At 64.4% G+C, this 48653-nt stretch carries 48 protein-coding genes and 2 tRNA genes; 16 read left to right on the forward strand and 34 right to left on the reverse strand.

All coding sequences use genetic code 11. From position 1 onward, the window contains the following. Window positions 1-107 precede the first annotated feature (107 nt). The 8 genes from AX703_RS11915 to AX703_RS11950 form a co-directional block, all read right to left on the reverse strand. A complete protein-coding gene (locus AX703_RS11915; RefSeq protein WP_062344296.1) occupies window positions 108-572 on the reverse strand; it encodes a GNAT family N-acetyltransferase in 465 nt (154 codons plus the stop codon). Window positions 573-710: 138 nt separating this feature from the next. Then, window positions 711-1676 carry an RDD family protein gene (locus AX703_RS11920; protein ID WP_062344298.1) on the reverse strand — a complete coding sequence of 322 codons (966 nt, stop codon included), beginning with the start codon at window positions 1674-1676 and terminating at the stop codon, window positions 711-713. Next, on the reverse strand, window positions 1676-2743 hold the full coding sequence (locus AX703_RS11925; protein WP_062344300.1) for a stage II sporulation protein M: 1068 nt from the start codon (window positions 2741-2743) through the stop codon (window positions 1676-1678). Before AX703_RS11925 ends, AX703_RS11920 begins: the two co-directional genes overlap by 1 nt. Beyond that, window positions 2740-4068, reverse strand: a complete 1329-nt coding sequence (locus AX703_RS11930; protein WP_062344302.1) for a DUF58 domain-containing protein — start codon at window positions 4066-4068, stop codon at window positions 2740-2742. The genes AX703_RS11925 and AX703_RS11930 overlap by 4 nt, the downstream gene beginning before the upstream one ends. Further along, window positions 4065-5021: a MoxR family ATPase gene (locus AX703_RS11935; protein ID WP_062344359.1), complete on the reverse strand. Its 957-nt coding sequence runs from the start codon at window positions 5019-5021 to the stop codon at window positions 4065-4067. The genes AX703_RS11930 and AX703_RS11935 overlap by 4 nt, the downstream gene beginning before the upstream one ends. 17 nt (window positions 5022-5038) lie before the next feature. Then, the gene (locus tag AX703_RS11940) at window positions 5039-6322 is read right to left on the reverse strand and encodes a DUF4350 domain-containing protein (protein ID WP_062344304.1); all 1284 of its coding nucleotides are present in this window, start codon (window positions 6320-6322) and stop codon (window positions 5039-5041) included. After that, window positions 6319-6984 carry a DUF4129 domain-containing protein gene (locus AX703_RS11945; RefSeq protein ID WP_062344306.1) on the reverse strand — a complete coding sequence of 222 codons (666 nt, stop codon included), beginning with the start codon at window positions 6982-6984 and terminating at the stop codon, window positions 6319-6321. The genes AX703_RS11940 and AX703_RS11945 overlap by 4 nt, the downstream gene beginning before the upstream one ends. Before the next feature lie 63 nt (window positions 6985-7047). Next, window positions 7048-7941 carry a prephenate dehydratase gene (locus AX703_RS11950; RefSeq protein ID WP_062344308.1) on the reverse strand — a complete coding sequence of 298 codons (894 nt, stop codon included), beginning with the start codon at window positions 7939-7941 and terminating at the stop codon, window positions 7048-7050. A gap of 156 nt (window positions 7942-8097) precedes the next feature. Here AX703_RS11950 and AX703_RS28900 point away from each other — a divergent pair, with 156 nt between their 5' ends. Both AX703_RS28900 and AX703_RS11960 read left to right on the forward strand, forming a co-directional pair. Continuing rightward, window positions 8098-9000 (forward strand): cytochrome c family protein, encoded by a 903-nt coding sequence (locus AX703_RS28900; RefSeq protein WP_082734555.1) that lies wholly within the window; start codon window positions 8098-8100, stop codon window positions 8998-9000. Between the two features lie 120 nt (window positions 9001-9120). After that, a complete protein-coding gene (locus AX703_RS11960) occupies window positions 9121-9480 on the forward strand; it encodes a hypothetical protein (protein WP_062344310.1) in 360 nt (119 codons plus the stop codon). Between the two features lie 3 nt (window positions 9481-9483). Here AX703_RS11960 and AX703_RS11965 read toward each other — a convergent pair whose 3' ends face one another. The 3 genes from AX703_RS11965 to AX703_RS11975 form a co-directional block, all read right to left on the reverse strand. Further along, complete coding sequence (locus AX703_RS11965; RefSeq protein WP_062344312.1) at window positions 9484-9924, reverse strand: surface-adhesin E family protein; 441 nt, start codon at window positions 9922-9924, stop codon at window positions 9484-9486. Window positions 9925-10023: 99 nt separating this feature from the next. Continuing rightward, entirely contained in the window at window positions 10024-10713 is a 690-nt protein-coding gene (locus AX703_RS11970; protein WP_062344314.1) for an RlmE family RNA methyltransferase, read from the reverse strand. Beyond that, on the reverse strand, window positions 10710-12026 hold the full coding sequence (locus AX703_RS11975) for a Ppx/GppA phosphatase family protein (RefSeq protein WP_062344317.1): 1317 nt from the start codon (window positions 12024-12026) through the stop codon (window positions 10710-10712). The genes AX703_RS11970 and AX703_RS11975 overlap by 4 nt, the downstream gene beginning before the upstream one ends. 158 nt (window positions 12027-12184) lie before the next feature. Here AX703_RS11975 and AX703_RS11980 point away from each other — a divergent pair. After that, window positions 12185-12258: transfer RNA gene (locus AX703_RS11980), tRNA-Gln, on the forward strand. Here AX703_RS11980 and AX703_RS26630 read toward each other — a convergent pair. Beyond that, a complete protein-coding gene (locus tag AX703_RS26630) occupies window positions 12227-13270 on the reverse strand; it encodes a transcriptional regulator (RefSeq protein WP_197423696.1) in 1044 nt (347 codons plus the stop codon). The genes AX703_RS11980 and AX703_RS26630 overlap by 32 nt on opposite strands. Before the next feature lie 137 nt (window positions 13271-13407). Between AX703_RS26630 and AX703_RS11990 the strand changes: the two genes are divergently transcribed. The 3 genes from AX703_RS11990 (at window position 13408) to AX703_RS12000 (ending at window position 15455) form a co-directional block, all read left to right on the forward strand. Beyond that, complete coding sequence (locus AX703_RS11990; protein WP_062344320.1) at window positions 13408-13944, forward strand: hypothetical protein; 537 nt, start codon at window positions 13408-13410, stop codon at window positions 13942-13944. 113 nt (window positions 13945-14057) lie between these two features. Further along, the gene (locus AX703_RS11995) at window positions 14058-14936 is read left to right on the forward strand and encodes an LOG family protein (RefSeq protein WP_039337048.1); all 879 of its coding nucleotides are present in this window, start codon (window positions 14058-14060) and stop codon (window positions 14934-14936) included. A 3-nt stretch (window positions 14937-14939) separates the two neighbouring features. Next, entirely contained in the window at window positions 14940-15455 is a 516-nt protein-coding gene (locus tag AX703_RS12000) for a GNAT family N-acetyltransferase (RefSeq protein ID WP_062344322.1), read from the forward strand. Here the strand turns inward: AX703_RS12000 and thiD are convergent. Genes thiD through glmM form a run of 3 tightly spaced genes read right to left on the reverse strand, consistent with a single transcriptional unit; the run spans window position 15440 to window position 17744 of the window. Then, window positions 15440-16186, reverse strand: a complete 747-nt coding sequence (thiD, locus tag AX703_RS12005; protein ID WP_062344324.1) for a bifunctional hydroxymethylpyrimidine kinase/phosphomethylpyrimidine kinase — start codon at window positions 16184-16186, stop codon at window positions 15440-15442. The genes AX703_RS12000 and thiD overlap by 16 nt on opposite strands. Then, window positions 16183-16407 carry a DUF1272 domain-containing protein gene (locus tag AX703_RS12010; RefSeq protein ID WP_039337056.1) on the reverse strand — a complete coding sequence of 75 codons (225 nt, stop codon included), beginning with the start codon at window positions 16405-16407 and terminating at the stop codon, window positions 16183-16185. Before AX703_RS12010 ends, thiD begins: the two co-directional genes overlap by 4 nt. Next, complete coding sequence (glmM, locus tag AX703_RS12015; RefSeq protein ID WP_062344326.1) at window positions 16407-17744, reverse strand: phosphoglucosamine mutase; 1338 nt, start codon at window positions 17742-17744, stop codon at window positions 16407-16409. Before glmM ends, AX703_RS12010 begins: the two co-directional genes overlap by 1 nt. A gap of 86 nt (window positions 17745-17830) precedes the next feature. On the opposite strand from glmM, the gene AX703_RS12020 reads away from it, so the two are divergent. Next, window positions 17831-19117, forward strand: coding sequence for a dicarboxylate/amino acid:cation symporter (locus AX703_RS12020; RefSeq protein ID WP_062344328.1), 1287 nt, complete (start codon window positions 17831-17833; stop codon window positions 19115-19117). 115 nt (window positions 19118-19232) lie between these two features. Continuing rightward, a complete protein-coding gene (locus AX703_RS12025) occupies window positions 19233-19847 on the forward strand; it encodes a superoxide dismutase (protein ID WP_062344330.1) in 615 nt (204 codons plus the stop codon). On the opposite strand, the gene AX703_RS12030 is transcribed toward AX703_RS12025, so the two are convergent. From AX703_RS12030 to AX703_RS27930, 4 genes are all read right to left on the reverse strand, one after another. After that, window positions 19835-20986 carry an AI-2E family transporter gene (locus tag AX703_RS12030; protein ID WP_062344332.1) on the reverse strand — a complete coding sequence of 384 codons (1152 nt, stop codon included), beginning with the start codon at window positions 20984-20986 and terminating at the stop codon, window positions 19835-19837. The two genes, AX703_RS12025 and AX703_RS12030, sit on opposite strands and share 13 nt — an antisense overlap. A gap of 142 nt (window positions 20987-21128) precedes the next feature. After that, the gene (locus tag AX703_RS12035; RefSeq protein WP_052242629.1) at window positions 21129-21764 is read right to left on the reverse strand and encodes a sigma-70 family RNA polymerase sigma factor; all 636 of its coding nucleotides are present in this window, start codon (window positions 21762-21764) and stop codon (window positions 21129-21131) included. Further along, a complete protein-coding gene (locus tag AX703_RS28360) occupies window positions 21757-22026 on the reverse strand; it encodes a NepR family anti-sigma factor (protein ID WP_156135854.1) in 270 nt (89 codons plus the stop codon). Before AX703_RS28360 ends, AX703_RS12035 begins: the two co-directional genes overlap by 8 nt. Before the next feature lie 13 nt (window positions 22027-22039). Next, complete coding sequence (locus tag AX703_RS27930) at window positions 22040-22330, reverse strand: hypothetical protein (RefSeq protein WP_197423700.1); 291 nt, start codon at window positions 22328-22330, stop codon at window positions 22040-22042. Here AX703_RS27930 and AX703_RS12040 point away from each other — a divergent pair. Then, window positions 22314-23894, forward strand: coding sequence for a CHASE domain-containing protein (locus AX703_RS12040; protein WP_231735512.1), 1581 nt, complete (start codon window positions 22314-22316; stop codon window positions 23892-23894). The genes AX703_RS27930 and AX703_RS12040 overlap by 17 nt on opposite strands. Window positions 23895-23931: 37 nt before the next feature. On the opposite strand, the gene AX703_RS12045 is transcribed toward AX703_RS12040, so the two are convergent. Beyond that, window positions 23932-24726 carry a response regulator gene (locus tag AX703_RS12045; protein WP_039337064.1) on the reverse strand — a complete coding sequence of 265 codons (795 nt, stop codon included), beginning with the start codon at window positions 24724-24726 and terminating at the stop codon, window positions 23932-23934. 86 nt (window positions 24727-24812) lie between these two features. Beyond that, window positions 24813-25214 carry a response regulator gene (locus tag AX703_RS12050; protein WP_052242631.1) on the reverse strand — a complete coding sequence of 134 codons (402 nt, stop codon included), beginning with the start codon at window positions 25212-25214 and terminating at the stop codon, window positions 24813-24815. Window positions 25215-25382: 168 nt separating this feature from the next. Here AX703_RS12050 and AX703_RS12055 point away from each other — a divergent pair, with 168 nt between their 5' ends. Then, on the forward strand, window positions 25383-26120 hold the full coding sequence (locus AX703_RS12055; protein WP_062344336.1) for a Crp/Fnr family transcriptional regulator: 738 nt from the start codon (window positions 25383-25385) through the stop codon (window positions 26118-26120). A gap of 237 nt (window positions 26121-26357) precedes the next feature. Here the strand turns inward: AX703_RS12055 and AX703_RS12060 are convergent, their stop codons facing one another. Continuing rightward, window positions 26358-26813 carry a response regulator gene (locus AX703_RS12060; RefSeq protein WP_062344339.1) on the reverse strand — a complete coding sequence of 152 codons (456 nt, stop codon included), beginning with the start codon at window positions 26811-26813 and terminating at the stop codon, window positions 26358-26360. Between the two features lie 108 nt (window positions 26814-26921). Beyond that, window positions 26922-28082, reverse strand: coding sequence for a hypothetical protein (locus AX703_RS12065; protein WP_062344341.1), 1161 nt, complete (start codon window positions 28080-28082; stop codon window positions 26922-26924). 168 nt (window positions 28083-28250) lie between these two features. Here AX703_RS12065 and AX703_RS12070 point away from each other — a divergent pair, with 168 nt between their 5' ends. Next, window positions 28251-29354, forward strand: coding sequence for a fatty acid desaturase (locus AX703_RS12070; protein WP_062344342.1), 1104 nt, complete (start codon window positions 28251-28253; stop codon window positions 29352-29354). A 19-nt stretch (window positions 29355-29373) separates the two neighbouring features. On the opposite strand, the gene AX703_RS12075 is transcribed toward AX703_RS12070, so the two are convergent. The 3 genes from AX703_RS12075 to lptF are packed head-to-tail and all read right to left on the reverse strand — an operon-like array spanning window position 29374 to window position 32266. Next, complete coding sequence (locus tag AX703_RS12075; RefSeq protein ID WP_062344361.1) at window positions 29374-29883, reverse strand: rhodanese family protein; 510 nt, start codon at window positions 29881-29883, stop codon at window positions 29374-29376. A gap of 51 nt (window positions 29884-29934) precedes the next feature. Further along, window positions 29935-31035 carry an LPS export ABC transporter permease LptG gene (gene lptG, locus AX703_RS12080; protein ID WP_062344345.1) on the reverse strand — a complete coding sequence of 367 codons (1101 nt, stop codon included), beginning with the start codon at window positions 31033-31035 and terminating at the stop codon, window positions 29935-29937. Next, window positions 31025-32266, reverse strand: coding sequence for an LPS export ABC transporter permease LptF (gene lptF / locus AX703_RS12085; RefSeq protein ID WP_039337277.1), 1242 nt, complete (start codon window positions 32264-32266; stop codon window positions 31025-31027). The genes lptG and lptF overlap by 11 nt, the downstream gene beginning before the upstream one ends. A gap of 228 nt (window positions 32267-32494) precedes the next feature. On the opposite strand from lptF, the gene AX703_RS12090 reads away from it, so the two are divergent. Continuing rightward, entirely contained in the window at window positions 32495-32938 is a 444-nt protein-coding gene (locus AX703_RS12090; protein ID WP_039337068.1) for a hypothetical protein, read from the forward strand. A 43-nt stretch (window positions 32939-32981) separates the two neighbouring features. Here the strand turns inward: AX703_RS12090 and clpS are convergent, their stop codons facing one another. The 3 genes from clpS to AX703_RS12105 form a co-directional block, all read right to left on the reverse strand. Next, the gene (clpS, locus tag AX703_RS12095) at window positions 32982-33362 is read right to left on the reverse strand and encodes an ATP-dependent Clp protease adapter ClpS (protein ID WP_230487749.1); all 381 of its coding nucleotides are present in this window, start codon (window positions 33360-33362) and stop codon (window positions 32982-32984) included. A gap of 188 nt (window positions 33363-33550) precedes the next feature. After that, complete coding sequence (gene phaP / locus AX703_RS12100; protein ID WP_062344347.1) at window positions 33551-34414, reverse strand: phasin family protein; 864 nt, start codon at window positions 34412-34414, stop codon at window positions 33551-33553. A 148-nt stretch (window positions 34415-34562) separates the two neighbouring features. Continuing rightward, window positions 34563-36443, reverse strand: a complete 1881-nt coding sequence (locus tag AX703_RS12105) for an alpha/beta hydrolase (RefSeq protein WP_062344349.1) — start codon at window positions 36441-36443, stop codon at window positions 34563-34565. A 194-nt stretch (window positions 36444-36637) separates the two neighbouring features. Between AX703_RS12105 and AX703_RS12110 the strand changes: the two genes are divergently transcribed. The 4 genes from AX703_RS12110 (at window position 36638) to AX703_RS12125 (ending at window position 40622) form a co-directional block, all read left to right on the forward strand. Next, window positions 36638-37837 carry an LL-diaminopimelate aminotransferase gene (locus AX703_RS12110; RefSeq protein ID WP_062344363.1) on the forward strand — a complete coding sequence of 400 codons (1200 nt, stop codon included), beginning with the start codon at window positions 36638-36640 and terminating at the stop codon, window positions 37835-37837. 141 nt (window positions 37838-37978) lie between these two features. Continuing rightward, window positions 37979-38797 carry a crotonase/enoyl-CoA hydratase family protein gene (locus AX703_RS12115; RefSeq protein ID WP_062344351.1) on the forward strand — a complete coding sequence of 273 codons (819 nt, stop codon included), beginning with the start codon at window positions 37979-37981 and terminating at the stop codon, window positions 38795-38797. Window positions 38798-39084: 287 nt separating this feature from the next. Beyond that, on the forward strand, window positions 39085-40473 hold the full coding sequence (locus AX703_RS12120; protein WP_062344353.1) for an RNB domain-containing ribonuclease: 1389 nt from the start codon (window positions 39085-39087) through the stop codon (window positions 40471-40473). A 75-nt stretch (window positions 40474-40548) separates the two neighbouring features. After that, window positions 40549-40622 (forward strand) — tRNA-Cys (locus tag AX703_RS12125). Window positions 40623-40645: 23 nt separating this feature from the next. Here AX703_RS12125 and AX703_RS12130 read toward each other — a convergent pair. The 5 genes from AX703_RS12130 to AX703_RS27935 form a co-directional block, all read right to left on the reverse strand. Continuing rightward, window positions 40646-41233, reverse strand: coding sequence for a hypothetical protein (locus AX703_RS12130; protein ID WP_062344354.1), 588 nt, complete (start codon window positions 41231-41233; stop codon window positions 40646-40648). Then, a complete protein-coding gene (locus tag AX703_RS12135; RefSeq protein ID WP_062344356.1) occupies window positions 41230-42576 on the reverse strand; it encodes a HAMP domain-containing sensor histidine kinase in 1347 nt (448 codons plus the stop codon). The genes AX703_RS12130 and AX703_RS12135 overlap by 4 nt, the downstream gene beginning before the upstream one ends. Beyond that, window positions 42573-43259 carry a response regulator transcription factor gene (locus AX703_RS12140; RefSeq protein ID WP_062344365.1) on the reverse strand — a complete coding sequence of 229 codons (687 nt, stop codon included), beginning with the start codon at window positions 43257-43259 and terminating at the stop codon, window positions 42573-42575. The genes AX703_RS12135 and AX703_RS12140 overlap by 4 nt, the downstream gene beginning before the upstream one ends. Window positions 43260-43358: 99 nt before the next feature. After that, complete coding sequence (locus AX703_RS12145) at window positions 43359-44204, reverse strand: SH3 domain-containing protein (RefSeq protein WP_231735513.1); 846 nt, start codon at window positions 44202-44204, stop codon at window positions 43359-43361. 181 nt (window positions 44205-44385) lie between these two features. Then, window positions 44386-48653 (reverse strand): hypothetical protein (locus tag AX703_RS27935; RefSeq protein ID WP_197423698.1); only part of this gene is annotated, 4268 nt, incomplete at its 5' end.

The following is a 48653-nucleotide window of genomic DNA, read 5'->3' on the forward strand; positions in this document are numbered from 1 at the left end:
GTCGGCGACCTCTTCACCCTCGTCCCGGAACTGACCGGCAAGCTCTGAACCCCACTCAACCACAACGCCACGCTGGAGTGTTTCCCCGGGGAAACACTCCAAATAGGTTAAATGTGCAGCGTCAGGCACTGGCTGAAATCGTCCAGCACGTATTCCGCAAAGGCCTCGCAATTGACGAAGCCGTGCTTGCGATAGAGCCCGAGTGCCGGTTCGAAGGCGGGGCCTTGGCCGGTTTCGAGGCTGAAGCGGGCATAGCCGCGCTGCCGCGCAACCGAAAGCAGGTGAAGCAGCACGGCTTCGCCAATTTTCTTTCCTAACCAATCACTTGCGACGCGCATGGACTTCAGTTCGCCATGCGTGGCATCGAGTTCGCGGATCGCGCCCATCCCGGCCAGCACATCCCCGACCCAGGCCGAATAGAAGGTGACGCCGGGTTGGCGCAGCTTTTCAACCGGGAGGGCGTGGACCTTGCAGGCAGGTGAGTTGGCATGCATGCCCGAAAGGTGGAAGGCGACAAGCTCGCGGATTGCCTCTCCGGAAAGATCGTCTTCGAGGATCGTGATGCGGTCCATGGGCCCCTCCCTTCCAGTGACATCGACTGTTGAGCACGAATGGGCGCCATCTCGCAATGCTTGAGAAGAGCCGCGAAAGGGGTGCCCAACCCAAGCGCATCCGCCGCCGGTCAGCGACGGGAGGTCGGGGGCTTGCGCTCAGGTGTGCTTGTCGGCCTTGCGACGCCCGAAGCGCATGCCGGTTTCAAGGCGCGCACGCAGCTGGGCGTAATAGGCTTCGAGGAAGGCACGCTCGTCGCCCGCGCCTGCGTTCCAGCCGATCTTGCCGCAGATCGTGCGGGCCACATCGCGCAGGGCTTCCTCGCGGTTCTCTCGCAGCACGCGCTCGAGCACCTGCAGTTCGTATTCTCCATAAACGGCAAGGTCGGCGTCGCTGAAGCGATACTGCACGCCAGTGGCCTGCGACAGGCCGCGCGCACCCTCGCCAACCGATAGCGCCTGTTCCAGCTTGCGCTTGGGCGCTTCGACCACCCAGGTTCCCGCGATCAGGTCTCCGCACCGGAGCCTGTCGCGATTGAAGAACGGAAACAGCGCAAAGAGCAGGAACCAGACGAGGCCCGCCCAGGCCGCCATCTCGGTATCGCCGCCTTCGACCGAGGCAACGACGATGAAGATCGCAGGCATGAACAGTTCGATATCGCGCACGAGGTTGCGGGCGATAACCGCTTCGGTGGTCAACCGCGCGCCATCCTTGCCACGCGCGCGGGCGGCGACGCGGATGCCGGTGATGCGCTTGCCCGGCGTGGCGCCGCGCGGGCCGAGTTCGAAGAACAGGAACCAGGCGTTGCGAAACAGGAACAGCGCGATGATCCAGACGACTACCAGCGCCTGCACCGCGCGCCCGGCGGGGCTGTCATCATCATTGAAGTTGATGCCCACTGCATTGGCGACATAGGCAATGAGCAGCGTGGCGCCGATGATCGCGCCGACGATCATGGCCAGATCGAGGAAGAGTGCAGCGGCGCGCGCTCCGCGCGAGGCCAGGACGAATGGCAGCGCCACGCCTTCAGGGGTGACGACCATACGGCGGCGGCGGTCCTGAAGCGCCTGCGGAGTACGGGGCGCGGACTTGGCGTCAGGGCGGAAGGGCAGGCGTATCGCCATCAGCGGGCCTCACGCCGGAAGGCGAAGAAATAGCCGCTCCACAGCACCAGCATGAAGCCTCCCACGGTGAGTCGCGATGGGGTGGAGTCTATGAGCTGACGCCCGAAGCCTTCGAGCAGGGCGGCAAGGATCAGCATGAGGACCACGCCGGTCATGACCTGCGCGGCGCGGCGGCCGGCCGCGGCGGCGGCATCCATGACCGACATGTTGCCGGGGAAGGCCATGGCGCGTCCGATATGAATGCCGGCTGCGCCCGCCAGCAGGATCGCGAACAGCTCTGTCGTGCCGTGAATCGCGAGCCACCCGACAAAATCGAGCAGCAGACCCTGTCCATGATATAGCCACAGCATCGCGCCAAGCAGTGCCGTGTTGTGAACCAGCAACAGCATGGTCGGCAGCCCGAAGGCGAAGCCCAGCGCAAAGCACATGATCGAGACTTGCGCGTTGTTGCTGAACAGGCCGGCGGCAAACACGCTCATCCCGCTCTGGTCCTGGTTGCCGAACAGCGTGCCGTGCAAGACTTCGCGACTCGCCCCCGGCACGCGGACATCGGCCATGCCGCCAGGGACCAGCGAATAATACCATTCGGGATTCGACGCCACGAGCAGCCAGCCGACCGCGGTGCCCGCAACCATCAATGCGAGCGCGATCAGCAGATCGATGCCGAGGCCGCGCACGCTGGCGCTCCATCCGCCGCCGATGAAGCCGCGAAACCATGACCACAACGAGGCGCGCGGGCCATAGACGAGGAACCAGGCGCGCTGGGTCAGCGCTTCGAGATAGGCGACGAGCGCAGCGTCCAACGAGGTTTCGCGCGCGATCGAAAGGCTGGACGCGGCGGTGCGATAGAGCGCCGGAAGGGCGAGCAAGTCCTCATCCGAAACGCCGCGCGTGCGCCCGGCCTCCATGCGTTTGAGCACCGCTTCCAAGCGCTTCCAATCGGCCTCGCGTTCAAGCCGGAAGCGATCGGAACGCAGGGCGGCGTGTTCTGCCGCAACAGCGGCCTCCGTGGGCCGGGAGAACCAGTTGCCGATCTTCTGGGCAATTCCTGTGGCGACAGTGTTCATCCGATGCGTCCCTCGCGCTTGATCGCGAGATAGGAATCGAGCAGCCGCGTGCCGATCTGATCATGCGGTGCTTCAAGTACGCGCACGCCCAAGTGGCGCAGGCGCTGGAGCACGATTGCGCGCTGTCTGGAAAGCGTGGTGGCGGTGACCGCTTCGGCGACAGATTGCATGTCGGTGACGGTGGCGGTTGCAAGGCCGGCGAGTTCGGCATCGGCCATGACCACGAACAGCACGAGGTGGCGCTCTACCAGTCGGCCCACGTTCTCGACCATCAGCTCGGCGCTGGTGGGGTCGGAGAAATCAGAGAACAGCACGATCAGCGAACGGCGCTGCAGCCGTGCGGCGAGCGTGGACAGGGCGAGCGTGAAGTTGGGCTCGCCGGGATGGTAGTCGAGCCCGGCGGCGGCGCGCTGGAGGCGAGCGAAATCGCGGCTGTCGGTGACAAACGGGGTGGCAACCTCCGGGCGCGCAGCGAAGCCGAACAGCGCGACGCGATCTTGCGCCTTGAGTGCGACATAGGCGGTGGTGAGTGCGGCGGTGACGGCGCGGTCGATCCGGGGCAGGCCGTTGATCGGCTCGCACATCGCCTGTCCGCAATCGAACGCGAAGACGATCTGGTTGTTGCGCTCGACCTCGTATTCCTTGGCGAAAAGGCGGGCGTGGCGGGCCGAGCTTTTCCAGTCGATCCGGCGGCGGTCCATGCCCGGTTCGTACTCGGCAAGTGCTTCGAATTCAGTGCCCTCGCCACGGATACGCCGCGCGATCAGGCCGAACTGGGCATCGCGCAGGAATATCTGCAGTGCCGGGCTGCGTACCGGGGCGATGTTCGGCCAGACCCGCACTTCGGCCTCAAGATCGCGGGTGGCCTGGCGGTGGGCGAGGCCGAGCGGGCCGCTCCAGCGCAGCCACAGGCGGGTGAGCTGGCCGGTGCCGCGCCGGGTGGGGGCGATCGTGGTGCTGCCGCTCCATGCGCCGTCCGCGAAGGTGAGCGGCAGGGCAATACGGCCCCCCTCGGCAAGGCGAGGGTCGCAGGCGATTGCCGCGTCGGGGCGGATGCCGTTGCGGACACGGGCGAGTGCGGCGACCACCGTCAGAGTGGCAGGTTCGCCGACCTCGCTATCGGACGGCGCGTGGATCTGCACGTCCTCGAGGGAGCCGGCGAAGAGGCCGTCGAGCAGGATCAGCACGAGCAGTGCGCCGCCCAGCGCTGGTGCGGCGATCCAGGCCGCAGGAGCGGCCGCGGCCAGGACCAGGGCCAGCGGGGCGAGGCCTGCAAAGAGCAGGACTGCACGGCCCGAGGGCAGGATGGCGGCAGGCTTGATCAACGGGGGGCTTCCGTGCCTTCTACCAGCGCAGCAACGATAGTCTCGACCTGCTTGCCTTCGATCTCGGCAGCGGGGCTGAGCATCAGGCGATGGCGCAGGACGGCAGTGGCGAGCGCCTTGACGTCGTCGGGGATGACGTAATCACGACCATCGAGCGCGGCGCGTGCGCGGGCGGCCCCGGCCAGCAGCACGGCGGCGCGGGGGCTGGCTCCGACGACCAGATCGCCACTTTCGCGCGTGGCGCGAACCAGGCGCACGATGTAGTCGACAATCGATTCGGCGAGCGTGACCGAGGCGATGGCGGACTGTGCGCGGCCAAGCTCTGCCGCCGTGGTCACGGAAACGACGCCGAGATCGGCAGGCTTGGGTGCGCCCTTGCCTTCGCCGTAGCGGGCGACGATGCGGGCTTCCTCCTCGATGGAAGGATAGCCGACGAGGAGCTTGAACAGGAAGCGGTCCAACTGGGCTTCGGGCAGCGGGTAGACGCCTTGGCTTTCGATCGGGTTCTGCGTGGCGACCACGGTAAAGCGTTCGGACAGGGCGTGGACCTCGCCGTCGAGAGTAACGCGGCGCTCCTGCATGGCTTCGAGCAGGGCGGCCTGCGTCTTGGGCGGGGTGCGGTTGATTTCGTCGGCCAGCAGCAGTTCGTGGAAGATGGGGCCGCGCGTGAGCGTGAACTGGCTGGTCTGGAAATTGAACAGGTTGGAGCCGAGGATGTCGCCGGGCATCAGATCGGGGGTGAACTGGATGCGTCCGAAATCAAGGCCGAGAGCGGCGGCAAAGGTCTGTGCGAGGAAGGTCTTGGCCGTGCCGGGAGGGCCTTCGAGCAGGACATGGCCGCCTGCGAACAGCGCGACGAGCAGGTGATCGAGCACCTCTTCCTGCCCCACGATCGCCTTGCCGACTTCGGCGCGGATCCGGCCGGATAGCGCGCCGAGCTCGGTCAGGGACATTTCGGAGGTCGTCTCGGTCACTTGAGGTGCCTTTCTATCTGCTGCAGCACTTGGGCGCGCTTCGTCAGTTCATGGGGCTTGCGGGCATCGCGCAAGTGGCGCGCGGCCTGGGAAAACGGTGGGCCGGCGATGGCCCGGCGGAGTTGCGCAGCGTCGATCAGGCGCTCGGTCTCCTGCGGGTCGAGGCCCTTGGGCAGGCCCAGCGCCAGCGCAATGCGTTCGCGCGTGGCATCGGCATAGGGCGCGGCGGCGAGGTGGACGCGGCCGGCGCGGCGGATGAGCCCCGCAGCGTTGGCGGCCAGAGCGGCCTTGCCAAAGGCGATTTCCTGCCCCTGCACCAGCGCCGGTCCGAAGCGGTTGAGCGCGCGCCAGGCAATCGCCAGCGCGGCGAGGAAAAGGCAGATCGTGGCGGCCAGGAATGGTGGCTCGAACGCGAGGGTCAGCAGATTGCGGCTGGCGCCGAAGCCGTTGAAGGTCATGTCGAAGACGATTGGTTGGCTGCGATCATCCGCCGTGGCGAGCACGAGATCGCGGGCAAGCATGGCGGTGTTGCGGTCGGCCAAGCCCCAGTTGTCGAGCAGATCGGGCTCGAACACGAGGACGACAGGGTACAGCTCCTCATCATCGCCGCCGTAGCCAGGGTCGATCCCGGCGAAATTGTTGAGCGCGGGATAGTAGCCATCGTCATCGAGAAACGCCGCGAGCGTCTTCCCGTTGCCGGTGGTGAGAAGGGGGACGAGGCCCTTGCCGGAACCGGTTTCGATCTGGCGATCGTCAGGGAACTTGCCGCGGCGGTCACCAAGCTTCCAGCCGCCCGCGGGTGGCGAATCTTCATCGCCGATCTCGACCGTGACGTTGTCGGCAAAGCCCTTCCATTCGGGCGCCTGCGTGCCGACCATCTGCACCCAGCCGCGCTTGGCGGCCTTGGCGTTGACGCCCATTGCCAGCCACTTGGGGGTGACGACGATTGTCGGGCCCCAGTAGCGGTGGGCATCGACGATCCTGGCGATCTCCTTGCCATCGGCATCGGCTGGCGGGGTGAGGATGAGCAGGCCCGGTGCGTTTTCCAGCGCGCGGCGGTTGCGCTGGCGCTGGACGTCAAGGCCTTCGGCTTCGAGCATCCGCGCAAGGCCGGCATAGCCATTGAGGCCTTGCCCGCCGACAAGCGCGCCGCCGTTGTTGCCGTTGCCGCCGGTGCCGTTGCCAAGGAACCAGAGCAGCGCGACGAAGGCGAGCGCGCCGACCAGCAGCATCCCGATCAGCGTGCCGCGCGAGAACGGGGTTGGTGCGGCATTGCTCATTGTGCAGCGACCGTCAGCGGCGCGATGGCAAAGCGCGAATAGGCTTCGCGCGCCGTGCTCCATTCGTCTGCCCCAAGGGGCCGCAGGGCATAGCGGGCGCGCTCGACCAGGCTGGCGATGGTGCCGAAGGCGGCGCGCGCTTCTCCGGGTAGCCCGGTGATCGTGCCGATTTCGCGCGCGGTGCTGGAGGGGGCCAGCCAATCGGGCCGGGCGCGGGCGATCTGGCCAACGCTGCGCTTGAGCAGGAGATGCGCGGCCTCGCCATAGAGGCCCTGCGCGGCAAGGCGGTCAGCGTCTTCGAGCAGGGCGAGCGCTTCTTCGCGCAGCGGTGCCCATTCAGGCTCTGCCACTCTCCGGTGGGTGCCACGTTCGCGCCACAGCGGCCAGAGCAGGCTCCATGCGATCCACAGCACGCCGAGCCCTGCGCCGACCAGCATCAGCATCTCGATCACGCTCCAGCTGCCGCCGAGCAGGCGTCCGAGCGGTGAGAGAAGCCATTCGAGGAAGCGGCCAAGCGCCTTGAGCCAGTCCGGCGTGACGGGCACGGGATCGGGCGGGACAGGTGCGAACTGGATATCGCCCGATTCGCGGATCGAGCGCCATGCAGCCTCGGCTGCGGCCGCATCATTTGCTGGTACTGTTGCCGAAGCCGGTGCCGTCACCCGCGCAACCTTGCACGCGGCAGGCGGCGGGGCAAGGGCAAGTCTTGAGCCAAGCGGACCTGATTACTGGCCGCGAATGCGCTCCATGGGATAAGTCCCAAGTATTCGCAGGTTCTTGGCAAAGAAATCGAGCTCTTCGAGCGCGAGATCGACGGGGCGTTCACCCGGCGCGCCGACGATATCGGCATAGAATTCGGTCGCGGCAAAGCTCGCGCCGCGCTGGTAGCTTTCCAGCTTGGTCATGTTGACCCCGTTTGTCGCAAAGCCGCCCAGCGCCTTGTAGAGCGCAGCCGGGATATTGCGCACTTCGAATACGAACGTGGTCATCGCCGGGCCGGAGATGGTGGCCGGATCGCGCGGGGTCCTGGACAGGATCACGAAGCGGGTGGTGTTGTCGTGCGCGTCCTCGACGTTGTCCTCGATCACCTTCAGGCCATAGAGTTCGGCGGCGATGCGCGGGGCAAGTGCGGCCACGGTCGGATCGCCCAGTTCGGCGACATAGGCAGCGGCCCCGGCGGTATCGGCATAGCTCATCGGCACGATGCCGCGGTCACGCAGATAGAATCGCGACTGGCCGAGCGCCTGCGGGTGACTGTATGCGGCGGTGAACGGACCATCGCCAAGCGCCATCAGGCTCGCATGGATCTCGAGGAAGTGTTCGCCGACAATCGAAAGGCCGCTCTCGGGCAGCAGGAAGTGGATGTCGGCTACGCGCCCGTGCTGCGAATTCTCGATCGGGATGATCGCGTGGGCCGCGCGGCCTTCCTTGACCGCGTCGAGCGCGTCTTCGAACGAGAAGCATGGCAGCGGCAGGCAATCGGGCAAGGCCTCGAGCGCGGCGCGGTGGGAGTTGGCGCCCGGCGCCCCCTGGAACGAAACGGCGCGCGCAGGATCGGCGGCTGCAGCGGCAGCCATGTTCTCGACAAGGGCGAGCGCGGGGGCGGGATAGCTCTGCATGATGGCTCGCGCGTTAAGCCGCTCTGTTCTTTCGGGCAAGGGAGATCGAATTTGCGGCGCAAACCATCTTGCGCTGCCGCATGGCCCTGACTAGAGGGACCCCGAACTCGCGCGGGTGTCGGCAAGGTGCTGACGTTGCGCCTATGGGGCTCGTAAATGGACGATCGTTTCAATACCATCGCCGGATGGACCTTGTTCGGGGGCATCGTGGCTCTGGGGCTCTCCAGCCTGTCGGCGCACTACTTCCTGGCCGACAAGGAGCACCGTCCGGAAAAGATGGGCTACGCGATCGAGGGCGTCGTCGAAGAAGGTGCCGAGGGTGGCGGGGCGGCTGAGCTGCCGCTGGCGAATCTCCTCGCTGCTGGTGACGTTGCCAAGGGCGAAGCCGTTTTTGCCAAGTGCAAGGCCTGCCACACCGCCGAGCAGGGCGGCGCCAATGGCATCGGTCCGAACCTCTATGGCATCGTCGGCAAGCCGGTCGGCAAGCATGCTGGGGGCTTTGCCTATTCGGCTGATCTCGCTGCCAAGGGCGGCAACTGGGATTTCGCCACGCTTGATGCCTGGTTGAAGAACCCCAAGGCCTTTGCCGCCGGCACCAAGATGTCATTCGCCGGTCTGCCCAAGGGTGAAGACCGCGCCAACGTGATTCTCTATCTCAACTCGCTCGGCTCGAACCTGCCGCTGCCTGCGCCTGAAGCCGTTCCGGCAGCTGGTGCTGCGCCTGCCGAAGGTGCTGCCGTTGCTCTGGTTGGCGATGCCGCCAAGGGCGAGGCAGTCTTTGCCAAGTGCAAGGCTTGCCACACCATCGATCAGGGCGGTGCCAACGGCATTGGTCCCAACCTGTTCGGCGTTCATGGTGAGGCCGTGGCTGGCGATCGCGGCGGTTATGCCTTCTCCGACGCGCTCAAGGGCAAGGGCGGCACATGGGACGATACCACGCTCGATGCCTGGCTGAAGAATCCCAAGGCCTTTGCCGCTGGCACCAAGATGACCTTCGCCGGCATTGCTGACGATCAGCAGCGTGCGGACGTGATCGCCTACCTGAAGTCGAAGAAGTAAACTTCGCTTTCAGAAGAAATTCAAAAGGGCGTCCGGAGCGATCCGGGCGCCCTTTTGATGTCTTCGGTACCTATTGCGTTTGCGCATGAGCCGCGCAGAGTTGCGCTTTAGGAGAAACAGATGCGCCTGTTTACTGCATTGCCGCTTCTGCTCGTCATGACTCCGGCCGGTGCGGCGGAACCTCCCGCCGCCATGCAGGGCAACTGGACCGTTGATTTGTCAGCCAAGCCGGACGAGCCTTACACAAAACCGATGGTGCTACAGCTGCAGGCCGATGGCACGGTCAAGGGCAGCTTCTACGAGAGCGAAATACTGGCAGGACGCTGGAAGACCGACCGCGCGCGGACTTGCGTGAGCTTTCGCACCACCGATGGCGCCGGGCCCTATCACACGGCGGCGTGCCTGGTGGGCGATCACATAGAGGGCCAGACCTGGGCGGAGCATCGCAGCTTCCTGTTCAACTGGAACGCGAGGCGCTGATCGTCAGAGGTGGCAGGCCTCGGCCATGATCGCTGCATTTAGCGTCTCTGGCTCAACCGGGGCGTACTGATCGGCACTGTCGGCGGCAACGGCGTTGCGGGACAGGATCTCGCCGGACGTCGCGTAGTCCGTTGCCGCGGCAATGAGCACGCGCTTCGCGGCGCAGTCATAGCGGAACAGGATGATCTTGCGCCCGGTGGCCAAGCTCGCGGCGGGGGCAAAGTCGAAACCTGCCCAGACCTGACGGACAGCAAAGCTACGAGCCGGACTGGGCGGCAGTTCGCGGACTGATTCGGGACGCACGAGCACTTCGGTGCGGTCCTCGGCCACGCCGATGACCTTCCAGTCGGCAGACCATCCTCTTGCTGCAATGTCTTCTGCCATTGCCCCGCCGGAGAAGCCGAGGAAGGCGAGAGGGAGCAGCAGGCTGCGGATGGAGGTCATCGGGTGGCTCCGGAGTGCTTCGGTTAAGGTGCTGATAACCATGCCCGCCAGGCGCGCCCAGCTAGGGGTTTGTCCTGAGTCCCGCGATGCGACAGCAGGCTAGTTGTCGGTTAACGCAGGCTCGCCCGCACGGCCCTTGAACCCTTGGGCAATCACGTACCACTCCGAGGAATCCTTGCGGCTCGAGGGGGGCTTGGCGTGCTTTACGGTCGTGAAGTTCTTCTTGAGGATCTTGAGGAGTTCGCCATCGGTGCCGCCGGCAAAGACCTTGGCGACGAACGCCCCGCCGGGGGCCAGGGTCTGGACGGCAAAGTCTACAGCCGTCTCGACCAGGCCCATCGTGCGCAGGTGGTCGGTCTGCTTGTGGCCAACGGTGTTGGCGGCCATGTCGGAGATCACGAGATCTGGGGGACCATCCAGCGCACCTTGCAGAGCTTCCGGCGCCTCATCGGCCATGAAGTCCATCTGGAAGATGGTCACGCCCTCGATCGGATCCGTGGGCAGGAGATCGATGCCAACGATCTTTGCCGCCGGCGATTTCTTGCGCACGACCTGGCTCCACCCGCCAGGCGCGATGCCGAGATCGACGACACGCTTCGAGCCTTTGAGCAGGCCGAACTTCTCATCGAGATCGATCAGCTTGAATGCCGCGCGGCTGCGCCAGCCTTCGGCCTTGGCCTGCTTCACGTAAGGGTCGTTGAGCTGGCGCGACAGCCAGCGCACCGATGAGGCCGAGCGGCCCTTGGCGCTCTTGAGCCGTTCGTTGGGATTCTTTCCGGAACGACTCATGCTGCTTCCGTTTTCCTGGGCCCGCGCGGATCGGCGCCGGTGGCCATGAGGCTGCGCAGGATGCCTTCGCGAATGCCGCGATCGGCAATGCCAAGGCGCTCTGCCGGCCAGATGTCGAGGATCGATTCGAGGATGGCGCACCCGGCAACGACGAGGTCCGAGCGTTCGCGCCCGATGCAGGGCACGGCAATGCGCTCCGCCGGGGTCATCGTTGACAGACGGCGCGAGATGTCGCGCATGGAATCGGCCGGCACGATCAGGCCGTCAACTGCGCGGCGATCATATTGTGGCAGTTCGAGATGGAGTGATGCCAGCGTGGTGACGGTGCCGCTGGTGCCCAGCAGGCGGATGCTGCGCTCGCCCTGCGCTGCGTGCCGGATCGGCGTTACGCGGGCGGTGAAATCGGAAAAACCTTCGTCCACACGTCGGCGCATCTCGGCATAGGCGACCGCGCGGGCATGCGGATCGTCGGCAATCGCGCCGATGCTCTCGGTCAAAGAGACGACGCCCCATGGCACCGACTGCCAATCGAGGATCCGGGGCACGGTTTCGCCGGTTTCCACCAGCACCATCTCCGTCGACCCGCCGCCGATGTCGAAGATCATCGCCGGGCCGTTACCCTGTTCGAGCAGAATGTGGCAGCCGAGCACGGCGAGGCGTGCCTCTTCCTGCGCGGTGATGATATTCAGGTGGATGCCGGTTTCGTTGCGAACGCGATCGATGAATGCCTGGCCGTTGCTCGCACGGCGGCAGGCTTCGGTGGCGACCGAGCGGGCAAGATGCACGTTGCGCTTGCGCAGCTTGTCGGCACAGACGTGCAGGGCGCCAAGCGCGCGGTCCATGGCCTCGTCGGAAAGGCGCCCGGTCTGGGCCAGTCCCTCGCCCAGGCGGACCACGCGGCTGAAGGCGTCGATCACCACGAAATGCTCGCCCGAGGGCCTTGCGATCAGGAGGCGGCAGTTATTCGTGCCAAGGTCGATCGCGGCATAGGCCTGGCGGTGATGGGGCAGCGGTTTCTGCCAGGTGCTTGCACCCTTCTGCCAAGTGCTTGCACGCTCAAACGCGGGCGGTGCGGGAGATTCCGCCACCACAGCCGGAGTTGCCGCGGCGATAGCCTCGTGCGTGCCGCCACCGCGTGCTGCGGGCGGACTGGTCTTGCCGGCCGACTTGGGTGGGACACTGCTCCCGGTCTTGCCGCGTGGCCGACGGGGCTTCTTCCTTTGCCCCTTCTTGCCGCCTGCCGTCTTGCCGTTGGCCGGCTGGCCGTCCGGTCGCGCGCCTTGCCCATTTGCCGGCGGAATGGAACCCGCCATGAATCGTATTCGCTTATGTTTTCCCGCGCCGCCTGATGCAGGCCGGGTACTTGATGCCAATGCTAGCGATGTGCCGCCCCGCCCGCAAGACCGGCACCAAAAATGCCCATTGACCGCTTGACTTGGGCGCACTCGCCCCCTAGTTGCGCGCCTCACACTGCCCCGTCGTCTAATGGTAAGACTACGGATTCTGATTCCGTCTATCGAGGTTCGAATCCTCGCGGGGCATCCAGCTTTCCAGATTTTCTGCCTGCCATGAGCAGCCCCCAGGTGATCGCCAGGACGAAAACCTGTGCCTCGATGACCGCGGTGAGCCCCCGTGCAGTCGTTGTAAGCCCCTGTTCGCCAAGCAGTTTGCCAATCCTGTCGACATCGAGCTGCATGCCCGCAACTCCCAGCTCGAGAGCCTGGAGTGAGCCTGCCAGCAGAACTCCGCCGGAAAGGTAGATCAGGAGGCCCGCCGTCCCTCCCGCGCACAGTGCGGCGGCAAGCACGACACGTCGGCTTTGGCCGGTGCACGCGGCCCACGAGGCCAGACCTGCCGCAGAGCCAAGAATTGCGCCCTCAAAAGGTCCGGTGACGTAAAGGTCCGATACGCCGGACAGCAACCCCACGCCTTCCCGGCCCAAGAGGTTGCCCAGAGCGCCAGTCGCGAGGCCGCCCAGTGCGGCGCCGGCAACGATCCACCAATCGGCATTCTGGCGCCAAGCGACGGTGGCAGCCATTCCCGCGCCCAGACCTGCACCGGCGAGAAGACCGAGGACACCGACCATCGCGGACAGAACAAGCACCTGACCGCCACCGCCAGTCCCCGCGATGATGCCATAGCACAGCCCGGCGGCGGCTCCGGCCACGAGTCCCGACAAAGTGCAGGCCGCGGCGATACGCGACGCTCGCGCCATTGGTTCGGCAGCATCCGCTTGCTGCGGCATCGCAGCAATGAAGCGGTAGCCGTGTTTCGGCACTGTCTGAATGAAGCGGGGATTGGCCGCATTGTCTCCCAGCGCACGGCGAAGGGTGCGGATACACTGTGTCAGCGCCTCGTCTGTAACCGGGATGCCCTGCCAGACCTCGTCCATGAAGCTGTCCTTGCTCACCAGTTCGCCCCGCCGCGCGACCAGCAGCGCGAGCGCATCGAAGTAGCGGCTGCCGAGCTCGATCGGTTTTCCGTGTTGCAGCAACTGCCGGTTCTCGCAGTCGAGCTCGAAGTCCCCGAAGCGCAGAATCTGTGCGTGTCTTCCCATTTCCTCCGGGTCTGCTGCCATACCGGGGCATTGGCAAGCGCTTGGCGCGTTTTCAGCAATTGCTCATTTTTTCCTCATGCCTCTCAGACCGCGCCGCTGCATCAATCGCCGCCATAAATGCGCAAGGAGGCTCGAGCATGACCAACGCCCACACTTCGAAGACTGCCAATGGCTGGCGAATTGCCGGATGGGGCAGCCTCCTGGCACTGCTCCTGCTTCCCGCCCTTGCGATGCAGCTGACCCCGGAGGTGAATTGGACTGCCGGGGACTTCGTGTTCGCCGCAGTGCTGCTAGGCTTCATCGGCGCCGTATGCGAACTTGCGGCCAGATATGCTCAGGCAGGAACACAGCGCGCGGGTTACATCCTCGCCGGTGTTGCAGCCTTCCTTACCGTCTGGTCAAACGCTGCCGTTGGCATCATTGGCGACGACAATTCCGTCAACACGCTCTTCTTCCTCATGGTTGTTGTCGGGATGGCGGTGGCGGTGGCTTGTCGGTTCCGCCCCCGCGCCATGCGCTGGATAGCGTTGTGCCTCGCCGCAGGCCAGTATGCCGCCGGTGTCGTCGCCCTCAACCAGATGCCGGGGCACGCTGTCGAATGGGGCGTCCTGACGTTCTTTGCCTTGCTGTGGCTTGCAGTCGCCTGGTGCCATCTCCGCGCTGAACTGGCCTAGCACCGCCGCATACAGCTTGCGGGGCCCACCAGCGCGCACCGGCGTGTGCGGCAATCTTTCCTTGCACGGTTCGGGGGTTGCGCTTTCCGGCATGGTGACCGACCTATGCAGGCATGACTGAAGAAGAAAAGCAGCACGAGCTGACCAAGCGCAAGTTCTACAAGGCCGAGCAGGAAGCCGGTTTCGTCGAGAACCACCCCAAGACCACCCCCCAGCAGCAGGACCCGGCCTACCGGCTGGCCTTCCGTGACACCGACTTCCTCCTGCGCGAGGAATTGCGACCGGTGCGGTTCCAGCTGGAACTGCTCAAGACCGAGATGCTGCTCGACGAAGCGGACATCGGATCGACGCTGGTTGTCTATGGGTCTGCGCGCATCCCTTCGCCCGACATGGTCGAAGCGGCGCTCGCGACGGCGACCACGCCCGAGCGCAAGGCGGTGATCGAGAGCCTTGTTGCCAAGGCCAAGTACTACGAAGAAGCGCGCAAGCTGGCCTTCACCGCCAGCAAGTGCGGGCTGGTGGAAGACGGCAAGCGCCAGTTCGTGATCTGCTCGGGCGGCGGGCCATCGATCATGGAAGCGGCCAATCGCGGGGCGCACGATGCTGGCGCCGAATCGATCGGGCTGAACATCGTCCTGCCGCACGAGCAGGCACCGAACAGCTATGTCACGCCGCACCTCTCGTTCCAGTTCCACTACTTCGCGCTGCGGAAGATGCACTTCCTGCTGCGGGCGCGGGCGGTGGCGGTGTTCCCGGGAGGCTTCGGCACTTTCGATGAGTTCTTCGAACTGCTGACCCTGATCCAGACCGGCAAGATGAAGCCGATCCCGATCCTGCTGTTCGGCGGTGATTACTGGAACCGCGTGGTGAACTTCCGTGCGCTTGCCGAGGAAGGCGTGATCAACTTCGAGGACCTGGAGCTGTTCATTCCGGTGGAGACAGCCGAGGAAGCCTGGGACCACATCGTCAAGTTCTACGATCTGGACTGCTGACCGATGATCCGGACCGCGCGGCTGCTGTTGCGACCGGTGCGCCCGCAGGAGGACCTTGCGGCGATGCACGCGATCATGCGGCAGCCGCGTGCCATGGCCTACTGGTCCACACCGCCGCACGACAGCGAGGCCGTGACAGCGGAATGGCTTGGCAACATGGCGGACATCCCTGACCTGGAGGGTGAGGATTTCATCGTCGAGCATCAGGGCCGCGTCATCGGCAAGGCGGGATTCTACCGCTTCCCCGAACTCGGCTACATGTTCGACCCGGACGTCTGGGGGCAGGGCTTCGCACGTGAGGCGGTGGGCATGGTTATCGCGCGCGGCTTTACCGTCCATCACCTGCCGCGCATCCTTGCCGACGTCGATCCGCGCAACAAGGCTTCCATCCGGCTGCTCGAACGGCTCGGTTTTGCCGAGACACACCGCGCGGCGCGGACGTGGCTGGTCGGCGAGGAGTGGTGCGACAGCGTCTACTTCGCGCTAACGCGCGAGGATTGGGATCAGCGCACCGCCTGATGGCCGAGCGGGCCGTGGCCAGCGCCGAAGCCGGGCGCGGCCAGCAGGGCAGCGCGGACGAATTCTCTGGCGTCTTCCACCGCCTCTTCGAGCGACGCGCCGCTGGCGAGCAGCGTGGCGATGGCGCTCGACATCGTGCAGCCGGTGCCGTGGGTGTGGCGCGTCTCGATGCGCGGTGCGGTCCAGACGCGCTCGGACTGCCCTGGAATGACCAGGCGGTCGATCACTTCGGGACCGTCGGCGTCCCCGCCCTTGGCGATATAGGCAATGCCCCGCCCCTGCATCGCGGCATCGCCACCAAGCGCTGCGAGCTCAGGTACGTTCGGCGTTGTCAGCGTGGCGAGCGCCATCAGTCGTTCGAAGGCAGCAATTGTAGCTGCGTCAGCGAGCGCTGCACCGCTGGTGGAGATCATCACGGGGTCAAACACGATGGGCACGGACAGGCATTCGAGCCGGTCTGCTACCACGGTCGCAATCTGGGGTGAGCCGAGCATGCCGATCTTCACCGCATCTACGCCCAGATCGTTGAGGCAGGCGTCGATCTGCGCGGCGACCATGGCGGGATCGACCGGGAGGACGGCATGGACGCCGGTGGTGTCCTGCGCGGTCAGGGCGCAGATCGCGGTCATCGCATAGCCACCAAGCATGGTGATCGTCTTGATGTCGGCCTGGATGCCGGCGCCGCCGCCGGAATCCGAGCCTGCGATCGACAGGACGCGAGGGGGCTTCATCCCTTGAACTTGCGCTCCGTTGATGGCGGGTGCTTGGCGTGGAGCGCCTTCGCCCGCGTCGGGCGGTCCATAAGTTCACCGCCGCAGTTGGGGCAGCGATCGTCGAGCTCTTCGGCGCATTCGGCGCACCACGTGCATTCGAACGAGCAGATGAAGGCGCCGGGGGCTTCGGCCGGAAGATCCGCGCCGCAGCGTTCGCAATCGGGGCGCATTTCGAGCATCAGGCAGCCTTCCTGACGGCATCGCAGATCTGGTCGACCACGGCCTCGACTTCGCCGGCGTCGTCGCCCTCGGCCATCACGCGAATGACCGGTTCGGTGCCCGATGGACGGATGACGAGGCGGCCCTTGCCGATCAGGCGCGCCTCGGCATCAGCGATCGCCTGCTTCACCGTCTTGTCGTCCAAGGGCTTGCCGCCAGCAAAGCGCACGTTCTTCAGCAATTGCGGGACCGGGTCGAACTGATGCAGCAGCTCGCTGGCCGGCTTGCCGCTTTCCACCAGCGCGGCCAGCACCTGCAGGGCCGCGACCGTGCCGTCACCAGTGGTGGCGTGATCGGTCAGGATCATGTGGCCGGACTGCTCGCCACCGACATTGAACCCGCCTTCGCGCATGCGTTCGAGCACGTAGCGGTCCCCCACTGCGGTGCGTTCGAGTGTCAGGCCCTTGCCATTGAGGCAGCGTTCGAGGCCGAGGTTGGACATGACAGTGGCCACCACGCCGCCGCCGCGCAGCTCTCCACGCGCGGCAAGCTGGGTGCCGATCAGTGCCATGATCTGGTCGCCGTCGACCGTCTGGCTTTTCTCGTCGACCACGATCAGGCGATCGGCGTCGCCGTCGAGGGCAATGCCGATATCGGCCCGCACTTCGCGGACCTTGGCCTTGATCGCATCAAGATGGGTGGAGCCGACGCCTGCATTGATATTCTTGCCGTTCGGCTCGACGCCCATGGCGATCACTTCGGCCCCCAGTTCCCACAGCGCCGAGGGCGTGACGTGATAGGCCGCACCGTTCGCGCAATCGATCACGATGCGCAGGCCGTCGAGCCGCACATTGTCGGGCAAGCTGGCCTTTACCGCATGGATATAGCGGCCGCGCGCATCCTCGATCCGGCGGGCGCGCCCGACTTGAGAGGCGTCGGCGAGGGCAAGATCCTGGGCCAGCATGGCTTCGATGCTGAGTTCCGCATCGTCCGAAAGCTTGAAGCCGTCCGGCCCGAACAGCTTGATGCCGTTGTCCTCGAACGGATTGTGGCTGGCCGAGATCATCACGCCAAGGTCCGCCCGCATCGAGCGGGTGAGCATGGCGACTGCGGGCGTCGGCATCGGTCCGAGCAGGACGACATCCATGCCAACCGAAGTGAACCCGGCGACCATTGCGCTTTCCATCATGTAGCCGGACAGGCGCGTGTCCTTGCCGATCACGACGCGATGGCGGTGGTCGCCGCGCTGGAAGTACGTGCCTGCCGCCTGCCCGACCTTCATCGCGGTCGCGGCAGTCATCACTCCGGCGTTGGTCCGGCCCCGGATGCCATCGGTGCCGAAGAACTTGCGTGCCATGAAACGGCGTTTCCCTCTTTTTCGTGCGCCCGATCCCGGGCGGCATGCGTTGCCTTGCCGTGCAACCTAGCTAGAGTTGTCTCAAGATGACCTTACCGCCTTCTGAAAATTCGTCCATCACGCAACCGCCGATCCCGGCGATCCGCGCAGGCTGGATCTTCGCCGCGCTTGTCGGAGGGCTTGCGCTGGGCCTTTCCCTGGCGTTTCTTGACCCGGCGCTGCTTGATCCCGTGCTGGTCGTGGCGCAGCCTGTCGGTACGCTGTGGCTGAACGCCTTGCGCGCCACGATCGTGCCGCTCGTGGTTTCGCTGCTGTTCACCGGCATCGCTCAGACGGTCGCGGCAGCGCGTGCGGGGGCGCTGGCTAGACGGGCGTTGCTGTTCTTCTTTGCGATCTTAGCCGGCGGAAGTGCAATGGCGGGACTGCTGATCCCGGCGATCCTTTCCGTCTTCCCGATGCCGACCGCCGCCGCAGCAGCCTTGCGGGCCAGCGTCGCGCAGATTCACGACAAGGCGACCGTGCCCGGCTTTGGCGCCTTCCTGCAATCGCTGGTGCCGACCAACGTGCTGCAATCGGCTGCCACGGACCAGATCCTGCCGGTCATCCTGTTTACCGCTGTGTTCGGCCTTGCCGCCACGCGCCTTGCCGAAACGCAACGGCGGTCGCTCGCGACATTCTTCGAGGCCGTCGCCAATGCGATGCTGGTGGTGATCGGCTGGGTGCTTCTGGCCGCTCCCCTCGGCGTGTTCTGCCTCAGCCTTTCGGTTGCGGCGCAGAGCGGGACTTCGGCCATCGGCGCGCTGGCGCATTACGTTGTGGTAGTGACGTCGGCCGGCACCGTGATCTTCCTTATGGCCTATGCCGTTGCCGTGTTCGGCGCGCGTCTGCGGCTGGGCGAGTTCGCCCGCGCTGTGCTGCCGGCGCAGGCTCTGGCACTTTCGACGCAGTCCTCACTGGCAACCCTTCCCGCAATGTTGACGGTTTGCCGCAAGCTGGGCGTTCGGGACCAGACTTCAGACCTTGTGATGCCACTTGCCGTGGCACTGTTCCGCGCGACCGGGCCAGCGATGAACTTCGCTGTCGCCATCTACGTTGCGCATTGGTTCGGCATGCCGATCACGCCTTCGATGCTGGTTGCGGGCTTCGTGGTGGCAACGCTGACGACACTGGGCGCGGTCAGCCTGCCCGGCGCAATCAGCTTCGTGACCTCGATCGGCCCCATCTCCATCGCGATGGGCATACCTGTGGAGCCACTCGCCATCCTGGTTGCCGTGGAAGTCCTGCCCGACCTCATGCGCACGCTCGGCAACGTGACGATGGACGTCGCGGTGACGGCGGCGGTCGACCGCGCACACGGTGAACCTGCGCGATAAGTGCAACTGCTGTTTCGATAATTTCAACGACCTTGGGGCGGGACGACTTCGCAACCAACGACTACCTCGCGCGTTGGTCTGCGACGCAGATTTCCAAGCAAGGACGTTGACTATCATGGCGATTACACTTCCCCCGCTTCCCTATGCCGATACCGCACTCGAGCCGAGCATCTCGGCGGCGACGCTGCAGACGCACCACGGCAAGCATCACAAGGCCTACGTCGATAAGACCAATGCCGCGATCGAGGGCACGGACCTGGCGGACAAGAGCCTCGAGGAAGTCGTCGCCGCTGCCGAGGCAAAGGGCGACAAGGGCCTGTTCAACAATGCTGCGCAGAGCTGGAACCACGCCTTCTACTGGAATAGCCTGACACCGACCTCGTCCGAGCCGACCGGCGATCTTGCTGCAGCGATCGAAGGCAGCTTCGGCTCGCTCGACCGCCTGCGCGAGGAACTGGCGTCACAGGGCGCGGCACACTTTGCCTCGGGCTGGGTCTGGCTCGTGGCCCGCGGCGACAAGCTGGCTGTCGAACAGACGCATGACGCGGCGACCTTTGCCACCGGCGATGCCAAGCCGCTGCTGGTCATCGACCTGTGGGAGCACGCCTACTACCTCGACCACAAGAACCTGCGCCCCGAATATCTCAAGGCGGTGATCGAAAAGCATCTGAACTGGGAGTTTGCCGCCGAGAACCTCGGCCGCGATGGCACCTGGACCTATCCGGCCTGATTCGCATCCGCTTGCCCGTCCTCGTCGATACCGGCGAGGCGGGCAGGTTCGAAAAGAGCCTCGCCAAACAGGAAGCCGACGAGGTTCGGCCTGCCGATATGATCAAGCAGCGCGGCGATGGTCAGCAGGATCGGGACCGAAAGCAGTGCGCCGAGCACGCCCCAGATCCACGAAAAGTAGCTGATCGACAGCAGGATCGCGACGGGATTGAGGGTGAAGCGCGCGCCGAGGATCGACGGGGTCAGCACATTCGATTCGATAGCGTGGAGCACCAGGTAGGCAAGAACCGGCACCAGACCCACCGCCACGCTGCTGGCCGTGCCGAGCCCCACCAGAGCCAGCAGTCCCATCATCACCAGTGGTCCCAGGTAGGGCAGAAAATTGAGCACGAAGGCAAGGCCGCCCCACATGACCGGCGCGGCGAGGCCAAAGCCCGATGCTCCCAGCGCCACGACGACGCCGACGCCGAAGTTCACCTGTGCCACGGTAAGGATGTAGCTCGCGACACGCTCCTGCACATCGCGCAGGACCCGTGCGAGGCGGACCGAGGCGTTGAAGGAATGGCGATCCAGCAGGATGCGTCGCTTCATGCGAATGCGCGATTCGATCATGAAGAAGGTCATCAGCAGGGTAAGCAGGGTTTCGAGGATCACGCTCGGCGTGGCAAAGGCGACCTGTTCGATCACTGACGGACTGGCGACAACCACTTCGCGTGTGGCCGAATGCCCGGTGATCCGGGCAAGCTGCCGGTTCACATCGGCGATCCATGAAAGGTTTCCGCGAAGCTCGGCAAACCGTCCGGCAACCTGCCGGGCCAGGGCCGGGACCTGATCCACCATCACGAACGCGGGCTGCAGGATCAGCAGTAGCGCCATCAACACGACTGCGATCAGCGCGCAGATCGCGATGAAGGACGCCAGCATGTTTGGCAGGCCCAGACGGGTCAGTCGGTCGGCAAGCGGCGACATGACGATCGTGAAGATCATCGCCGTCACCGGAGGGAGAAAGACCACCGACCCGATGGAGAGCACGAACGGCAAGGCAAGGAACAGCCCCAGCCCCAGCAAAAGGACAATGGCCGATTGCAGCCGTGCACGACGATCCGCCGGATCGTCGACGTCCAGCGGTCTTTCCAGCATTTCTGACGGCTGTTGATTCACGCAAACGGGCCTGACGGAGGTTTCAATGTTCCATCCACCGTTGTCAGGCGCTGATCAATAGCCTTGGCAGGAGGCCGCGTGAATTTGCAGGGGAGTGTTGCTGCTCCGACAGAGCAGTCCGTCAGGACTGGCTGCCGGCGTGTACGGTATGATCGAGTTCGCTCATGATTGCCGAGTGGGCCACCGCATCATCAGTGCTGCGGCGCGGGATTTGCCCATTCTCGATCATTTGCGACAGTGCTGCTCGGGCGCGACCAACGCGGCTCTTGATTGTACCCACGGCACAACCGCAAATCTGGGCGGCTTCCTCGTAACTGAAGCCGCCTGCGCCCACCAGCAGCAAGGCCTCGCGCCGTTCGGGCGGAAGCGTGAGCAAGGCTCGGTGCATGTCTGAAAGGTGCATGGGCCCCTCCTGCGCGGCGGGGGCGACCAGGATCCGTTCAGCTACGGTTTCATCATAGTCGGCGCGGAAGCGGTTCCGGCGCATGTCGGTCAGGTAGGCATTGCGAAGGATCACGAAAGTCCATGCACGCATCGAGGTGCCCGGCTCGAACCGCTCCTGCGCGGCCCAGGCCTTGAGCAGCGTTTCCTGCACCAGATCATCGGCAAGATCCGGCCTGCCGCAAAGACCGCGCGCGAACGCGCGAAGGTGGGGGATGACGCCGGTCAGTTCGCGTTTGAACGTGACCGGATCGCTGGCGGGGCGAGGCGTCTTGTCGATGTCAACACCGGCAGCCTTCGGAGCAGCTTCAGCCATTGGACGGATCGTCCAGCTTGTTCAGCAGATCGGCAAAGGTGTCTGGCAGAGGTTCATCGAGTACGGAATCGTAAAGGCGCTTGAGCCCATCTGCCCATTCGGGCGGGCGCGGTTTTCCGCCTTTGCGGCGCTGCTGACCCGGATTCATTGGTTGTTCTTTCGACATTCGCTCTGTCAACGCCTCCCCCTCCAGGGATAAATCCAAAGTGTGACCGCAACGGCGCGGCAGATGCGCATTTCTGAATGCATCGCGCCCGTCCACTGAATTGCTTTCATCAGAAAGCGATCAAGGTAAACGGCAAAGCACGCGACGCGAGGTTTTGATGTGGAACGATATTGGCTCCTGTCGGTTCCCGACCTGATGCTTGCAGCGAAATTTTCGCTTCGCGGGCGTTTGGCTGTATCGGGGGAAGCGGGTTTTTTGGTGAAACCTGCAATGGAAGGGACAACGGGCGCGCGATGGAGAAATTGCTTGCCCAGAAAAAGCTGACGCCCAGATGGTACGAGCGCTTTCCCCGCGCCCTGCCCGTCGGTATTTTTGGCCTTACCATGGCAGTCACGGTCATCAGCGTCGCAGCCATCGAAACTGCCGAAGATCGTCGCCAAACCGCCACCACGGCGCAACTTGCCCAGTCCGTCGCGTCCGGTCTGGAGCGGCGGTCCAACGCCAATGCCGCCTATCTGCGTTCAAGTGCAGCGTTGTTCGCGACACAGCAGATGGTCGAGGCACCGCTGTTCCGTACCTTTATCCGCCAACTGCATCTTGATGGCCGATATGTCGGATCCGATGGGATCGGCTGGGCGATGAAGGTTAACAGCGCCGACATACCGACGGTTGAAGCAATCATGCAGAACGGAGGGGTGAGCGATTTTGCGATCAGGCCCAAGCCCGATGCCGAACGTCCGTTCGTAGTCCCAGTGATGTTCCTCGAGCCCGATACCCCGCGCAATCGACGTGCGATCGGATTCGACATGTTTTCCGAAGCGGCGCGCCGCGCGGCGATGAAATCGGCCGAGCGGACCGGCCAGCCCACGGCCTCGGGTGCTGTGGTGCTGCAGCAGGAAGGCAAGGAGACGCGCAAGCCGGGGTTCCTCATCTACATGCCGGTGTATACCCTGAACACCGATCCCAACCCCCGCACGCTGCGCGGATACGTCTACTCTCCCTACAATGCGCAGCGCTTCCTGGAATCTTCTGTCGATGCCAGCCACCTCGGGGGTGCGGGCGTGCGACTCTTTGATGAAGATGCATCCGGCAGAACGCTCATGGCGGAAGTCGCCCCGAGCGGAGCATCCGGACGGATCATCCGTCAGGCCCTCGACATCGCCGGGCATCGCTTCGTTCTGGAGATCGAGGCACCGACAACACCGATGCTTTCGATAATGTCGGTCATGTCGCTGCTGTTCGGCCTGCTCGTTGCAACTTTGCTTCTGGTCCTCGCCCGTCTGCTGACCCAGCAGGCCGTGGAAGACCGCATCGCCCTGGCCTGGTTCGAGCAGCAGTCCTCGATCCGCAACTCGTTGACGCGCGAACTCAACCACCGCGTCAAGAACACTTTGGCCAACGTGCTTTCGATCATCTCGCTGACGCGTCGCCGTGCGACGAGCCTGCCGGAATTTGCCGACAGCCTGGAAATGCGCATTCGCGCGCTGTCGGCAACTCACGATTTGCTGACGCAGTCCGATTGGGGAACGACGCCGGTCATGGCTGTCGTAAGGGCCGAACTCGCGCCCTATGCGCAAGATGCCCAACGCCATCTCGTTATCTCAGGCCCTGACGTGGAACTCGCGCCGAACGATGCCTTGTCGCTGGGGCTTGCCATCCACGAACTGGCCACAAACGCGGCAAAGTACGGGGCGTTAAGTGTCGAGACCGGGCAAGTGTCGGTCACATGGGATATGGCCGGCGAGAACCTGGCCCGCATCGAATGGGTCGAACGGGGAGGCCCTGCGATCGACACCACCGTTCGCCGCAAGCGCGGTTTCGGCACAGAACTGGTAGAGAAGATCGTTGCGCACGAATTGCGCAATCCGGTCGACCTGAAGTTCGAGGCCGAAGGCGTGCGCTGCAGCCTGCTCATTCCGGTCAGACGGCGCGGCGATTTCGCCATACGACAAGGGCGCGGCTGACACCGCGCCCTTTTCTTGGTCAGTGGTCCGAAAGTCTTTAGAGCGGACGACTTGATCCGAAGAACAGCGCCTGGCTGATCGCGGTGCGCACGGTCTGCTCCTGGAAGGGCTTGGTGATCAGGTAGGTCGGCTCCGGACGATCGCCGGTAAGCAGGCGCTCGGGATAGGCGGTAATGAAAATGACCGGCACAGACCCGATGCGCAGGATGTCGTCCACGGCGTCAAGGCCCGAGCTGCCATCAGCCAACTGGATGTCGGCAAGCACCAGGCCGGGCTGTTCGCGCTGGACGATCTCCAGCGCCTGAGTGCGCGTTGCCGCCATGCCGCAGACATCGTGGCCGAGCGAGCGGACGAGGTCCTCGAGCTGCATCGAGATGAGCGGCTCGTCCTCGATAATGAGAACCGACGTGGCAGATTCGCGGTCGATCTCGGCAACGGCATCCTGAACCAGCAGTTCGACATCAGCAGGCTCGCGACCCATGATGAAGGCTGCTTCCTCGATGCTGAAGTCTTCCAGCGTGGTCAGCAGAAGAGCCTGGCGATTGGCGGGCGTCATGGCCGCGAGCCGTTCCTGCGCGGCGGCTTCATGATCGCCGAGCAAGCCGCTCGACCGGTCCACCGTGTCGACGTAGGCCGTCGACCAAACCCGGTTGAACGCATGATAGAGCTGCGGACGCCCTTCGCCGATCATCGCACGCAGGGAGTCGTCAGCAAGCGCCGCTTCCAGAGTTGCGCGCACGAACGAATCGCCCGCGCTCTGGCTTCCCGTCAATGCGCGCGCGTAGCGGCGCAGATAAGGGAGTTGATTGGCAACCTTGGCACCCAGAGTCATTCGCACCCCTTCCCGGATAGTAACGTGCGATCAAACGCACCATAACGTCATCCGGTTCCCGATCGGGAACAAGAGGAAAAATGCGCTTACCCCGCCTGCGATGCGGGCAGCGTCTGCAATGTGGTAACGACCCAATCGGCAAGAAGGTCCGGCGAAGTGGGTTTGCGGAACTGGATGGCAAATCCGTGGCTGTCCGGCACCGATCCGGAATCCAGCCCGGAAGTGATGGCCACTGCGCAGCCCGCTTCATACAGGCGCGATGCAAGTTCCAGCGAGTTGCCGTCGGGAAGCTGCAGATCCAGCAAGGCGACTGCCGGCAGGCCTCTCGCCACAAGGTCCGTTGCCGCTTCAATGGTGGAGGCAACAGCCACCGTAAGTCCGCGTTCCATCAAGGAATCTTCGATGGCCATGGCGACGAGAAGGCTGTCTTCGACAACGAGGACAAGATCCTGACCGTGTCTGACGGCAGCTTCGTTTTTCGGTTCCATCCGGGAACCCTAAGGCACATCACGGGAACAAACCCTGTCTTTTGACATAGCAGGTCCGGCGGACTGATGATGAAAGGCTTGGGTATGGGCAGGGACGATGCAGACTACGGCGCCGGGCGGGAAGTCGGCGCAATGGTGCAGGATCAAGGTGGAGGAGGGGGGTACTTGATGCTGAACGGAGGACAGCCGTGCTTGGCGTGCCCGCTGGCTGATTGCGAGGCTTTGCATCAGCCGCCGGCAGATGTGCGCCAGTGGATTGCCGCGTTCCGCCACGGTGAAATGCGCTTCACCCGGGGCGAGCAGGTTTTTGCACAGGGGACGCGGCCGACGTTCCTCTATACCGTGCTCTCGGGGGTCCTCATGCGGACACGCCTGCTTGAGGATGGCCGGCGCCAGATCATCAATTTCATGTTCCCGGGTGACTTTCTCGGGCTGCAGGCGGCACTCGATGCGGAAATGAGCCACACTGTCGAGGCGCTGACCAATGCCACCTTGTGCACTTTCGTACGCGAGAAGTTCTTCGATCTGGTTGCCCAGCAGCCAAGACTGTCGTTTGACCTGACTTGGCTTGCGGCCCACGAGGAAGCGGCGCTGGAGGAACACCTCGTCTCGCTCGGCCAGCGCAACGCGCGCGAGCGGATGGCGGCGCTTGCCGTGTTTCTCGTCCAGCGCGGCATCGATACGGGAATTGCGCCGGGCGGTGTCCTCGCGCTGACGGTTACGCAGGGGCAGATTGCCGATATGCTGGGGCTGTCGCTGGTCCACACCAACCGTACCCTGCAAACCCTCAGGCGCATGGGGCTGGTCGACTGGACCCTTTCGACCATCAGCGTTCCCGATATTGCCGCGGCAAAAGCCTACGCAAAGATCGATGGCAGCACATTTTCTTCGCGGCCTTATATCTAAGCGTTGATTTAAAAGGATAAAAATTTTTCGAGAGCTTGGAACCGCCTTCAGGGACGCTCGTTTAGGGTATGTCACCGCCGAGACCCCCCCTCCCGTCCAAGCGGCTGGTGATACGATCCCGAAAGGTCCCCGATGGAAACGTCGGGGACCTTTTTTTGGTTGATCGGCCCCGGCTGCGCTCCCCGCGCGGCTGGGGCTTTCGTTTCCGAGGGTTGGGAGGAATTCGCTCAACCGGACTTATTGGCCAGCAAGGGCGCTCCGGATGCGGCCCAGAATGCCACGTGGCCGTTCCTGCTGTATCAAGGATACCAGTGCGGCAGTGCTGAAGGGCTTGGGCAGGACGCGGCCAAGCCCTGCGGCTGTATCGGGGATGGCTTCAGGCGTCGCGGTGGTGAAGATGATCAGCGGCGAGTTCTCGCCCAGTTGAATGGCCAGTTCTGCCAAGGCCCAACCATCGCCCCTGTCTGCAAGGTGCACGTCGAGGACCAGGATCGATGGAACATACTGTTCCAGCTGCGCCATTGCCTCCGCAACGCTGGCGCAAGTCGTTACCGGTGCTGCACCCGCTTCGCCAAGAGCGTCGGCGATGTCCATGGCAACCAGGCCATCGTCTTCCACAACCAGAGCAGGACCAAGCGCACGGCCAGACTTTCGTCGCGCCGTCTTCTTGTTGTCCTGTGTCGTAGTCGGCACCGTCTGTCGCCCCCTGATCTGACCTGTCTCGATGAACGCGGGCAGCCAAGCAGCGTTCCACCGCCCGTCCCGCCCGCCATGTTGACGGGCGCGAACAGGCCGGCAGGCTCAGACTAGAGGCTTGTCGTAAATCACGTAAGTCTTGTTGACGTGGCTGTCGATCGCTTCGGCGATCGCGTTCATCCCCTGATTGTCGTCGAGAATCCAGCCGATCTCCCCGCGCGAGGCGCCGTAGTCGCGCACCGCGTTGAGGCGGATCGCCTCGATCATCATGAAGGCCAACTGGCTTGCCAGGCGCGAGGCCTGGAGGCGCTTGCGCACACCCATCAGCGGCACGCGCATGGTGCGCACCCGCGGCTTGCGCAGCCACAGCAGCAGCTTGGCCCAGTTGAACGGGAACAGCTTTCCGCCCATCGGCTTCAGCACTTCGTTGAGATCGGGCAGTGTCATCATGAAGGCCACCGGCTCGCCCTCGTACTCGGCGATCATGATCAGGTCTTCGCGCACGATCGGCTTGAACTTCTTGCCGGCATACTTGATCTCGGTGTCGGTAAACGGGACAAAGCCCCAGTTGTCCGACCAGGCATCGTTAAGGATGTCGAGGATCAGCGCGGCTTCTGCATCGAACTTCGACTTGTCGACATTGCGGATGCGGATCTTGGCGTTCTTCTCGCCCGATTGGACAATGCGCTGGATCAGCGGCGGGAAGCCCTTGGTGATGTCGAGCTCGTAGGTATTGAGCGTCTTGGCCGGCTGGTAGCCCAAGGCCTTGATATAATCGTCATAGCGCTGCGGCTGGTGGCCCATCATCACTGTCGGTGGATGATCAAAGCCCATGGTCAACTGGCCCGGCTCTTCCCAGATCGACATCGACAAGGGCGCAAGCACGCGGGTCATGCCCTTTTCGCGCAGCCAGCCTTCAGCGCGGCCGATCAGTGCCTGCGCGACGGCCTCGTCCTCGGCCTCGAGCAGGCCCCAGTTCCCCGTGCCCGGCCCCATGCCCTGCCTGGGATCCATGGCGATCGCCAGATGATCGATGTGGGCGGAGATACGACCCACAACAGCGCTGCCCCGGCGAGCAAGGAACAGTTGCACGTCGGCATGTTCGAAGAACGGGTTCTTGCCGGGCGTGATCAGCTCTTCGGCTTCCATCCGCAGCGGCGGTACCCAGTTGGAGTCACTGGCATTGAGGCGATACGCAAGGTCGACGAAGGCCTTTCGGTCAGCCTTGCCGGAAACCGGTGTGATGATTACTTCGCCTTGAGCCACGATCTTGCCTTTGTTTGCGGATATGGGGTCGTTGCCGATGGGACTGCGGTCCCGACCGGCGCATTGTCAAGCCGCAGGGCGCGGTGTGGGGACGCCCAGAGGCTATTGCTTGGTGCAAAAAAAAGCCGGCCTGAGCCGGTAGATACGGGTCATACTGGAATTTGTGGCATGATTGCGACCGATACGCTTGAAACTCCCCGCGACGTGGCTCCTGCCGGTGCCGAAGCTGCCAAGCTTTCCCGCGGCCTGGCAGGCACGCCTGACGACAAGGAAATGCTCCGCTCCGCCGTCGAATTGACGCGCGATATCGCGACCGCGCGGCCCGAGATCTACTGGCCCGACATGCTGGGCTCTGCAGCCCTTGGTTACGCCGCGCTGGCCGGCGCGATCCTGATCGGCAATCCGCCCGTCGCCGCGCTGTCCGGCGTGGTCGCGGCGCTCGCGCTCTACCGCGCCTTGCTGTTCATCCACGAACTCACCCACATCCACAAGAACGCGCTGCCGGGCTTCCGCTTTGCGTGGAACCTGCTGGTCGGCATCCCGATGCTGACGCCCTCGCTCATGTACGAAGGCGTCCACACGCTGCACCATGCGCGCACGCGCTATGGCACGGTCGAGGACCCTGAGTACCTGCCGCTCGCGCTGATGAAACCGTGGTCGCTGCCGCTGTTCGCGCTGGTCGCCCTGCTGCTGCCGATAGGTCTGCTGATCCGCTCGGCAATCCTCGTGCCGCTGGGGGCGGTCATCCCGCCACTGCGCCGCCTGGTGTGGGAGCGTGCCTCTGCGCTATCGATCAACCCGGAATTCCGCCGCCGTCCGCCCGAAGGCGAATTTGCGCGCATGGTGTTCTGGCAGGAACTGGGTGCATCGGCCTGGGCGCTGTTCGTGTTGTGGTGGAGCGCGACGCACTCGTGGCGTCCGCTGCTGATCGGGATTGCAGTGATCTCGCTGACCGCGCTGCTCAACCAGATCCGTACGCTGGTGGCGCATCTGTGGGAGAACGAGGGCGAGGCCATGACCGTGACCGGCCAGTACCTCGATTCCGTCAACGTACCCCCGCCCGCCTGGCTGGCGCCGCTGTGGGCGCCGGTTGGTCTGCGCTACCACGCGCTGCACCACTTGCTGCCCTCGATGCCCTATCACTCGCTGGCCGAAGCGCACCGCCGGATCGTGGCGCACCTCGGCACTGGCTCGACGTATGAGAAGGGCAATTACAACGGCCTGCTGCCGCTCGTCGGCAGGCTGGCGCGCAGCACGATGATGCCGCGCTGAGTGGAAAGGCCACGCTGCCTCAGGCGGCGCGGCGGTTCCACGGCATCAGGCCAAGCAGCCTGGCCATGCCGCACCAGCCGGTTGCCCCGGCCATGAACAGGCCCGCACCGACGAATGCCGAAAGCGCGACGAAGCCCTGCGCCACGGTGAGCGAAAGCGCCACGCCGGCAAGGATCAGCAGCCCTGCGATCATCTGGACCTGCCGCATGATCTCGAGTGGCGCCTTGGCATCGGTCTTCACCGGCAGGCCGGCCGAGCACCAGCCGTCAATGCCCCCTTCCAGAAGGTAGCCGGGACAGTCGGACACGGCGGCGAGCCGATCGGCGTTGGCAGCGGTGCGCATGCCCGAACGGCAATGCCAGATCACCGCAGGATGGCCGGATACCGGCTCCAGCGCCGACAGCGGCATGTTGGCCGCGCCCGGAATGCTCTGCCGGCGATGTTCGTCGGCGTCGCGGATGTCGATGAGCCGGGCGCCCTCGTCGAGCAGCGCCTTGGCTTGTGCAGGGGTGATGGTTGGAAGCGTCATGGCCTCCATATATTAGATATTACGAAAATTAGCAATATCTAATTTTAAGGTCTATTCCTCGGTCCGGATCAGCACCGTCTCGCCGATGAGGAAGAACAGGACGAAAGGTGCCCAGGCGGCCAGCAGCGGCGGATAAGCGCCGAAATTGCCCATGGCCAAGGCCGCGTTGTCGAATACGAAGTAGGCAAAGCCCAGCGCCATGCCGATCACCGCGCGCACGAAGAGGTGTCCTGATCGCGCCAGGCCAAATGCTGCCACGGCACCGAGAAGAGGCATGAGCAGCGCTGAAAGCGGCCCAGAAAGCTTGTGCCACCACTTGCCATCAAGCTCGGTGGTGCGAAAGCCTGCCTCTCGGATGGCGGCGAGCGAACCCGATAGCTGGGTCAACGATTCCGCGTCGGCATCGACCCGGCTGATCGTGACCTGGACCGGTTCCACCGTCTTGGCAAAGACCTCGTCGCGGCCGATCGACGTCTTTCGGGCAGATTGTACATCGAACACAACAGGATCGCGGAATTTCCAGCCCGGATTGGCATAGGCCGCCGAGGGCGAAGTGACGATTTCGGTCACCATCCCGGTTGGGTCGCGGCGATACCAGCTGACTCCATCCATCCGCATCGACTTGCCTTCGCCGGCAACCGAGCGGGCGAACAGGATGTTCGGTCCGTCCTGCAGCCAGACGTTGGATTTGATCGCCGATTCCTGCGGGATCGGCCCATATTCCACGTTCTGCCAGGCTTTGAGCGTAGCAGTCGACCGTGTGACGATGCGTTCGTTGAAGCCGAAGGTCACCGCGGAGGTGACCGCCGCAACGAGAAACAGTGGTGCCAGCACCTGATGCGCGGAAAGGCCCGCCGCCTTCATCGCGATGACCTCGCTGTTCTGGTTCAGCGTCATCAGCGTGATGATCGTGGCCAGCAGCACCGAATAGGGCAGGAACCGGCTTATGAGTTGCGGCATGCGCAAGGACACATACGTCAGCAGCTCGCCCTGTCCGTTTCCGGCCGCTGCCAGCACCTTGCCGCTCTCGCTCAACAGGTCGAGCATTTGCAGGACCAGTACCAGCATCAGCAGCACGGCAACGATGCGCACCGCAAACATCTTCGCGATGTATTTCGCCAGAGTGCGCGACGGGAAGAATTCAAGCTGCATGGGCGGCGTCTTCCTCGACAAGGGCAGGCTCATCGCGCAGCCGCTTGCGCTCGAACAGCTTGCGGATCGAACGCGAAACCTTGGCAAAGCCGGTTTCGAGGGCACCGATCGGCTGGCCACCGGGAACGTAGGCGATCTTCCAGTACATCCACAGGATCAGGGCTGAAAAGACCACGAACGGCCCCCAAAGGGCGAGCACTGGGTCGATCCGGCCAAGGCTGGCCACGTCCTGCCCGTACTGGTTGACCTTGTGATAGGCGACCACGAGCACGATCGACAGGAATACGCCCAGTGCCGAAGTCGACCGCTTGGGCGGAACCGCCAGCGCCACTGCCAGAAGCGGCAGCAGGAACATCATCACGACCTCGACCAGCCGATAATTCAGGCTGGCCTTCGACTGATTGCGAATCTCTTCGGAATAACGGTCGTTCCAGCCGATCTGCAGCAACTCGGGGAGAAAATACTCGCGGTCGGCATCGCCGCGCTGGCGGAACTGCTCGATCCTCGGCAGGTCGATCGGCAGATCGTGGCTGGCAAAGGTCAGCACGCGCGGCGAGGCAATGCCCGGTCCGTCCTGCACGATCTGACCGTCGGTCAGGCGCAGGATCACCGTGTCCGGGCTTTCCTTGTTCGCAAAGAAGCGTCCCTCTCGCGCCGAGATCACCATGACCTGCCCATTCGAGGTCTGCAGGCGGGCGAAAATGCCGCGCAGGTCACGGCCTTCGTCGCGGCTCGAATCGACGCGCAAGGCGGTGCGGTCCTGCAGCGAATTGAACTCGCCGACCTTGATCGACGCGCCCAGTGCGCCCGAGCGCAGCTCGAACTGGAGCTGTTCGTAGTAATAGCGCGATAGCGGCTGGAGATAGCTGACAATCAGCAGGTTCAGCGCCGCAAGTCCGATCGCGAACATGTAGGGCACGCGCAGCAGGCGGGTATAGGACAACCCGACCGCACGCATCACGTCGAGTTCGGAACTCATCGCCAGCTTGCGGAAAGCGAACAGGATGCCGAGCATCAGGCCGAGCGGGATGGCAAGGCTGGCATATTCCGGCAGCAGGTTCGCCAGCATCTTGAACACGACACTGACCGGTCCGCCCTCTGTCGCCACGAAGTCGAACAGCTTCAGCATCTTGTCGAGGATGAGCAGAGACGCGGCGAGGACGAACACCGACAGCATCGGCACGAATACGAGCCGGGCAATGTAGCGATCGGTGGCGGTAAGGAACTTCACGTGGCGGGTGCTGGCGTCTTTTCGTGGATCGATATTCGGCGGGGCCTGGGCCTTGCCCGAGTGGCTGCCGACAGGTGAACCAGCCATGAGCTTTTACGGACTAGCGCTTCGCACGGCTTCGTGGAAGGGAAAACCGGCGCGACTTTCGCAAGTCATAACGAAAGTTATGGAATTGCCTCGCTGAAAGTCATAGAAATAATGCCAGTGCCAGTGAGGGAAAGTTCCAAGATGTCGCATGAGCAAACCGGTAGTGCGTGGTTCGCAGGCTTTGCCGGCGGTCAACCCGATCCGGAAAGGTTGAGCGCGCTGGCGCGCTGGTGCGAGCAACTCGCCCCCACCGAACAGCGCAAGGGATTCGAGCGGGTTCTTCTCGAGATTGCTTCGCCGCACACCGAGGAAGAAGGCGGACGCCTGAATGCCGCGTTCGACTGGATCGGAGTCCTTGCTGATTCCGGCGCGTTCGAATCGGCCGCGGTGGCGCTGATCCCGCGTGATGCCATCTTCACTGGCGGGCGCCTCAAGGACGGTTCGTTCGTCGCGCAGGTGATTCTCGATGGCGGCGTCGGCGCGCATTCGCGTGAGGCCCAGAGCCTGGCCATGGCTTGGATCGCGGCGCTGCTGCGTGCGTTCGCCCGCCAGGCTGTGGAAACCGGAGCCTTGACGGCACACTGACGGCCTTCGCGATCTGGCGCTTTGCGTCAGGTAAGCGGTGGCTTTACGCCTTTTCCAGCGTGCATTGCAGCGGATGCTGGTTCTGCCGGGCGAAGTCCATCACTTGGTTCACCTTTGTCTCGGCGATCTCGTAGGGATAGACGCCGCAAACGCCCACGCCGCGCTGATGGACGTGGAGCATCACACGCGTTGCCTGTTCCAGATCCATGTGAAAGAAGCGCTTCAGGACCATCACCACGAATTCCATCGGGGTGTAATCATCGTTCAGCATCAGCACCTTGAACTGGCTGGGCTTCTTCGGCTTGGCGCGGGTCTTGGTAGCGATGCCGACCTGATCGTCTCCGCCCGGACCACGTGTGTCGTCACCCTCTGCACAGCGCAGCGGAACGGACAGGTCCGGTTGATCGAAAGGTTCGGCTCTCATGATGCCTCGAATATCGCACTCACCGGCCCGCTTCACAAGGGGCACGAAGGGGATGGTGGCATGAGGATGGCGAATTGTTGCGCTGATACGACAGCACGACAGCATCAGAACGGCAAAAGGGCCGGCGGGAGTACCCGACCGGCCCTTTATCTTGTGGCTGGCAGCGCGGTTGGCGCTGCCGGTCAGGCTCAGGCGGCCTTCTTGATCTTTTCGACCGCGAGGCTGACGCGGGTCGAGATCGGCTGGAAGGCCTCGTTCGCGAGCTTCAGCATGGCTTCGCTGTTCTTCGAGCTGGCGGCAACCGCAGCGTCGAAGTTCTTGCGGAGCAGGGCTGACTGCTTCTCGAAGAATTCGGTGGGCGACTTGACCGTGGTCAGTTCCTTGACGTCAGCGGTCATCGCTTCGAAGACCGACTTGGTCTCGGCAACATAACCCTTGGTCATTTCCTGAAGGCCCGAAGCCAGGATCTTGGTCGATTCGACCACGGCTTCGACGTTACCCTTGGCAAACTCGCCGGCGTCGCCAAAGGCGGCCTTGGCCTTGTCCTGAGCGTCCTTGAATGCAGCGGTCATCTTTTCGGTCATTTCGGTGGTGGTAGCCATTGCGAACAGTTCCTTTCTGGGCGCCGCATTCATGAGGGCGGCGCTTGTTTTCTTCACGCTTGGAATGGCGGTGAAAGGACGCTTGGCTGCGGGCTTCACCGCGGCCGTCGGAGCGGCCACCACGGGTGGCTTGGCCGGACGGGCCTTGGGGGCAGGCTTGGGAGCCTGACGAACGGGCTTCGCCTTTGCGACCTGGGGCTTGCGCGCCTTCGGTGCAACCAGCTCTGCCACGGCAGGTGCTTCGACCGGAGCAGCTTCAGCATCCACGACCGGCTTGGCAGCGGGCTTGGCCTTGCGCGGCCGCGAAGCCTTGGGCTTCTCGGCGGCAACCGGCTCGACAACTTCGATCTCGGCAGTTCCGGCGACGGCTTCGGGCGCGTCGGCCAGCGCGACGGGCACGTCCACCACGGGGGCGGAGGTTTCCGGGCTTTCCTTCGTTTCTTCAACCATCTTGGCGACTCCTGCTTGCGCACGGGACGGGTTGAACCGTCTCTTGCTGCACTGCACAAAATAGGAGTCGACCGCAAAATGTCAAGAAAATTGTGCGGTGCACAAATTCCGTATTGGACCAATTACCAATGCCGCGCGCCTTTAACGCTCAGCGGCTGCGGACATAGCGTCCCGGCGCATCCTCGATAACCCGGTCGCCCTTGCCACCCGGAATGCGCTTGCCCTTGGCGGCCACGCGCTTGGGTGCCTGTTCGGCCATCCACTCGATCCAGTCCGGCCACCAGCTGCCCTTGGTCTCCGTGGCGCCGGCCACGAACTCCTCCAAGCTCGCTGGATCATTGGGATTGAGCCAATACTGGTACTTGCCCGCTTCCGGCGGGTTCACCACCCCGGCAATGTGTCCCGAACCGGCCAGCACGAACTTCCACTTTCCAGATAGATGGCGCGTCAGTTTCCACACGCTGTTCGGCGGCGCAATATGATCCTCGCGGCCCGCCTGGATATAGCAGGGCGTTGCAATGCGGCGCAGATCGACCGGCGTATCATCGACCACCATTGCATCCGGAATGATCAGGCGGTTGTCGCGATAGAGGTCGCAAAGATAGGCCTGATGCCACCGCGAGGGCAGGTTGGTCGTATCTCCGTTCCAGTGCAGCAGATCGAACGCCGGATAGTCCTCGCCCAGCAGGTAGTTGTTGACGACGTAGTTCCAGATCAGGTCCGTGCCGCGCAGCGCGTTGAACGTGGCCGCCATGTAGCGCCCATCGAGGTACCCGTCGGTGGACAGGCTTTGCAGCATCTTCAACTGCCCGTCGTCGATGAAGTTCTTGAGCTCGCCTGCGTCCTCGAAATCGACCTGCGCGGTAAAGAACGTGGCGCTGGCAACCTTGTCAGCCTCGCCCCTGCGGGCCAGCACGGCCAGCGTCGCCGCCAGCGTGGTGCCGGCCACGCAATAGCCGATGGTGTGGACCGCCGGAACCTTGAGCCGCTCGCGCACATGATCGATCGCCTCGATCTGGGCGCGAACGTAATCGTCCCAAACCACATCGGCCATGGAAGCATCGGCCGACTTCCAGGACACCACGAACACCGTCAGCCCCTGCGCCACGGCCCAGCGGATGAAGCTCTTCTGCGGGTTGAGGTCGAGAATGTAGAAGCGGTTGATCCACGGCGGGAAGATCAGAAGCGGCGTCTCGAACACCTCGTCGGTCGTCGGCGTGTATTGAATAAGTTGGAACAGCGGCGTTTCATGCACCACCTTGCCCGGCGTGACCGCGATATTGCGGCCCAGTTCGAACGCATCGGGATCGGTGTGGGTGAGCTGCCCCTTGCGCAAGTCGTCGAGCAGGTGTTCGACACCCTTGACCAGGTTCTCGCCCTTGGTCTCCATCGTCCGCTCGATCACCACCGGATTGGTCAGCGGGAAGTTGGCCGGCGAAAGCGCATCGGTCACCACCTTGGTGGCAAAGCGCAACTGCTCCTTGCGCTCGGGGCTGAGCCCTTGGGCCTCGTCGGCCATCTGCTGCACCTTTTCCGACAGGAGCAGATAGGTCTGGTGGATCAGCGCGAAAGCGGGCTGTTCGTGCCAGCGCTTGTCCTTGAACCGCCGGTCCTGCCGCGGCAGCTGAGGGGGCGCGGCATTGCCGGTTCCGGCCGAGACGAACTGTCCCATGACCGAGGACCACAGCGCCACGCTTTCGTTCCACAGCTTCGCCTGTGTTTCCGCGTGCGCGATGGGCAATTGCCCGGCCATGGCCATGAACGTCTGCGTCCACTTGCCGATGTCGCCCAGCCGGCCGAGCATCGGTTCGACCTGACCGGCCTGCTCCGCACTGAAATCGAGCCACATTTTCTGCAGCTTGGCCGCCGACATCGCCCAGTGCTGAAGATCGGCAGGATCGGTGGTTACGACTTCGGCTCCGGGCACCAACGGCGCGAACATCGCGCGCATCGCTTCGCCTTGCTGGCGGAACAGGTCTTCGAACACGACTGAATCCGGTGGCGAATCACCCAGGTTCTTGTTCGTCATCTTCCGTTCCCTGCCGTTACGTCATGGCCTTGTCTCAGCAGTCTATACACGCCGTGTGACAGCTTGTTAGCCTGCAGATGCATCCGCCGATCACGATCATGCTTCCATCGACAGCAAGGTTTCCACAACTGGGCAATTGGCGTAAGGGCTGCGCTGCGGCGATCCTGCCGCGCCTTTTCGACGAGTATTCAACCGTGGATGAAGAATTCTACCGCATGAAGCGCCTGCCGCCCTACGTCATTGCCGAAGTCAACGGCATGCGGGCCGCCGCGCGCGCCGCCGGTAGGGACATCATCGACCTCGGCATGGGCAACCCCGATCTCCCCCCGCCCGACCACGTGATCGAGAAGCTGTGCGAAGTGGCGCGCAAGCCCGACGCCCATGGCTATTCGGCCTCGTCCGGCATTCCGGGCGTGCGCAAGGCGCAGGCCAACTACTACGGCCGCCGCTTCAACGTCGATCTCGACCCCGAGACTGAAGTGGTGATGACGATGGGCTCGAAGGAGGGCCTCGCCAGCCTTGCCACCGCCATCACCGCGCCCGGCGATGTCGTGCTCGCGCCGAACCCGAGCTATCCGATCCACACCTTCGGCTTCATCATTGCCGGGGCCACCATCCGTTCCGTGCCGACGACGCCGGACGAGCGCTATTGGGATTCGCTCGATCGCGCGATGAAGTACTCGGTGCCGCGCCCGTCGATCCTGATCGTCAACTACCCGTCGAACCCGACGGCCGAGACGGTCGACCTTGCCTTCTATGAACGCCTCGTCGCCTGGGCGAAGGAAAACAAGGTCTGGATCCTGTCCGATCTCGCCTATTCCGAGCTTTACTACGACGGCAATCCGACCCGCTCGATCCTCGAAGTGCCGGGCGCAAAGGACGTGGCGGTGGAATTCACCTCGATGTCCAAGACCTTCTCGATGGCCGGCTGGCGCGTCGGCTTTGCCGTGGGCAACGCCCGCCTGATCGCCGCGCTCAAGCGCGTGAAGTCCTATCTTGATTACGGCGCCTTCACGCCGATCCAGGCCGCGACCTGCGCCGCGCTGAACGGTCCGCAGGACATCGTCGTCAAGAACCGCGAGCTATACCAGAAGCGCCGCGACGTGATGGTCGAAGCCTTTGGCCGCGCCGGGTGGGAAATTCCCAGCCCCAAGGCCTCGATGTTCGCCTGGGCCCCGCTGCCGCCCGCGCTCAAGCATCTCGGCAGCCTCGAATTCTCGAAGCAACTGCTCACCCACGCCGAAGTCGCGGTCGCCCCGGGCGTCGGCTACGGCGAGGATGGCGAGGGCTTCGTGCGCATCGCCATGGTCGAGAACGAACAGCGCCTCCGCCAGGCCGCGCGTAACATCAAGCGCTACCTGCAGTCGATGGGCGTCAATTCCTCGGCTGCCTGACGCGCGATTGATCAGGATGACGACGCGGCCCTCTCCGCCTTTGCGGAGGGGGCCGTTGCCGTTTCGCGCGATCCGTCAAATCAGGAAGCTGGACCGGGAGCGAGCGCTCGGGCACCTTGGCCCCGACGAACCAGAAAACGGATGCCAGCAATGAACTTCCACGACCGCGTCACCGTCACCATCGAGGATCACGTCGCCCACGTGCTGCTTGATCGCGCCGACAAGATGAACGCGCTCGACGATGCCATGTTCGAAGCGATCATCGCAGCCGGGCACCATCTCGGCCATGAGCGCGGCGTGCGCGCGGTGGTGCTTTCTGGCGCAGGTCGATCGTTCTGTGCGGGGCTCGATCTTTCCAGCATGGGCAACACCAGCCGATGGAAGGACGATGGCGAGGGCGGTGGTCTCACTGCCCGTACCCACGGCAACGCCAACCGCGCCCAGCAGGCAGCCATGGTCTGGCGCAAGCTGCCGATGCCGGTGGTCGCGGCTGTCCACGGCGTATGCTTCGGCGGCGGCCTGCAGGTGGCGAGCGGTGCGGACATCCGCTTCATCGCGCCCGATGCGCGGTTGGCGGTGATGGAAGTGAAGTGGGGCCTCGTCCCCGACATGGCCGGATACGCCCTGTGGCGCGGCAACGTGCGCGACGATGTCCTGCGTGAACTGACCTACACCCACCGCGAATTCAGCGGCGAGGAAGCTGTGCAATTCGGCTTTGCCACCCATGTCAGCGCCGACCCGCTGGCCGATGCCATGGCTCTTGCCCGCACGATCGCATCGAAAAGCCCCACTGCCGTGCGCGGCGCCAAGCTGCTGTCCAACCGCACGCCCGACATGACCGTGGACGAAGTGCTGATGGCCGAATCGGTGGCACAGCACGAGCTGATGTACTCGAAGAATCAGCTGGAAGCCGTGCGTGCGGGCATGGAAAAGCGCGCCGGAGAATTTGTCGATCCGTAACAGCCTGCTAGGCGGCGTGGACAAATTCCACAGCGCCACGGCTGGAGGCAAAAACCGCCAGTTCAAGGAGGCGAGGAGGCGCAATATCGGGAATATTGCGCAACGAGCCGACGCCGAAATGGCGGTTTTTGGTCCAGCCCCGCAGGGGTTGCCCTGTAAAAGGCCTTGGCAGCGTTGCTCGGCCTTGAAAGAGACCCACTCTTCCTGCGTCCTCGCGCCTCGCCAAGGCCTTTTACAGGGCAACCGTGGCGTTGTGGAATTTGTCCACGCCGCCTAGGTCTCGTAGGATGAAGGCCATCCATGATCCGTCCGGTGCTCTTGCCTCCGGTCTCGCCGCCATCCGCCAGCAGTTCCAGGTGCCCGAAGGCTTCCCGCCCGAAGTCCTCGCTGCGGCCGCCCTGGCGGCGGCAAGGGCACCGGGGCAAGAGCACGAGGATCGCACCGACGAGCCTTTCGTCACGCTCGATCCGGCAACGTCCACCGATCTTGATCAGGCCTTCCATATCGAAGCATCCGGCAACGACCTGATCCTCCACTACGCCATTGCCGACGTGGCCTGGTTCGTGGTCGATGGCGATCCGGTCGACGCTGAGGCGTGGAAGCGCGGCGAAACGCAGTATCTTCCCGATGGCAAGGCGGGACTCTACCCGCCTGCCCTGGCCGAACGTGCCGCGAGCCTCCTCCCCGATGGCCCGCGCCCGGCGGTCGTGTTCACTGTTCGCCTTGCGCCTGATGGCCAGGCGCGGCTCGATGCCGCCCGCCGCGCTATGATCCGCAGCCAGGCCAAGCTCGCCTACGACAGCGTCCGCCCTGACCAGCTCCCTGCCGACTTCGCCCGCTTTGCCGAACGCATGACCGCCGCCGAAGCTGCGCGCGGCGCCGCCCGCGTCGATCCGCCGGAGCAGGAAGTCGAAGCGCTCGGGGGCGGACGCTACGCCCTGTCCTTCCGCCCCCTGCTTGCTTCGGAACGGGCCAACGCCACGCTTTCGCTTGCCGCAAACCTCGCCATTGCCGATGCGTTGCAGCAAGCGGGAACCGGCCTGTTCCGCGTAATGGCCGGCCCGACCGCAGCGGCAATGGCGCGTCTGCGCAGCACGGCGGCCGGTCTTGGCCTCCACTGGCCGGAACATGTCGACCTCAAGGCCCTCGAACGCACGCTCGACCAGCGCAATCCCGACCACGCCGCATTCATGCTCGCGGTGCGGCGCGCAGGTGGCGGCGCTGGCTATGCCCCGTGGATACCCGGTGTCACGCCATGGCACGAAGCCATCTCCGCCACTTACGCCCACGCGACTGCGCCCTTGCGCCGCCTCGCTGACCGCTACGTGATTCGCGCCGTGCTTGCCATCGCCAACGGCAAGCCCGTCGCGCCGGAAGTCGAAGCTGCGTTCCAGCGCCTCCCCGCGGTCATGGCCAAGGCCGAAGCGCTCTCCGGCCAGATCGAACGCGCAGTCATCGACCTTGCCGAGACAGTCATGCTTCAGGGGCGCGAGGGTGAGACTTTCCGCGCCTGCGTGACCGATACGGACGGCGATTCGGCGCGCGTGCAGCTGCTCGACATGCCCGTAGTGGCCCGCGCCCGCATTGCTGGCGCCGCGCCCGGCCAGCGCGTGGACCTGAGCCTTACCGGTATCGACAGCAAGCAGCGCCGCGTCCAGTTCGCGCCGGTAAGCTGACCCCTGCACAAGAACCGCTTGCGGCAACGCGATCTTCCGGCTAACCGCGCCGAACCACGCAGCTCCTGCGATCGAGGCCCGATGGCGGAGTGGTTACGCACCGGATTGCAAATCCGTTTACGCCGGTTCGATTCCGGCTCGGGCCTCCACACTTGCCAGGGCTGCCGCTTCTTCAGTCTATCACCAGGTAATAGCCCGCGGCGTTGCTGGACGGATTCGTCAGCACGATCTCGAAGCGTCCGCTGAACAGCGGTGTCCACATGCATTCGCGGGTCCGTGCCTTGGCGGGCGGGTAGACTGGCCTGGCCTCACCGTCCAGTACCGTGAAATCGAGCGCGGCCTGTCCGGGCGTCGCCACGGAAACACGGGCGGATCGTCCCCCATCGAACAACTGCGGCAGGCGTACGGTTGCGCCCGGGTTGAGCATGCCCGCCTTGTATGCCGGCCCCAGCACGCGCCCGCGATAAGGCGGCGTATCGGGCATCACGGCCCTTGCGCGCCAGTTGGCCACCGGATCGGGCTCCCCGGGCATCGCGCGGGCTCCGAAGGAGTCTAGCGCGGCAAGGATCATGCCCAACTTCTGCGGATCGCCCTGCGAACTGTCCGCCTCGGCCAGAAGTGTAGCGACGGCTTCGGTCGGCCCTGAGGAATTGGTCAATACCACCCTCACTGGCACCTCGCGGTCGGCACTCTGCGTCTTGGCAGCACACCCGCCCAGCGCGGCGACGCAGGCAAGGACAGTCAGGGCAAAGGGTTTCATGGGGCAGGCTCCAGAATGAACTGCGCGCCGCGCGGGGCGTCGCCCAGCCTCAGGACAAGGCCGTGGCGTTCGGCGATCGCGCGCGAGAGGGCGAGACCAAGGCCGTGGCCGGGCTTGTCGCCGGGCGCGGTCGCACGGGAGAAGCGTTCGAATACCCGGTCGCGCTGGTCGCGCGGAATCCCGGGGCCGTCGTCCTCGACGGTCACGCTTGGCCCCGGACGGAGGATCAGGCGCACGTGCCCTCCTTCGGGCACGTACTTGATCGCGTTGTCGAGCAGGTTCGAAAGCAGCCGGGTGATCTGCATGCGCTCGCCCAGCATGGTCACGCCCGGGGCGATAGCGGCTTCCAGCGTCAGCCCGGCATCCTCCGCGCTGCCTTCGTAAAGGTCGGCAAGGCTCTCCGCCAGCGCCGTCATGTCGATCTCGGCAAGCCCTGCCAGATCGCCCCGGCGACTTTCGGCAGAGGCGATGTCGAGTAGCGAATCAAGCATCGACAGGATCGCACGGATGTCCTCGCGCGATTGGCCGATCGGGCCGCCAGCATTCTCGGGGCGAGCCTGCATCGCTGCACCCAGCCGATTGTCGAGGTGCATGAGCGGCGTCCGCACCTCGTGCGCGACATGCTCTGAAACCTGCTTGTAGGCCTTGAGCAACTGCGCTTGCCGGGCCAGCAGGCGTGCGCCGTGCCCCGCCACCTCGTCGATCTCGTCCCCGCCGCGCTGACGGGCGGGAAAGCTCGCGGCACGTCCATCAGCCGCCGCACCCAGCGCGGCGTTCACGGCATCCATGCGGCGGGCAAGATGCCTGGCGGTGATCCACGCAACGAAGGCCACCGCGCCGACAATCGCCGCGCCAACCGCCAGGAACGCCGCCGAAAGAACCGCCAGCGCAGAGCGGTCGCGGTCATATTCGCGCGCTGCCAGCAATTGCAGGTCCGGGGCAAGCCTGGCTCCTTGCGCATAGACCTCGGTGCCATCGGCCAGCGTCACGAACCCCTCTTCGGAGCGCGCGGAGTTGATCTGCGGCCAGCGGCGCACGTCGCCCGCCAGCAGCCGCCCCGCACCATCGGCAACCATGTAATGCGAACGCCGCCCTTCAAGACTGACCACGGCCTGCCGGTCGGCCACCCGGCGCAGCAGTTCCTCGCGCCCGGCCGTTGCGTATATGTCGATCAGGCCGGCGAGGTCGGTCGAGACGGTGGCCGAAAGCGAGGCCCGTGTCTGGCGCTGCACGGTGATCGTGGTGACTGCGAACAGCACGCCCACGGCGATGACCGCGATCAGTATCGAGGCTGTCGTCAGCTGGCCGAAGATCGACCGTGCCCGGACGCGCGCTGGCTTCATTCGCCTCTCGTCAGCCGATAGCCCGCGCCCCAGATCGTCTCGAGCGCAGGCGCGGCGAAACCGTCCTCGAGCTTGCGGCGCATGCGGCCGATGTTGACGTCGACGACATTGGTCTGGGGATCGAAGTTCATGTTCCATACGTCGCGCAGCAGCATTTCGCGCGTCACCGTTTCGCCCGCGTTTTCCATGAAATAGCGAAACAGCGCGAACTCGCGGGGCGAAAGCGCAATGTGCTTGCCCGAACGGAATGCAGTCCGCGCCTTCACGTGGCATTCGAACGCGCCGTAGATGATCACTGCGCCGTGAACCGCACCCGCTGCGCGGCGGTGCAGCGCGCGCAGCCGCGCTACCAGCTCCTGCGGCTCGTAAGGTTTGGCAAGATAATCGTCGACGCCCGCTTCCAGCCCTTCGATGCGGTTTTCGCTGCGACCCAGCGCCGAAAGCATCAGCACTGGCGTGCCCACCCCGGCTGAGCGCAGGCGCGAAACGATGGTCAGGCCGTCGAGATCGGGCAGCATGCGGTCAAGGATGATCACGTCGAAGTCCTCGGCCCCGGCGCGCTGCAGGCCTGCCGTGCCGGTCTGCTCCCATGCCATCCGGTCGCCATCGGCCAGCACCAGCTCCTGCACGGCCTGCGCGGCGCGTGGATCGTCTTCCACGTAGAGGATGTTGAGATTGCCCATCTTCGCTGCCCCCGATCCGGCATTTCCCCTGGCCGAACCGTCCGGCGCGATCATTTCACGCCGGACGGTGGCCTTGCAACCCTTCGTTTGGCGGGCGTTTCAGCGCATGTCCTCGACCGAGACCCAGCCCTTGGTGCCGAAGCTGTCCTGGACCTCGATGAACAGACCTTGCCGCTGACCGGTGGGTGTGAGAGCGGTCCCGGCGCGCACGGTACGAAGAGCTGCGGACTTGAGATCGGCCGCGGTGAACATCTTGGTGTCGATTGCGGTCGTGGCGTTTGCAGGTGCTGCCGGTGCCGGTGTGGCGGCCGGAGCGAGCGAAGCAAGCGCAGGCCCCTGGCCCGACAAGCCGTTGAAAGCCTTGACGAAAGCCTCGATCAGCATCTGCCCGTCCTTGCTTCCGGCATAGGCCGCACCGGTCGCACCGCTGGCCACCGCGCCGATGGTCCCGCCGCCATTTCCGAAGGAAATCGTGGTCTTCTTGACCTCGCCAGAGCCGGAGGCGACGGTCTGGCCATTGGCCGGGCTGATCAGGCGGATGCCGGCGGCCACCACTTTCTTCTTGCCGCCGAAGCCGCCGAACATGCCGAGCATCGAGCCGGCGCCTGGAATGCTGCGCATCATGCCGCTTGCCGCGCCCGAGCGGACGAGGCCTTCCATCGCAACGCCCTTAGCCTTTTCAATGGCTTGGTCGACTTCTTCCTTGTCGCCAGCGATGACGTTCATCAGGAACGTGGCAGGCTTGCCGCTGGCCGGATCGTGCAGCGAAAAGCAGCCGGATTCGCGGGCCATGGCGGCGATCAGCTCGCGCGGGGAGGACAGGCCGTACTTGGTCCAGCCTTGCGTATCGCCATCGACCAGCGCGACCGAGCCATAGCTCTTGTCGCACTTGGTGAGGGTGACGGGCGGCTCCTTGTCGGCAGCCAGGGCAGCAGTCGAAACCATTGAAAGCACGGCGAAAGTCAAGGTCCTGCGAAGCATCGGTCTTCCCCTAGAAGGGGGGCTGCACCCCCGTGCGGCCCCTTTCCAACTCTGGGGTAACTCTGCGGCAACTCCCCCCTGACTCCCACACAACTGTCCCGTCACTCTCGTGACAATTGCCGTTAATCTTCGCGGCAATTGCCGTTCAAGGAGCAACCTTGCCGAAGACAAGCACGCCGTTGACGGTGAACGCGCCAGTCGGGGCAAAATCGCTGATCTGATAGCCAAGGCCGACGTGGCTGGCGGCGTTGCCATAGAGCGCGCCCACCACGCTTGCGGTGCAAGAACCGATGCAGCTGTTGGCGTTTGCCGCCGCGATGGCAACCGAGCCCGAACCGAAGCGCATGTCGCCGCCGACAACGAGGCCGCCGTTGCCAGGGTCTGCCGATCCGCCCGGCGTTGCCACGGTCCAGCCCCGGTTACCGGTGGCGACGTTGAGGTTGAAGCCGACCTTGGCCTGCGTGCCGAACTGGACGGCGAGCGTGCCCGATGCCGTTCCCGAATTGCCGTCCGCCCCGTTGAAGTTGGTCGGGGCGGTCGAGCCGACGACGGCGTAGTTTACCGTCCCGCTTACCGGGAGGTTGGCTGCTGCGGTTCCGGTGACGATATGAACCTGAGGATTGGTCGAGGCATTGTTCGCGGTATCGTCCCAGCGCGTCCAGGCCACTGTATCATCGATCCGGCCGTGTTCCTTGAGCACCGAGGAGGTGCCATAGAGGATGTTGGAGTTCGGCGTCAGCTTGACCCGACTGATCGTGCCGTCCGGCGAGACCGTGACTTCGGCGGACGAGGACGCGTTGGTGCCGCCGTTTTGCAGAACCGCAGTTGGCGCGAAGCTGATCGTGGGCGAGCCGGACGAGGCGACGGTGCCGCTGGCCTTGAAGGCAGCAGAGCCGATGATGTACTTGCTGTCGCCGCCCGGCGTCAGCGCGGCGTAGGTGATTGCCGCCTTGTCTGCCGATCCGGCAAAGCTGCCGTTGACGGCCACGGTGCAGAAATTCGTGCAGCGGCTCGATCCGTCGTCCCCGGGCGCGACGAAGCCGAAGGTCCCGTTGGAATAGAGCTGGAACTGCGTTGTCGACTGCGAGATGTCGGCAAGACCGCCCGTGGTGGCGATGTTATAGACGTAATCGGCACCATTGAGACTGCCGCCGGGCATGACGATACGCGCTTCCATCGCCACTATCGGCAGGGTACGCCCGAAATTGACCTTGAAGCTGCCGGTGAACGTGCCCGGCGCGCTTGATCCGTCGATCCATGTTGGCTTGGTCGCAGCATAGAGAGCATAGCTGACGATGCCCGTCGTCGGCGCCGTGAAGTTTGTCGGCAAGGCCCGCGCGGCGAAATAATGCAGCCCCTGGTTGGCGTTGAGAGTGAAGGGATTTGCTCCGGTATTGGTGCCATTGGACCAGCGCCCGAGCACGATATCAGCATCACCAGCAACATCGCTGACCGTCATCGTGCCGGGCGTGCGCGTGATGTTGGCCGGGCGGGTGTAGCTTTGCAGCCCGCCGTTGGCATCGAGCGTATAGGCTGTGGCACTGAAGCCCAGCTCGCTGCCGGTGATCAGGCGACCATCCGGCAGGCGCAAGGTGGTGATGAAGTTGATGCGCGGCGAGGTGCCGTTGAAGCCGCCGGTGTACCCGGTCAGCACGCCGCCGCCGGTTCCGCCACCGGTAGTCCCGCCCGGAAGCGTGCCGTCCTTGCCGAAGATCACCGCGCCCTGGATGCGGCCCGCGCTGAAGCTGCCGCCGTAGGTCTGGTACATCAGGCCGAGCCGGTTGACCTGATCCTGTCCGGCAAAATCGCCATAGAGGGTGATGTTGCAACCTGTCCCGCCCGACACGCAGCCCTGACCGTTGCCGGTCATGCTGTTGCCGAAGAAGTAGTTGCCGAGGCTGTCGTAGATCACCTCCTGCATTTGGCCATTGGCATAGTTCGGCGTGCTGAAGGTGTAGGTCACGTCGCCGCCGGATTCGGGCATGACGATCGTGCCGAGCGTGCGGTAGGTGAGATTGCGGTTGTTGGTGGAAAAGCCGATGGTCAGCGCAGCATCGAAAGTGCCCGGCGCGGTGCGACCGTCGGAATAGACCGGGCGGGTTGCCGCCAGAACCTTGTAATCGACCGTGCCCGAAACCGGCAGCGTGCCGCCCTTGGGCGCGAGCACGACATAGGGCATGCCGTTGTTGGTGCCGAAGCCGAACTGGCTGTTCTTGAAGCGGGCGATGCCATCATAGTAGCGCCCGACGATGGCGCTGGCATCACCCGCAACATCGGTGACCTTGGCTCCAAGCGTGGCGATGTCGCCTGCGGTTTCAAGCTCCCCGGCAGCGTTGATCGTGGGGGTGGAGTTGGCAGGCTGGATATTGCCGTTGTGCCCGGCAAGCGCCTTTGAACCCGAGGCATTCGACGGAAAGCCGCCGGTGTAGGTGGTGAGGCGCGTGCCGCCGGTTCCGCCCCCGGTGCCGCCACTCGAACCAGGAAGCCCCGAGAACAGGTCCGGATTTCCACCGCCTGCGAGATAGACGTAGTAGCTTTCGACGAAGGCCAGCGTCGCGCCATCAAACAGCGCGGCGAGCACGCCGGCATCGGTCAGCGCCTTGAGATAGGCGAGGATCTGCGCCTGCGTGAGCAGGGTATATTCCGATGGCTTCCCGCCGTTTGCGAGGAAGGCGTAGTAGGCTTCGAGCGCGGTGACGTAGGTCGCGTAGACCGGCAGCGCGGTGTAGCCATCGGGCGTGCCGCCGCCGGTGAGGAAGGCGTAGTAGGCGGTAAGGAATTCGGCCTGCGCGCCGAGCAGCGTCGCAAGCTTGCCGCTGTCGATCAGCGCCTTGATGTACTGCTGCAGCAGGGCAAGGTCGGCCCCGGTATAGGCGCTCGGCACGCCGCCTGCCTGCAGGTAGGCGACATAGGCCGCGAGCGCATCGGCGAAGGCTTCGTAGTTCGGCGGGGTCGGCAGGCCGGTATAGAGGTCCGGGTTTCCACCATTGGCAAGATAGGTGAAGAAGGCCGAGTAGAAGCTGGCGAGCTGGCCGAGGAACACCTCGTTCGCGCCGACGGCGGAAAGCGCGGCGAGATACTGGCGGATCTCGTCCTGCGTCAGTGCGGTGTAGGCAGAGGGCAACCCGCCGTTCTGGAGAAATTCGTAATAGGCCTGCAGCGCCGTGGCGTAGCCGGTGAAGACGTTGAACGGCAGGCCCTGCCAGCCGTCGATGGACCCGCCACTGGTGAGGTAGGCGAGGTACTGCGCATAGAACGTGGCCTGTGCGCCGAGGAAACGGTCCAGCGCGCCCGCTGCGGCGAGGGCATCGAGGTACTGGCGCAGCACGGCGGGATCGAGCGCGGTGTAGGCCGACGGCACGCCGCCTGCGGCAAGGTAGGCCTGATAGCTGGCGAGCGCGGATGCATAGCCGGCGAAGACATTGGCGGGCAGGCCCTGCCAGCCGTCGATGGTGCCACCATCCTTCAGATAGGCGAGATACTGCGCGTAAAACGTCGCCTGCGCGCCCAGGACCTGTTCGAACAGGCCGGTCGCCTGCAGGGTTTCGAGGTACTGGCGCAGCGCGGCAGGATCGGTGCCTTCGTAGGCGCTCGGCAGCTGGCCGCTCTGGAGGTAGGCGAAATAGGTGGTCAGCGCGGTGCGGTACTGCGCGATGAACGTGGTGCCGCCATTGGCGAGATAGGCCTGAAGCAGCGCGCGGTCGCTTTCGGCAAGACGGACGAGCAGGCCGGAATCGTTGAGGAAGCCGATATAGGCGTTGATCGTCGCCTGGGTCGCGCCGGCAAACGCCAGCGGATCGCCGCCTGTGCGGATATAGGCGAAGTAGGCGCTGGTCAGCGAGGTGTAACGCGACACGAACTGGTCGGCATTGCCACCACCCAGCACGAAGGCGAGATAGGCATCGACCAGCACGCGGTTCTGGCTCGACAGCGCGGCAAAGCCATCGGTGCGCGAGCGGTAGGAGATGAAGGCGTTGATGTCCGCCAGCGAAGTGCCGCTGAACGAGGACGGCGCCGCGCCCGAACGGACGAGATCGAGGAACTGCACCATCAGCCCGGCATATACGGTGAGGAACTGCGCCTGGGTCTGGCCGCTGGCGAGGTAGTTCAGGTAGGCGCGGATCACGTCGGCCTGGGCCTGATTGAACGGCTGGCCACCGTAGAGGCTCTCGAGCCGGGCGGCATAGGCGACGAGGGCGGCAAGATCGCTGGACGGGAAGGTTTCGAGGCTGGGATTGGCCACAGCCGCTTCGATGCGCTGGCCTGAGGAGACGATATCGCCCGAGGCGCCAGCGGCTGCGAGCGCTTCGCCGAGGATCACGGGCACGCCGTTTTCGGCAGCGGCAACCGGGCCGCCTTCGCTGATCGCGGCGACTTGCGGTTCGGTAGCTGGTGTGGGCGCCGGTGCCGGAG

The sequence above is a fragment of the Novosphingobium sp. CCH12-A3 genome (assembly GCF_001556015.1).
Classification (GTDB): domain Bacteria; phylum Pseudomonadota; class Alphaproteobacteria; order Sphingomonadales; family Sphingomonadaceae; genus Novosphingobium; species Novosphingobium subterraneum.

Bases quoted from the DNA above. Each gene is read 5' to 3' on its own strand.
- AX703_RS11915 (WP_062344296.1), bottom strand. From the start codon at position 572: ATGGACCGCATCACGATCCTCGAAGACGATCTTTCCGGAGAGGCAATC.
- AX703_RS11920 (WP_062344298.1), bottom strand. From the start codon at position 1,676: ATGGCGATACGCCTGCCCTTCCGCCCTGACGCCAAGTCCGCGCCCCGT.
- AX703_RS11925 (WP_062344300.1), bottom strand. From the start codon at position 2,743: ATGAACACTGTCGCCACAGGAATTGCCCAGAAGATCGGCAACTGGTTC.
- AX703_RS11935 (WP_062344359.1), bottom strand. From the start codon at position 5,021: ATGTCCCTGACCGAGCTCGGCGCGCTATCCGGCCGGATCCGCGCCGAA.
- AX703_RS11940 (WP_062344304.1), bottom strand. From the start codon at position 6,322: ATGAGCAATGCCGCACCAACCCCGTTCTCGCGCGGCACGCTGATCGGG.
- AX703_RS11950 (WP_062344308.1), bottom strand. From the start codon at position 7,941: ATGCAGAGCTATCCCGCCCCCGCGCTCGCCCTTGTCGAGAACATGGCT.
- AX703_RS28900 (WP_082734555.1), top strand. From the start codon at position 8,098: ATGGACGATCGTTTCAATACCATCGCCGGATGGACCTTGTTCGGGGGC.
- AX703_RS11960 (WP_062344310.1), top strand. From the start codon at position 9,121: ATGCGCCTGTTTACTGCATTGCCGCTTCTGCTCGTCATGACTCCGGCC.
- AX703_RS11965 (WP_062344312.1), bottom strand. From the start codon at position 9,924: ATGACCTCCATCCGCAGCCTGCTGCTCCCTCTCGCCTTCCTCGGCTTC.
- AX703_RS11970 (WP_062344314.1), bottom strand. From the start codon at position 10,713: ATGAGTCGTTCCGGAAAGAATCCCAACGAACGGCTCAAGAGCGCCAAG.
- AX703_RS11975 (WP_062344317.1), bottom strand. From the start codon at position 12,026: ATGGCGGGTTCCATTCCGCCGGCAAATGGGCAAGGCGCGCGACCGGAC.
- AX703_RS26630 (WP_197423696.1), bottom strand. From the start codon at position 13,270: ATGGGAAGACACGCACAGATTCTGCGCTTCGGGGACTTCGAGCTCGAC.
- AX703_RS11990 (WP_062344320.1), top strand. From the start codon at position 13,408: ATGACCAACGCCCACACTTCGAAGACTGCCAATGGCTGGCGAATTGCC.
- AX703_RS11995 (WP_039337048.1), top strand. From the start codon at position 14,058: ATGACTGAAGAAGAAAAGCAGCACGAGCTGACCAAGCGCAAGTTCTAC.
- AX703_RS12000 (WP_062344322.1), top strand. From the start codon at position 14,940: ATGATCCGGACCGCGCGGCTGCTGTTGCGACCGGTGCGCCCGCAGGAG.
- thiD (WP_062344324.1), bottom strand. From the start codon at position 16,186: ATGAAGCCCCCTCGCGTCCTGTCGATCGCAGGCTCGGATTCCGGCGGC.
- AX703_RS12010 (WP_039337056.1), bottom strand. From the start codon at position 16,407: ATGCTCGAAATGCGCCCCGATTGCGAACGCTGCGGCGCGGATCTTCCG.
- glmM (WP_062344326.1), bottom strand. From the start codon at position 17,744: ATGGCACGCAAGTTCTTCGGCACCGATGGCATCCGGGGCCGGACCAAC.
- AX703_RS12020 (WP_062344328.1), top strand. From the start codon at position 17,831: ATGACCTTACCGCCTTCTGAAAATTCGTCCATCACGCAACCGCCGATC.
- AX703_RS12025 (WP_062344330.1), top strand. From the start codon at position 19,233: ATGGCGATTACACTTCCCCCGCTTCCCTATGCCGATACCGCACTCGAG.
- AX703_RS12030 (WP_062344332.1), bottom strand. From the start codon at position 20,986: ATGCTGGAAAGACCGCTGGACGTCGACGATCCGGCGGATCGTCGTGCA.
- AX703_RS12035 (WP_052242629.1), bottom strand. From the start codon at position 21,764: ATGGCTGAAGCTGCTCCGAAGGCTGCCGGTGTTGACATCGACAAGACG.
- AX703_RS12040 (WP_231735512.1), top strand. From the start codon at position 22,314: ATGGCAGTCACGGTCATCAGCGTCGCAGCCATCGAAACTGCCGAAGAT.
- AX703_RS27930 (WP_197423700.1), bottom strand. From the start codon at position 22,330: ATGACCGTGACTGCCATGGTAAGGCCAAAAATACCGACGGGCAGGGCG.
- AX703_RS12045 (WP_039337064.1), bottom strand. From the start codon at position 24,726: ATGACTCTGGGTGCCAAGGTTGCCAATCAACTCCCTTATCTGCGCCGC.
- AX703_RS12050 (WP_052242631.1), bottom strand. From the start codon at position 25,214: ATGGAACCGAAAAACGAAGCTGCCGTCAGACACGGTCAGGATCTTGTC.
- AX703_RS12055 (WP_062344336.1), top strand. From the start codon at position 25,383: ATGCTGAACGGAGGACAGCCGTGCTTGGCGTGCCCGCTGGCTGATTGC.
- AX703_RS12070 (WP_062344342.1), top strand. From the start codon at position 28,251: ATGATTGCGACCGATACGCTTGAAACTCCCCGCGACGTGGCTCCTGCC.
- AX703_RS12075 (WP_062344361.1), bottom strand. From the start codon at position 29,883: ATGACGCTTCCAACCATCACCCCTGCACAAGCCAAGGCGCTGCTCGAC.
- lptG (WP_062344345.1), bottom strand. From the start codon at position 31,035: ATGCAGCTTGAATTCTTCCCGTCGCGCACTCTGGCGAAATACATCGCG.
- AX703_RS12090 (WP_039337068.1), top strand. From the start codon at position 32,495: ATGTCGCATGAGCAAACCGGTAGTGCGTGGTTCGCAGGCTTTGCCGGC.
- clpS (WP_230487749.1), bottom strand. From the start codon at position 33,362: ATGAGAGCCGAACCTTTCGATCAACCGGACCTGTCCGTTCCGCTGCGC.
- phaP (WP_062344347.1), bottom strand. From the start codon at position 34,414: ATGGTTGAAGAAACGAAGGAAAGCCCGGAAACCTCCGCCCCCGTGGTG.
- AX703_RS12105 (WP_062344349.1), bottom strand. From the start codon at position 36,443: ATGACGAACAAGAACCTGGGTGATTCGCCACCGGATTCAGTCGTGTTC.
- AX703_RS12115 (WP_062344351.1), top strand. From the start codon at position 37,979: ATGCCAGCAATGAACTTCCACGACCGCGTCACCGTCACCATCGAGGAT.
- AX703_RS12120 (WP_062344353.1), top strand. From the start codon at position 39,085: ATGAAGGCCATCCATGATCCGTCCGGTGCTCTTGCCTCCGGTCTCGCC.
- AX703_RS12130 (WP_062344354.1), bottom strand. From the start codon at position 41,233: ATGAAACCCTTTGCCCTGACTGTCCTTGCCTGCGTCGCCGCGCTGGGC.
- AX703_RS12135 (WP_062344356.1), bottom strand. From the start codon at position 42,576: ATGAAGCCAGCGCGCGTCCGGGCACGGTCGATCTTCGGCCAGCTGACG.
- AX703_RS12140 (WP_062344365.1), bottom strand. From the start codon at position 43,259: ATGGGCAATCTCAACATCCTCTACGTGGAAGACGATCCACGCGCCGCG.
- AX703_RS12145 (WP_231735513.1), bottom strand. From the start codon at position 44,204: ATGGTTTCGACTGCTGCCCTGGCTGCCGACAAGGAGCCGCCCGTCACC.